The organism is Cyanobacteria bacterium QS_8_64_29, from assembly GCA_003022125.1.
In the GTDB taxonomy this organism is placed as follows: Bacteria; Cyanobacteriota; Cyanobacteriia; order Cyanobacteriales; family Rubidibacteraceae; genus QS-8-64-29.
On the sequence record PXQH01000052.1, the window covers coordinates 1 to 43865 of the forward strand.

The window sequence follows — 43865 nt, forward strand, 5'->3', positions numbered from 1 at the left end:
GCAGCGGTTCGATTTCGGCCCAAAGCTCGTCAGGCACGAGCGGCTTAGCCATGGCACAGATCGGAGCTCTCTACCCCTATCTATACCAGTTTTGTTAGGTGCTCTAAGGGCTGGGTTGCCGCTCGCGGCCAGCGGTGGATTGGGCCGAGCGCGGCGCTTGCTGGGACTCATGCTCTTCCCGCTGCTTGTAGTCCCGATAGACCGAATAATTGCCCGGGTAGGAGCGGATCCGGCCGCCCTCACCCACCTCCAGGATGCGGTTCGTCACCCGGTCGAGGAAGTAGCGATCGTGGGAGACCGTGAGGACGCAACCCTCGAAGGCTTGCAGGTAATCTTCCAGCACGCCCAACGTTTTGACATCCAGGTCGTTGGTGGGCTCATCCAACAGCAGCACGTTGGGTGCCCCATCAGGATGCGCAGCAGGAACAACCGCCGCTGCTCGCCGCCCGAGAGCTGGTGCAGCGGCAAGTACTGGTGCCCGGGCGGGAACAAAAAGCGCTCCAGCATCTGCGAGGCACTGATCGTGGTGCCCTCGCCGGTGGTGAGGTACTCGCCTACCTCGCGCAGGTAGTCGATGGGGCGCTGGTTTTGGTCTCGGGCGCGCTGCAAGTGATGCGATTGCTGGTCGAAGTAGCCAATGCGGATGGTGCCGCCCCACTCCACGCGGCCGGCATCCGGTTGCAGGCGGCCGGCCACCACATCCAGCAGCGTAGTCTTACCGGCCCCATTGCGCCCGACAATGCCGGTGCGCTCGCCCGGGCTGACGGTGTAGCTAAAGTCGCGCACGATGGCGCGATTGCCCCAAGCCTTGGAGACTTGCTGCAGCTCGATGGCTTTTTTACCCAGGCGGCGGCTGGGGGCCGAGATGGCTACCTGCCCCTCAGCTGGCTTGAAATCAATCGCCTGCAGCTCGCGCGCCCGCTGGACGCGAGCCTTCTGCTTAGTGCCGCGTGCTTTGGGATCGCGCCGCAGCCAGGCGAGTTCCCGGCGCAGGATGGCTTGGTGCTTTTGCTGCGCGCGCGCAGCCGCCTGCTCCAGCTCGGCTTTTTGGGCGAGGTAGTGGGCGTAGTTGCCCTCATAGACGCGCAAATCGCCGCCCTCGAGCTCCACATTCCGCTCGGTAACGCCATCCAAAAAGTAGCGATTGTGGGTCACCAGCACCACCGCGCCGCGAAAGGCTTGCAGGTAGCCCTGCAGCCAGTCGATGGCCCGGACGTCGAGGTGGTTGGTGGGCTCATCCAGCAGCAGCACCTCCGGTTCGGTGAGCAAGGCGGCCGCCAGGGCCACGCGCTTGCGCTCGCCGCCCGAGAGATCCCGAATGGGCGTATTGAGGACGCCCAGGCCCAACTGGGTCAGTACGATGCGCGCGTGGGTTTCTAGATTCCAGGCATTGCAGGCATCCATGCGCTCGGTGACCCGCGCTAGCTGGCCCAACAGCCGCTCGTCCTCGGGGGCTTGCGCCAACTGCGCCGAGAGGGTTTCGTACTCGCACACCAAGCGGGCGCGCTCGCAGCTATCGGCCAGGACTTGCTCTAGGACCGTCCGGTCCTCGGCCAGCGCTGGCTGCTGCGGCAAGTACGCCACCCGGACGTTGCCGCTGACCTGAAAGCGACCGCTATCAACGGTTTCCCAACCGGCCAGGATCTGCAGTAGGGTCGATTTGCCCGAGCCGTTGGTACTGATCGCGCCTACTTTGTCCGTGGCGCCAATGCTGAGGGTGGCATCGCGCAGGATGGGTTTGATGCCAAATTCTTTCCAAACGCCTTGGAGGGTAAAAACGGCCATGGCGCTCGGTTGGGGGGGTGCCGGTAGCTAGGCAGAGCGCTACTCGAGGCAGGCCAGCACAGCATCGCCCATGGCCTGGCAGCCCAGCTGCCGCATGCCGGGCGCCATAATGTCACCGGTGCGATCGCCGCGCTCGAGGACGCGCCTTACGGCCTGCTCGATGTGATCGGCGGCTTGGGGCTGACCCAGGCCGTAACGCAACATCATGGCAGCGCTGAGGACTTGCGCCAGCGGGTTGGCGGCATCCTGGCCGGCAATGTCGGGCGCGGAGCCGTGGACAGGCTCGAACACCCCTGGCTGGGCGGCTCCTATGCTAGCAGAGGGCAACATGCCGATGCTGCCGGTCAGCATGGCAGCCGCATCGGAGAGGATGTCGCCAAACAGGTTGCCGGTGACGATAGTGTCGAACTGGGTGGGATCGCGCACTAGCTGCATGGCGGCGTTGTCCACATAGAGGTGCGCGAGTTGGACGTCCGGGTATTCGGCCGCCAGCGCCTCGAGGCGCTGGCGCCAAAACTGCGAGACCTCGAGCACGTTGGCTTTATCCACCGAATGGAGCTTGCCGCTGCGCTTGCGCGCTGTTTCGAAGGCGACCCGCGCGATGCGCTCGATCTCGCTGCTGGTGTAGGCCATGGTGTTGACGCCGCGGCGCTCGCCCCCCTCGGCCTCGAAGATGCCTTTAGGCTGGGCAAAGTAAACGCCACCGGTGAGCTCGCGCACGACCATGATGTCGGCACCTTCCACCACCGAGCGCTTGAGCGTCGAGGCATCGGCCAGCTGCGGAAAGACGGTTGCCGGGCGCAGGTTGGCAAACAGCGATAGGCCCGAGCGCAGCGCTAGCAAGCCGGTTTCGGGCCGTTGCTCGCGCGGCAGCTCGTCCCATTGCGGACCGCCGATGGCCGCTAGCAGGACGGCGTCGCTATCGCGGCACTGCGCGAGGGTGGCCTGGGGCAGTGGCTCGCCGGTCTCGTCGATGGCCGCCCCGCCCATCAGCGCCGTTTGGAACTCAAAGCGCAGATCGCACTGCGAGCCCACAGCCTGCAAAACGCGCACGGCCACATCCATGATTTCGGGGCCGATGCCATCGCCGGGGAGCAAGGTAATGCGGTAGGGCTGGCGCATGGGAGCGGTTATTTGCTGGCTGCCGCACCCACCCTAGCCCGGTTGGCACTCCCAGCGGACAGTGCGCTCGCGGCAGGCTACCGTACCCCTAACGGTTGCTGGAGGATGCCATGGCCGGCGAGCGCTCCCAGCTTGCTCCGGATGCCGCCCAGCGCGAGGCGGGCGCCGTGATCGCCACCTACGGGCTCACCAAACGCTTCGAGCGCCAAGTGGCGGTCAACGATGTAGATTTGCAGGTTGCCCCCGGCAAAATCTACGGCCTGATTGGCCCCAATGGGGCGGGCAAAACCACGCTGCTGCGCCTGCTGGCTGCGGTCGAGGCCCCCACGCGCGGCGAAATTTACCTGCACGGCGAGCGCCTCTCGCGCGGTGCCGACAGCGCCCACCTGCGGCGCCGCCTGGGCTACCTCCCGGACGACTTTCCGGTTTATGACGACCTGAGCGTGTGGGACTATCTGGACTACTTTGCGCGCCTGTACCGGTTGCGCCAATCCCAACGCCGCCGCCGCCTGCAAGAAGTGCTGGAGCTCGTACAGCTAACGCCCAAGCGCAAAAGCGCGGTTGCCACCCTCTCGCGCGGCATGAAGCAGCGCCTGAGCCTGGCGCGCACCCTGGTTCCCGAGCCCACCGTGCTGCTACTGGATGAGCCCACCTCGCAGCTCGATCCGGCCTCGCGCCAGACCGTCTGGGACGCCATCCGGACCTTGCAGGAGGCCGGCATGACGACCATCATTGCCTCGCACGGGCTGGGCGATTTGGAAGCGCTCTGCACCTCGGTGGGAATCCTAGAGCTGGGCCATCTGGTCGAGAGCGCCCCACTACCGGTGCTGCATCGGCGCTGGGGCAGCCCCGGCGTTGTGATTTCAGTCTCGGACGGTTGGGACAACCTGCAACAGGCGCTGGCCGGTACTGCTGCCGTCAAGCGGTGGGAGCCCCTAACCCAGCAAGGCAACAGCGGCCGGATCTGGCTCCAGTTCGAAGGCGACGTGCGCGATCGCGCCGAGCTGCTGCGATCGCTAGTCCAAGCGGGCGTTGCCGTGACCGAATTTCGCCCCCATGGCCCCACCTTGGAGCAGATCTTCCAGCACCTGGACCACCAACAGGCCGATTAGCGCTTCGGCCCGATTCGGGTTAACGTTGGGACGCAGCCTGATGCTGCCAGCCGATCGGTTTGGATGAGGAGTGGGCAACCCATGGGACGCACGCTGCTGAGCCGCTTGGGCGAGCTCAACCCGCAACTGTTCCGCGAGCTCAAGGGGCGGCTGACCCCGGCTAAATTGAGCGTTGCGGCGGCCATTTCGCTAGGCGGCCAATTGCTGCTGTACGCGTTTTTGCAGGCGCGCCTGAGCGTAGATTCTTTCTGCGCGACTAGCTCGCCAGCGCTGCGTTACCGCGATGCTGATATTGGCGGGCGCGCCGGCCAAACGGCCAGCGAATCCGCCATTAATTGGCCGCTTTGGTGGCTGGATGCATTCGTTGCGCTAAGCGCGATCGGCATGGGCGCGCTGCTGGTCGTGAGCACCTACATGCTCGTTGCCGATCTGGCGCGGGAGGAGCGCCGCGGCACCCTGGCGTTCGTTCGCCACAGCCCGCAATCGGCAACCACCGTGCTGGTGGGCAAGTTGCTGGGCGTTCCCGTGCTGCTTTATGTAGCAGTCCTTTTGGCCTTGCCGCTGCATTTGGGCGCGGGTATGGCCGCCCAACTGCCGCTGGGGCCGATTTTCGGGTTTTATGTTGCCTTGGCAGCCAGTTGCGCCTTTTTCTATAGCGCTGCCCTGTTGTGGGGCCTGGTGGGCGCGCGCTGGGGACACCTCCCCATCTGGCTGGGGAGCGGTGCCGTCTTGCTGTATTGGGGCACTGCAACCGCCAACCTCTTAGACCTGGACGCTGCCTCTGTTTTCCCGCTCGTCACTGCCACCCCACTCGATTGGTTGCAGCTGTTTTACCCCGGCTTTGCCCTCCCCTATGCCGTTAGCGAAGCGCCGCACTCGCTGGAGACCATCGGCTATCTCAACATCAAGGATTGGGCGCAGCTGCAGTGGTTCGGCCAGCTGTTCTGGCAAGCGCCAGCCCGCGGGATTGGCTTCATGCTGGCCAACTACGCCATCGGAACGGTGGCAATTTGGAGCGCGCTCAAGCGCCGCTTTGACACCCCCGAACGGCCGCTTGCGAGCAAGCCCCAGAGTTATGGCATCGTGGGTGCTTTTACGTTGGGCGCTTTGGGCTTTGCCGTCCAAATGCCCGGCCTCGAGTACCGCCCAGTGGCAAGTTTCGCCATGCTGTTCGGGCTGGAGTTGCTGCTGTTTCTGGGCCTCATTGCCGCGCTTACTCCCCACCGCCCCACTTTGCAGGCGTGGCTGCGCGCGCGCGCGAGCCGCACCCGGCGGCCGCTAGCTGTCGCTCTGCTGTGGGACGATGGCAGTCCGGCTGTGGGGGCGATCGCGCTCGGCTTGGCGATTGCGTCGGCGGCAATTGGGGGGTCGGCGCTGCTGTTGCCGCTGGAGGGCAGTCGCCCGGTGGTGCTGGTGGGCTGGTTTGTCACCGCCGGCACGATTTTGCTAGCCGCCACCTTGGTGCAGGGGCTGCTACTGCTGCGGACCCGGCAACGCAGCCGTTGGGCAACGGGCGCGATTGCGGCGCTGGTGGTGCTGCCGGTTGCGAGCCGAGTGGTGGGCGGACCAACTGCGCTGGCGCTACTGCTGTTTCCAATGCCTGCGATCGGAGCTGCGCCAACCATAACCGTTTTTTGGACCATCCTGGGGCAGTGGACGGCCATCGTGCTGTTGAATCTGGGAACGGTGCAGCAGCTAAAGCGCGCCGAGCGCTCGGAGTTTGCGGCCTTGCAAGCCGAGCGTAACGCCGCCTAGCCGCTACTTTTTCTTTTGCCGCTCCTTCAGCGTTTTTTCAAGCAACTGCGGCAGTTGCGAGGGTTGCTTGGCAACGGTGACCTGGGCGCGCTCCAGGGCAGCAACTTTCTGCTTGGCGGTGCTGGTTTCGGGAAGCGGCACCGACAGGCGGGCTGCCACAATCGCGGTGGCCTCGCCCGAGCGGCGATTGATTTTGACGCGCGCCCCTGGCACGTAGGCAAACACCGGTTTGGTCAGCTCGGCAGCGACGGCGGCGGCCGCTTCTTCATCGCCCGAGCCCGGCTGGCCCACCAGCACGATGGCTTTGGTGTCCGGATCCTGCTCCAGCACCGACAGCCAGTGCCGAAAGCTCGAGCCGTAGAGTGCATCCGTGCCCAAATTGAGCGCCAGCGATTGCCCCAAACTAGCCTGGCTCAGCTGGCGGGCGACCTCATTCGTTAGGCCGTTGGAGCGGCTTATGATGCCCACCGAGCCGGCCTGGTAGAACTGCGGGTCGCTGGTGCCCAACAGCGCCGAGTTGGGGCGGATGGTGCCGGCACTACCAGGGCCCAGCAGCAGCGTCTGGGTGGCTTCGGCCTTGCGAAACAACCGCACTAGATCCAGCGGCGGCACGCCGCCCGTCACCAGGACAATCTGGCGGATGCCGGCCGTGATCGCCTCTAGGGCCGCATCCAGGACCCAGTAGGGGTGGGCAAACACCAACGAGGTTTCGATGGGACCGACAGCCTCGATCGCCTGGGCGACCAGATCGAATACCGGAATTTCGGCTTGTTCCCCGCCGCCCCAACCGGGCTGGGTACCGGCCACAACGGGCGTACCGTAGGCCTGCATCTGAGCTGCATAGTGCGCGCCCAGCGGCTCGTTGATGCCCTGAATCAGCACCCGGGATTGCGGATCGAACGGTTGCGCACTCATCGCGATTTGGCCAGCGACGCTGCTTGCCGGATGGCTTCCTCCCCATCCGCCATCCAGTGCACGGGCAACTCGGCCAAACGCTCTTGGAACGGCCCCAGATCGCCGCCCACCAAGCGGATGACGTACTGGCAGTGCTCCGAGCTTGCCTCGGCATCCGCTGGGACTTGGAGCAGGTTGGCGATTGCCTCGCCTGCGGCCTCGCTCGCGGCTGGCCCGCAGGTGAGATTGACCAGAATGACCTCGACTTGAGGCGTTGCTGCTAGCTGCATCAGCGTCTGCTCCAGCTGCCGGATGGCAGCCGTCTCGGGCGGGAGGTTGCCGGGCACGCGATCGCCGACCAGCAAGCAGCAGGCCAACTTGCCCCGATGCAGGGCCAGCAAATCCCACGTCGCCAGGGCCAAGCCCCAATCGTTGGCGATCGCGCCGATATTGGCCCGAGCGCCGTCGCTCCAATCGAGATCGCGCGGCGGGGGTGGCTCGCCCTCGGCCGGAACGGCATCTGCCGCCTGCACCTGCTGCGGGGCTGCCAGCGAGCGCAAATCCGCGTGGCGGGCAATGGCGCTATCGTTGGCTTTTACCTTGCCATCCAGGGCCATGACTTCGCTGTCGGGGCCGATCCCCAGCGGGTTGATCTCGACGCTATTGAGATCTTTGTCCACCAGCAGCTGGTACATCTTTTCGATCACCGTGCTGATGGCCTGGATGCGATCGCCACTCAAGCCCATGCGGATGGCGAGGTGGCGCGCGTAAAACGGCGAAAAATCGTCATCGACCACCACGCTCTGCAGCTGCTCCACCACTGACTCGGGCCCCATGCCGCCCTGGACCGATCCCAACAGCACCAGACACTGGCGCTGGTAATCCAGCACCACCGCTAGCAAGAACTCTTGCTCGGCGTCGTAGCGGGCCTCGGCCAGCAGCACCTGGGGATACTCGCCCAAAATGGGCAAGTTAAAAATACTGCGCGCCGCGGCGATGGCATCGATGGTGTTTTCGACAAAGCGCACGCCACCGACCTGCCCGCGCCCGCCGGCGTGGACCTGCGACTTAAGGACCACCGGGTAGGGGATTTGCAGTCGCTTGAGGCTGCGGGGATCGTCGATGCGTTGCGAGGGCAGCACCGGGATACCCACTTCCCCAAATAGCTCCTTAGCTTGGTACTCCAGTAAATCCATGGGGAAGCGAGCGCTGGCAGGGGTTAGCGCGGGTCGATGAGCTGGGCGTTGCGGTTGAAAAACTGGCGGTAGACACCCTCAGCTACCAGCAGCGTAGCAACCGCACTGGCCGCCGCTTGCATTACCAATACTAACCCTTGATAGGCGGCGGCATTGAGCGGATCGATGCCGCCCAGTAGCTGGCCGGCCAGCAGGCCGGGCAGCGTTGCCAGCCCCACCACGCTCATTTGATTGAGCGCGGGTAGCATGCCCGCACGGACTGCTGCCTGGCGGTAGGGGGTGGCAGCTTGCCGCGGCGTTGCCCCCAAGCTCAGGTGCGTCTCAATGGCGGAGCGGCTGCGGCTCAGGGTGTCCACCAGGCGCTCGCCGGCAACAGTGGCGCTGCTGGCGGCATTGCCCACGGTCATGCCCGCCAATGGGATGAGGTACTGGGGTTCGTGCCAGCTGGGCGGTTGCCCGATCGCGACCAAGACGTAGCCGAGCGTCAGCGTGCTGCTGGCTAACAACGCGCCCCAGTTTAGGGGCAACAAACGCGGCAGCCGGCGCGAGATGCGATTGCGGGCGGCTAGCGCCGCAACGGTTATCATAACCGCCAGGGCGAGGGCGACCGCCCAGGGAGCATCCAATACAAAGACCGCGCCCAAGGCGTAGCCCAGCGCCGCCAACTGCAGGCAAGCGCGGCCGGTCGCCAGCACGATTTGCCCCTCCAGCTCCAGGCGCTGCCAGCTCGAGAGGGCCAAAGCCCCGCCCATGGGGACCAGGGCCAGTGCCAAATCGAGGGGCTCTAGGGTCAGCCAATCGGCCATCCGCCCGTTGCTCCGCTTCCACCGCAGCCAATCCTGTCATGACAACCGCCATCAACGCGACCGCCGTTCCGCTTGTGGACCTGCAGCGGCAGCACGCGCAGCTGGGCAATGCGCTGGAGGAAGCGGTTGCCGAGGTGTTGCACGCCGGTCGCTATGTCGGCGGCGAGGCCGTGGCGGGCTTTGAGCGCCAGCTGGCTGCCGAGCTGGGGGTCGCCGAGTGCGCTAGCTGCAACTCTGGCACGGATGCCCTCTATCTGGCGCTGCGCGCCTTGGGCATTGGCAGCGGGGACGAGGTCATCACCACACCGTTTACGTTTATTGCCACCGCCGAGGCGATCGCGGCTGCCGGCGCCACCCCCGTTTTTGTCGATATTGAGCCTGGCAGCTTCAACCTGGACCTCTCGCAGTTGGAAGCGGCGATTGGGCCGCGCACGCGCGTCGTGTTGCCCGTGCACTTGTTCGGCCAGCCCGTCAATATGACCCGGCTGCTGGCGATCGCGCGCGCGCACAGGCTCTACACCATCGAGGATTGCGCCCAAGCAGCAGGCGCGCAGTGGCAGGGGTACCCTGTCGGCAGCCTGGGGGATGTGGGCTGCTTTAGCTTTTTCCCCACCAAGAACTTGGGGGCCTGCGGCGATGGGGGCGCGATCACCACCAACGATCCGGCCCTGGCCGCGCGGTTCCGTCAGCTCGCCGACCACGGGCGCGAGCAAGGCTACTACCACACGCTGACTGGCACTAACAGTCGCCTGGATACCCTCCAGGCGGCCATCTTGCAGGTTAAGTTGCCCTACCTAGCGCGCTGGAACCAGCAGCGTCGCGAGCTGGCGGCCGGCTATCAGCGCGCGCTGCGCTCGCGCTCCGAGCTGGGATTGCCGCGCGAGCCAGCTGGCGGCCGCAGCGTCTGGAACCAGTACACCGTGCGCGTCCCCGGCAGCGATCGCCGCGATCGCCTGCGCCAGGCTTTGCACGAGCGTGGCATTGGCACTGCCGTTTACTATCCGCTGCCGCTGCACCGCCAGCCCGCCTACGCCCATTTGGGCTATCGGCCCGGGCAGCTGCCCGCAGCCGAGCGCGCGGCGCGCGAGGTGCTGTCGCTACCGTTGTTTCCCGGCCTGACGGCCCAAGAGCAGCAGCACGTCGCTGCTTGCCTGCACGCCAGCTGGCAGGCGCTGGCTGCTTAGGGCTCGCGCGCTTGCAAGTGGGGCGCGCTGCAGCCGGTTAGGGCTTCGGCCACATCGCGCACTGCCGCCACCATGGCGACTTCGCTATCGAGTTGGTTGATGGCCGAGCCTATTCCAACGCCCGAGGCGCCAGCCGCGATCGCCATGGGCGCTGTAACGCGCGACAGCCCTGAGGCGCACAAAACCGGCACTGAGACTGCCTGCGCGATGGTGTAGGTAGCAGCCAGCGTGGGCGCCGCTTTTTCGATCAAGCCCGTGGTGCCGCTGCGCTCGGGGGTGCTGCTGGTGCCGCCCTCGGTTTGGATTAGATCGGCGCCCTGGGCGACCAGTTGCTCGGCCAGTTGGGCTTGCTCGTCTAGCGCCAGGATGTGGGGCACCGTCACCGAGAGGGTGGCCTCGGGCAGGCGCTCGCGGGTCTGGCGCGTTAGGGCCAAAACGTCATCGGCCTCAAAGCGGTAGCCCTGGGCGTAGAAGCTGTCAAAATTGCCGATCTCGATGGCATCGGCCCCGGCCTCGACGGCGCGCTCGAGCGCTGCTGCTTCAACGGCTGAGGCGCAAACGGGCAAGTTGGTGAGCTTGCGCGCTAGCGCTACCAGATTGGGATCGGCTGCAATATCGACAAAGGTGGCACCGCCTGCTGCGGCCGCTTGCACCACAGCCCCCACGCGATTGGCGTCGCGGTTGCTCAGGCCGCTAATGACTTTGAAGGCGCGCCGTTGCGCTAACGCTTGCTGCAGTTGCGAATGCATCATCGTGTCGCTCGCTTCAACCGACCTCGGCCCCAATTCTAGCCATCGCGGGCCGCGATATTGCCCTCGGCCCCGTCCGAGTTCGAGTGGCTCGGGGCCGCTCGCTTGCGGGCGCGAACTTGCTGCCACAGCGACTCCACCTCCGCTTGCAAATGGAGCAGCTTGGCGTGCTGCTCGGCTTTGTAGATCGACTTTTCGATCTTGCGCAAGCGCGCATTGTGGTTGAACTCTGCCGGCAGCTTGGGCAGCGACGGCCACCGGTCAAACGGGACAGGCGATCGCGGTGACATCGGGCAGCAGTTCGTTCGGACTTAGTTCCCCCATTGTACCGAGGGGGCCGGCCGGCGCTATTGCTGCGTCGGTTCTTTGGACGGTTGCTCGCTGTTGGCCGTGGCGCCCGTGGGGGACTCAGCCTCGCCGGTCGCTGCCAAGGTTTTGCTCAGCCGCAGCCCGTACATGTAGACGCGCAGGTCCTCGCCCACTTTGCCCGCTAGCAAAAAGCAACCCAGCAGGTTGGGCACCGACATCCCCAGCAGCATCATGTCGCTAAAGTCCAGCACGGCGCCCAGATTGACCACCGACCCGATGAAAACAAACACCACGAACACGACTTTGAACGCCAAGGTGCTGCCATCGCCGAACAGATAGATCCAGGCTTGCTCGCCGTAATAGCTCCAGGAGATGATGTTGGAGAAGGCAAACAGCAGCACGGCGCCTGCCAGCGCTACCGGCAACCAGCCCGCCACCGTGCCGAAAGCAGCGGCCGTGAGCTCGACGCCATCGGCCTGGGCGGCAGCGCTGCCCTGATACACCCCCGTCACCACAATCGAGAGCGCCGTGAGGTTGCAGATGATGATGGTGTCTACTAGCGGCTCCAGCGAGGCCACCATGCCTTCCCGCACGGGTTCTTTGTTGCGCGTGGCCGAGTGAGCGATCGCCGCCGAGCCGATGCCGGCCCCGTTGGAAAAGGCAGCCCGCCGGATGCCTTGCACCAGCACCCCGACAAAGCCCCCCTGCACGGCCTCGGGCGAGACAGACTGCTCGAGCATGATGGCGAGCGCCTCCGGCACGATTGCGGCGTGGTCGATCAAAATCCAGATGCAGCCGCCGACGTAGCCCAGTACCACCACCGGCACCAAGCGGCTGGTCACGGCCCCAATGCGGCTGATGCCGCCAACGATCACCACCCCCACCAGAAAGGCAATGGCAAAGCCATAGAGCCAGCTGCGCTCGGCCAGATAGGGCACGACATTGGCCAGGGCCGCGTAGGATTGGTTGGCCTGGAACATGTTGCCTGCCCCCAGCGAAGCCGCCACGCACAGCAGGGCAAACAGCACGGCCAAGCTTTTGCCCAGCGTGGGCCAGCCCAGCTCGGCAATGCCGTTGGCGAGGTAGTACATGGGCCCGCCTGCGACCGTGCCGTCCGAGCGCACCAGGCGGTACTTTTGAGCCAAGGTGCACTCGACGAACTTGCTCGACATGCCCAAAAAGCCGGCCAGGATCATCCAAATGACGGCGCCGGGGCCGCCGAGCTGAATGGCGATCGCCGAGCCGGCAATGCTGCCCAGCCCCACCGTGGCCGAGAGTGCAGTCGAGGCCGCCTGGAACGGCGAGACCTCGCCTTCCCCCGGACCGCCACCGCTGGTGTCTTCCTTGCCAAACAGCACCTTGAGCGCGTGCCGGAAGCCGCGCAGGTTAATAAAGCCGGTGCGCAGAGTGAAATAGATCCCGCCCAGCAGCAGCCACAGTACGATCAGCGGGACGCCGGCCACCTCAAAGAAAAAAACCGTTTCGATCGCAGCGACCGCCTGGGAGAAGAAGCTGTCGAGGCGCTCAATGGCGCTCAGCGAGCTCTCCCGGTCCAGATAGGGCGGTAATTGAAAGCCATCTGCCTCAGCGGCTCCGACCGGCAGCGGCTGCAACTGGCCTGGCAGCCAGACGCCGCTCTCGCTCAAGCGTCCGGCTAGCGGGGCGAGTGGCAAGGGCAGGCTCGCGCCGAAGGGCATAGCCACCGTTGGCACGCACGTCAAAGGGCGGTTGCCGCTGCCGTGGCAGGCCAACCTGTTGTTAAGTATATGGCATAACTTCACCCGGGCAGGGTCGCGCCGGGGAACAGCCTCCTTGGGGCGCTAGCCCCCGGAGTCGGGGCTGCCGTTGACGAGCGCCTCCCCGCGCGCTAGCAGTCGAGCCGTCAGGCAGTCGCAGTCAGCGGCGGTGAGCCGGATGCCTTCCCAGTCGCGATCGGCGGTGGAGGCGCTGAGGTTGGCGGCGCCAATGGTGCTGCCAGCATGCTGCCGGTGCAAGCTCAGCGCTGGCCCGCCGCCTGCGAGCAAATCGCGGTTCACTAGAGGGCTAAACATGGCCACCTCGGGCAGCGCGGGCAACGCCAGCCAGCTATCCAGGGCGCTCAGCAGCTTGGGGCCGACCAACTGCGGCATCATGTTGCCTTGGTGGCGGCGGACCACGCGCTGGCAGGCATGGATGTAGAAGGCAAGGAAGGGGTTGTCGCGGGCGAAGGCGCAGACAGCGTTGTGAACTTGGCGGTAGGCGCGCAGTTGCTGCCGCTGGCGCTGGATCCAGACTTCGCGGCCAAAGGCGTACCCTTGCGGCGTCTCCATGGCTAACCGCGCCGGGGCAAAGACCAAAACGTCGGCATCGAGCCAGATGGCGCGCTCGTAGCCTGCTTGCAAGCATTCCTGGGCTAGCAACAGCCGCGCCAAATCAGTGGCAACCACGGGCCGCTCGCGGGTCTTTTGCCGGTACCAATCGGGCAGGCGCTCGAATAGCGCATCGCCGATAAAGCAGTAGGCCCACCCTTGGCGCTCGGTCCAGTCCCGAACGCTGGCCAGGCAGGTGGCAATCCAGGCCGGCACATCGTGATCGCGATAGCTCTGGCAGACGATGGTGGTCATGGCCGCACTGTCGGCTCCGCGCGATCGCCGGCTCGAGGTCAATCGGATTGCGCTCGGGTTGGGGGAATTGAGGCTCGGTCAGTCCTAGTACGTTCGCTCGAGGGCCTTGCGCCTTTTGTGTCGTTTGTGCTTTTCGACTTCGTGGTGCACTTTTCGTTCGGCTTGATGATAGTGCTTGGCTTTGTGCAGGCGGTAATAGTGAGTAATGCCACCCAGCAAAAACAGGATGCTGCCAGCAATGTACTCCCACCCCACGTAGGCAAACAAGACCCAGTTGTCTTCTAGGTTTAGCGCCTCCGATAAGTAAGGCAGCGATGCAACTAAAAACAGAATCGAGCCTAGCGCAAACGCAATAGCAGTCACATTTAGCAGTTGCAGCCGAACGATCGACTCTTCCTTGATGATCTGGATGGCGTTCAAAAAAGCCCCAAACAGGAAAAACAGGCTGCCGACTGTAAAGCACCATCCCCCGGCCACAATCCAATCGATTTGCGATAGAAATAACAGGCTGCCGACGGTAAAAAGCACGGTTCCGCCCACGTAAATACCGGCGATCACGAGCTCCAGCCAACTCCAGATTTTGGAGCCCTTTCCGGACCTAACGTAGGCCGAGGATTCCAATAAGTCGTAGCCGGTCACGAGCAAATAGACCAGCGAGCCGATAAAGAATATCCATGCCCCTAAATCAGATAGGGCTTCGTATTGGGGCAGGAAAAAGATGCTGCCCAGAATAAAGGTCGAGCCGCCGACAATGTAGAGGATGGCACTCGTCCGTTCCCAATTTAAGCGGCCTGCACCTAACCTGGCCGGAAACAGGCGCTGGCGGGGTCGGTTGGTAAATAGGCGTGGCATAGGGCGCGCTAGGCCATGACGCTCTCGCTCACTATACTAGTGCAATTTGCCTCATACCAATTCTCGTGGCTTGTGCACTAGATTGCGATCTCCAAAACTCCTTCAATATAGGAGTTATGAACTTTGGTCAGCGTGCATCTGCTGCTCAAATTCTGCTCAGCCGGCGCGCTCAACGGCTGCTGCAGGGCGGTGTAGGCTGCAATGCCATCGCCGTCGGCGCTCCGCTCGGTTGGGGGGCCCTAGCTGTGGCCGTAGCCGCGGTAGTCGTAGGCCGGCACGGCAAAGCCAGACTGCTGCAGGGCAGTCAGTTCGGCAGTGCAGAAAGCGAACGGAACGTAAGCGATCACCAGCACCACACCAACCAGGATGCGGCAACCAGGATCGGGGGTCCCACAAAACTAACAAGCTTTTAAAGCAAGTCAGCTACTCAGAAAGGGGACTCAGAAACGCTTCCAGCCGGTACAAGATTAGCACTCTGCGTTACCTCCATACTCTGGTTTCGTAGTTAATTCTATACGCGTTAGTAATATTTTTCCATAGCTGCTGATAGAGAGGATTTTTAGCTTTTGTTTTCTTAGGTTGCAACAATTTAACTCCAGATTTCAGCTCGAACTCATCATAAAAAGGTCTATGATTGATTATGTCCTCAACGACCGAATTAAGCCGCTTTTCGCCAATACCATTGACGTTGCCAAGCTTTGCCTCTAATGTCCTTTGCGGTTCCAAGTTAACTAATAGCTCAGTATCAGGAACAACTTGTTGAAATATGCGCTCGGCTCGATCCTGCTGCCTCTCTAGAGTCTGCTCGATCGACTCGAGCTTTCTCTGGATCGGTGTCAAATCAACGCTGCTGCCGTTTCCATCCGAGGCTTGCAAGATTTGCGCTTTTTCGATCTGATTCGCTACCCCTTCATCCTCATCCACCTGAATGCAGTAGGCAACTTTTTGATCGGCTCGCTTGGTAGCCTCTAATATTACTGGACTACCAATTAATTGGTAGTTATGTCTGCCCAGCTCGCGCACGTAGACTGGTACCCAGTTTCGTCCCTTTTCTCGAATGCTAAGGGCAAGCTCGTTGGCTAGTGAGGCTTCTTGCTCAGTAATCTCTCGATTGTAGCTTATGTTTTTGGTTGCTGTTTTTATAAGCTCCCCAATATTTGCTTTTCCCATAATATTGCCTCATTTGCTCGAGTCAACAAAAATCGAATTAGCCAGGCTTAGAAAGTTTTTAGTGGCTTTGTTATTAGGTGACTTAAAAACGACTGGTTTCTGGGCATCTATTGATTTAACTGTCTCTGCATATCGCCCCATAACCCAATCTCGCCACTCTATATCAAATTCCTCCAATTGTTCTCGCACTCTTTTGACGGAATTCTCGCCAGTTTCGCCTTGGAAAAGGCAATTGACGATGCACCCGTAAACCATCGGTGGTTCGCTAGTCTCATCTTCTTCTTGAAACTCTTCCGATGTAAGATAGCGAGTTCGAAGATCTTTGACGGCCTCTACGGCAAACTTTGAATCATCGATCACTGGAATCAAAATATCTGAAGCATGAGCGGCCATCTTGCCAAACGGTATCCACGATGGGGAGGCATCAATAAAGATGTAGTCGTAATGGCCGCAGGCTTCTTCTAGTAGGTCCTGTAGCGCTGTCATCTGCGCCGTACCCTCAGGTCCCCTGCGTTCAACTGATTTGATCGATTCATCTCCGGGTATGACATAGAGTTTATAAATTTGGCTGGAGCCAAATAGCGCCTGTCCTGGCAACCGCGAACGTCTGACCTCAAACGATTGCTCCCGGATAAGATGGTCAGGTCGAACTTCCCCAACACCGGTGGCAGCGTCATCGAGCGCTTCTTGCATTGTGACAGGCGGAGTATAGTCCCACATCTGGGGGAAGCCTGTTAGCGTGTTTAGATCGCCTTGCAGGTCGAAGTTGACCAAAAGAACCTTGGCATCTTGCTCCTGGGCCAACGCTGCCCCTAAGTTAGCTGTCATGGTCGTTTTACCAACGCCTCCCTTTTTGGCCCAAAACATGGCAGTTAGCGCTCGCCTGGGAGACTCAAGGCGAGCGCGTATCTCGCTCAAGATTTGCTCAATGTTGCTAGCAGATAAATTATAAAGCGGCGTTCTCAGAACGGAAATGGCGCCGTGCCGCTGCCATAGCTGCAGTTGCAGTCCATTAGTGGCGAGACCAAACTGGGCCGAAGACACCGCCATTTGCTCTCGAACTTCTTGAATGGCTTGGCCGATCAAGTTTTTATTGACCGACTTGTGCTCGACCACCAGTATGGGGTGCGAGAAACTATCTGATTTGCGATAGCATGCATAGTCGGGGATAATATTTTTCTTTTTGCTGTTATTGCGATTGCGAAATCCTTTGGATTTTGAGACTTCAGTCTTCTTGAAGCCCAATCCCTCATACAGAAGCGCTGACGTGAATAGTTTGTCTAGATCGGCTTCCGATGTTCCGACAGGGATTTCGTCAAATATAGCCTGCCAATCCACCATAGTTGCTATTGGACTGCAAACGGTTGCACCCTAACGGCTCGAGCGCAAAAGTGGCATCCCATTGAAAGTCGCTAGCGCGGTAGCCAACTGATTGCCCGGATTTGCAAAGCAAGTTTAACTTTTTTGAACGGCTTGTTACGCTCTTTTGCAACTGCAGTCGCAGCTCCTCAAAATCCCACTACTGCGGCCGTTGAGGCGTGTTAGCATGCGCGGCTAGCCGCAAACGTTGTGGAGGAGGGGAACCGTGGCGCTAAGGGTTGCCGTTGTGGGAGGCGGACCGGCGGGTGCCTCCGCAGCCGAGACACTGGCTGAGGCCGGCATTGAGACCTATCTTATCGAGCGCAAGCTCGACCACGCCAAGCCCTGCGGTGGGGCATTTCCGCTCTGCATGGTGGACGAGTTCGATCTGCCGCCCGAAATTATCGATCGGCGGGTGCGCAAGATGAAAATGATCTCGCCCTCCAATACCGAGGTGGACATCCAGCTGGAGCGGGATAACGAGTACATCGCCATGTGCCGCCGCGAGGTGCTGGATGGCTTCATGCGTGATCGCGCCGCCGAAAAGGGCGCCCAGGTCATCAACGGCACGGTGCAAAAAATCGAGCTACCCCAAAGCCGGCGCGAGCCCCACGCCATCCACTACGCCGACCATAGCGACGGCAGCGCGGTGGGTCAGTCGCAGACGCTGCACGCCGATGTTGTCATTGGAGCCGATGGCGCCAACTCCCGCGTGGCCAAGGCCATCAATGCCGGCGACTACAACTACGCCATCGCCTTTCAGGAGCGCGTGCGCCTCACCGACGAGCAAATGGCGCACTATGAAGACCGGGCCGAGATGTACGTCGGCGATGATGTCTCGCCCGATTTCTACGCCTGGGTCTTTCCCAAATACGACCACGTGGGCATTGGCACCGGCACCATGAAGGCCAACAAGGCCAACATCAAAAAGCTGCAAGCCGGCATCCGCGAGCGCTGCGCCCACCGCACCTCGGGGGGTGAGGTCATCAAGATTGAAGCCCATCCCATCCCCGAGCACCCACGGCCGCGGCGCGCGCTGGGGCGCGTGGCCCTAGTGGGCGATGCCGCCGGTACTGTGACCAAATCCTCGGGCGAGGGCATTTACTTTGCGGCCAAATCGGCCCGCATGTGCGCCGAGACCATCGTCGAGCGCTCGCAAAACGGGCGCTATGTCCCCACCGAAGACGATCTCAAGCTCTACCTCCAGCGCTGGGACCAAAAGTACGGCATGACCTACCGGGTCATGGACCTCCTGCAGCGGGTATTCTACCGCTCCGACGCCACGCGCGAGGCCTTTGTCGAGATGTGCGCTGACAAAGACGTGCAGAAAATGACCTTCGATAGCTACCTCTACAAGACCGTGGCGCCGGCCAACCCGCTGACGCAGATGAAGGTCACCGCCAAGACCCTGGGCAGCCTCATGCGGGGGAACGCGCTAGCCCCCTAGGCTGCCAACCGTTCGGGAAACGGTCGGCGTTCCCAGGCGCGGGAAGCGTCTGGGGACTTTGCTGATGGCGCGTCCGATAGTGCTAGGTTGGCGATCGCCGCAAACGCGCGCACGCGCCATGGCAGACCGCATCCTCGTGGGCTTATCGGGCGGGGTCGATAGTTCGGTAACCGCCGCCACGTTGCAGCAGCAAGGCTACGACGTCACCGGCGTCTCGCTCTGGTTGATGCAGGGTGGGGGCCAGTGCTGCTCGGAAGGCATTGTGGATGCCGCCGCCATCTGCGAGCAGCTGGGCATTGCCCACCACGTGGTCGATACGCGCGAGCTGTTTCGCGAGCATGTCATCGACCCGCTCGTGAGCGGCTACAGCACCGGCATCACGCCGCTGCCCTGCGCCCAGTGCAACCGCTCGGTCAAATTCGGCCCCATGCTGCGCTATGCGCGCGAGGTGCTGGGCATCGAGCGCATCGCCACCGGGCATTACGCCCGCATCCGCTACGACGCCGGGCGTGATCGCTACCAACTGCTGCGCGCAGTGGACCAGCACAAAGATCAGTCCTACTTTCTGTACGGCCTGCCGCAAGAGCAGCTAGCCGCCATTGCGTTCCCGCTGGGGGAGCAAACTAAAGGCCAAACGCGCCAAATCGCGGCCCAGCTAGGGCTCAGAACGGCCGATAAGCCCGACAGCCAGGATTTGTGCGTTGCCGACAGTTACGGCTCGATGCAGGAATTTCTGGATGAGTACATTGCCCCGGTTGAGGGCGACATTGTCGATACCGCGGGCAACGTCCTGGGCAAGCACCAAGGCGTGCACCACTTCACCATCGGCCAGCGGCGCGGGTTAGGCATTGCGGCTGGCGAGCGCCTCTACGTCACGGCCCTGGATGCGAGCGCCAACCAGGTCGTCGTTGGCAACCGCCAGCACGCCACCAGCACTGAATGCACAGCCAGCGGTTTCAACTGGATCTCAATGCCCGAACCGAGCGCGCCGCTGCGAGCGCAAGTGCAGGTGCGCTCGCGCATGGCACCAGCGCCGGTCACGGCCGTGCCGTTAGGGGAAGGCCGGATGCGGCTGCTGTTTGACGAGCCCGAGTTCAGCATTACGCCGGGGCAAGCAGCCGTCCTCTACGACGGCGATTGCCTGCTGGGCGGGGGCACCATCGAGCGCTCGCCGCCATCGGCAGGCGGGTAGTTGGCAATCAGCAGCTCGTTGATGGCCCCGCGGCGGTCGGGCTTGCTGTTGATGGCGCGCGTCGCCGCGACGCGCTCGATCCAGTAGCCCCGATAAGCCGCATCGAAAAACGCATCGTCGGGGTCGGCGTTGCGCGGATCGGCATTGCTCAGCAGCAGCTTGGCCCCCTTGGCATCTAGGCGGGCGAACCAATCGCGCAGCCGCAGCTGTTCGGCATCGTCGAAGGCGGCCGGGGCATAGGCATTGAAGCGGGCGGTTTTGCCGATGGGGCGGTAGGGCGGGTCGAGATAGACCAGCGTCTGCCCGTCAATGGCAGGTTCGCAGTGGGTAAAGTCGCCCCACCCGATCCGCGCGCGCTGCAGCAGTTGGGCAACGGCCCGCAGGTTGGCCGCATCGCAGATGCGGGGGCGGGCGTAGCGCCCGAAGGGGACGTTGAACTCGCCGCGAGCGTTGACGCGAAAGAGGCCGTTAAAGCAGGTGCGGTTGAGAAAGATCAGCTGCGCGGCGCGCTCGATGCGATCAGCGCTGGTGGGCGAGGCGCGGTTAAAAGCGGCGCGCACTTGGTAAAAATAGGTCCGGCGCTCGGGCTCGGCGAGGCGCTCGTAGTGTGCCTGAATCTGGGCGAGGCGCTCGATAAGCGGCTCGACAGCCTCCCGGACGGCCGTGTAGGCCAGCGCTAGCTCGGCGCTGCGATCGGCGAGGAAAAACTCGGCAACAGGATAGTGCTGGGCGACGTGCAAAAAAACGGCCCCGCTGCCCACAAACGGCTCGACGTAGCGCGCGATCGCGCCGTTGGCGAGCTCGGCCGGCAAGCGCCGGTCAATGTAGGCCAGCAACTGGCCCTTACCGCCCGCCCACTTCAAAAAGGGCTTGGCTGACTGGTAGGTTGGCATCTCGAATGGGGGGGAGTGCAGGTCAGCAGGCCATTCGAGCTAGCGTTATTTACAGTAACGATCGCAGTATCGCTGCCACACCACTATGGATGCTTCTGCCGCCACCACGCTGGACGAACGGCAAGCCCCCACCCCAGTCCCGCCGCCCGAGCAGCGGCCCTTTCCGTTTGAGGTCCCTACGCCAGCGGATGAAGCGGCCATCCGCAAGCAGCTCGGTGATCGCGGCATGCCGGGCAAAATCGGGGTCGCGCGGCGCTGCTGCTGGGGCTATCCCCAAGCAGTCGTCAACGCACCACTGTTGGTGGGGCCGCGGCTCTCGGTGGCCTCAACCCTGACCCGATTGACCTGCCCGCTGCTGGTGGCAGCCGTTAACGAGCTGGAGCACGAGAAGCAAATCGAGCGCTACGACGAGCGCGTGCGCCGCGATCCCAAGCTGTGGCGCGAGCTGGAGGCCACGCACCGCTCGGCAGCCCGCGATCGCGTTGCCCTGCTGCCGGCCGAGTGGCGGCAGCGCCTGGAGCGCGATCCCCAACTGGCGCACTTTCGCTGGGTGCTCTACGAAACCGGCCTCTCCGGCATCTCCCGCACCGACCACATCAAGTGCCTGCACGCCCACCTGGCCGACTACCTGGGCCGCACCGATAACCCCATCGGCCGCAAGGTGGCCGCAACGCTGCGCGCGCGCGGCATCCCACTGGAAGGGACGCGCGAGTGCTGGCGCTACTGCACCCCCGCCGAGGGCGTCTAATCGCGGCCCGCCGGATCGAGCATGAGCTCCAAATGGGCCTGAGCGTCCGCCAGCGCCTCACCGGGCTCGGCCTGGCCCAGCAGCGAGGCTTCGATCGCGCGCCCAAAATGCTTGGAGATGCGCGCGTAGCCAGCGCGAATGGGCCGCGATCGCGCCCAGCCCATTTGCTGCAGAAAAATGTTCAGAACCGGGTTCTCGCGAACCACCTCGCGGTAAGCCTCGCTCTGCCGGGCAGTGGTAGTAACGGGCAAATAGCCCGTCTCGCGGGCCCACTCGATTTGAAATTCATCGCTAAGGACAAATTCTAAAAAGCGCAGGGCCGCTCGCTCGCGCTCGGGGGTGCTTTGGAAAGCAAACAGGTTCTCGCCCCCCACTACAGCTGCCTGCTGTTGGCGAGCCGGAAAGGGGAAAGCATCGTAATCAACATCGCTCTGGCGCAACTGCCGCAGTGTCCACGGCCCGGTTACCTGCATGGCGGCCCGGCCGGTGAGGAAACCTTCCAACAAAAAGCCCCGGTTGGGCGGCGAGAGGGTCGCCCAGTCCTGCGCCACCAAATCGACCCCGAACTGCAGGGCCTCGGCAGTTCCCGGGTCGACCAGTTGCGGCTCGCCGTCGGCATCCACCAGCTCGCCGCCCGCTGCGTAGACAAACGGCAACCAGGCAAACACGGTCCACTCGTTTTGGCCCAGCGACAGCAACAGGCCGTACTGCTCTGGGGTACCATCGCCGTCGCGATCGCGGGTGAGCCGGCGGGCCACCTGGCGCAGCTCCGCCCAGGTTTGGGGTGGCTGCTCGATCCCGGCCTGCTCGAACAAGCTGGGGCGATAGAAAATCGCCGCATTGTTGGTGCCCAACGGCACAGACCAGCTGCGGCCGTCCAGTTGCATGGACTCCAGCAGGGCAGGCTCGATGCGCTCGCGCAGCCCAGTCCGCGCTAGCCACTCGTCCAGAGGCCGAATGGCCCCGAGCGCCACCAGCTGCCCCGTGATTTGCGGCGCGAACCACAGCAAATCGGGGGTAGCCTCGCCCACAATGGCAGTCAGGATTTTGGGCAGCTGGTCGCTGGGCTGGCCCAGATAGCGCGGCTCAACGCGGAGGTCGGGCTGCCGCCGGTTGAAGCGCTCGACCAACCGCTCGAACACTTCGCGATTGGCCGGCGGGTTGATGCCGTGCCACAGCCGCAGCGCGAGCTCGCCCTCGCGAGGGGCGCGGCTGTCGCTGCAACTACCCAGCACCAGCATCAGGCTCGCAAGGGCGGCTAGCAGCAAGGGCTGCCAGCGCAGGGGGCGGGCTGGCATGGCTATTGCGGCGCCCGTTCGCGTTGCTGCAGGTACTGGCGCACGCCCTGACTGACTTGTTCTAGGTTGTTGGCAATCTTTTGGCCCAGCAGGTCTTCCACAATGCGGGCGATGCGCCTGGCCAAAAACGGCGGGACGCCCTGGAGCTGCTTGGCATCGATGATAAACGCGCCCCGCGTCTCGATCCGGGTGGCGCCCCCGGCCTCCAAAAAGCGGTTGCAACCGGCACAATGCACAGCCTGGGTAAAGGCGTGGGTCTCAATGTGCCAATCGAGGGCCCAATCGTCGCTGCGCCAGGTGTCGTACTCGGTCCAGGCCAGCATGGCCTCGCTCAGAAACGCCTTGGCGACCCCCGGGATGTCGCCGCCGCCGTGCCACTCGCTGACGCAGTCAACGCGGCTGCCGGTTTGCTGGCGGGATTTGAGGTAAAAAGCGCGCATATCGGACAGGTAGGGGACGATCTGGGCGAACCGGTCCCGAAACGTGGTGTAGACCCGCTCGCGCGGGAACGGGATGCGCGTATCGGCAGCGATCTTCATGGCGAGCTGGTAGTGCGTTCGGTCAGTTGGCGGAACCAAGCTTCAAAGCGATCACCGAGCGCCTCGCGCGAGTACTCGGCCTCGGCCTGCTGGCGGCAGGCGCGGCGATCAAGGTGCCCGAGCGCCTGGATGCCCTCGACGAGGCCGGCCACGCGATCGGGCTCGACCAGATACCCCGTCCGGCCGTGCCGCACGATCTCGCTGGGACCGCCGCGCCAGTAGGCAATGACGGGGACGCCGCAGGCCAGGGCTTCGATGGCAACGTTGCCAAAGGCCTCCAGCCAGCGCGGGGTGACCAGCAGCCCCTGGCAGCGGCGCAGTTGCGCCTGCAGGGCCTCGGTGGCCAAAAAGCCTCGGTACTCAAAGGGCGCATCCGGATACTGCCGGCAAACGCCCTGCCAGTAGGCTTCATCCTGAATCTTGCCCCAGATGCGCAGCGGCATGCCCGCCTGCTGGGCGGCTGCGATCGCGTCCTCCAGGCCTTTTTCGGGGGCGATGCGCCCCACCCACCCCAGGGCGGCATCCGGCTGGGCGCAGAAGCGGTATTGGGCCAGATCGATGCCGCTGCCCAGGCACCGGCAGTGCGCGGCAAAGGGGAACGTGGCGGCTTGGCTGGCCGTGTAAACGCCCACCGTTCCGGGAAAGCGCTCGGCCACCTGGGCGGCTACGGGATCGAGCGCGTTCTGCATCGAGCCCATGCTGAGAAAGTGGGCAATGGAGCGCTGGAAAAACGGGGTGAGATAAAACGGCAGCCAGTCAAAGGCAAAGTTGACCAGCAGATCGCACGCCGGTTGCAGCGCGCGCGCCTGGGCCCACATGTTGCCCAGAACCGGGTTGGCGGGCATGCAGATGGCTGCGCCGCCATCGCGGGACTGGGCAGCGCTTTGCAGGTTGCCGCCCACTTCGCGCACCGGGATGCCGGCCAGCGCGGACCCGGCTGGTGCCACCACCTCCACTTGGTGGCCGCGGCGCAGCATCTCGGCGGCAACGTCGCGGACGGTGAGCTCCACGCCGCCGCCATCGCCCGTTCCCAGCACGCCCACTGGCGTCGAGAGCAGCTCCAGCTTGAGAGAATCCGGCACGGCAGGGGCGATTGAGACCGCTTCGGGCATTGTAGGGCCAAGGCCCTGGTGCGATACGCTGGGTAGGTTCGAGCCCCAGCCCAATGGGGCCGCTTAGTTCGCGCATCGCAATCCCCCATGATATGGCCGTTTCGCTCCAGACCCGCCAAGCAAATCGCGCGCTTGGAGATCTCGGGCGCGATCGCGGGCGGGATGCGCCAGCGCGCGCTCAAAGCCCTCAAAACGGTTGAGGAGAAAGGCTTTCCAGCGTTGCTGCTGCGCATCGACTCGCCGGGCGGGACAGTGGCCGACTCGCAGGAGATCTTCAACGCGCTCAAGCGCTTGCAGGACAAAACGGCGATTGTGGCGAGCTTTGGTAACGTCTCGGCCTCAGGGGGGGTCTATGTGGGGATGGGGGCGCCCCACGTGGTGGCCAACGCCGGCACGATTACCGGCAGCATCGGCGTCATCCTGCGCGGCAACAACCTGGAGGGGTTGCTGGATAAGGTGGGCGTCTCGTTCAAGGTGGTCAAATCGGGCCCCTACAAGGACATTCTGGCCTTCGATCGCGAGCTCACCCCCGAAGAGACCGACATCCTGCAGTCGCTGATTGACACCAGCTACCAGCAGTTTGTCGATACGGTTGCCGAAGCCCGCCATCTGGCGGCCGAGACGGTCAAAACCTTTGCCGACGGCCGCATTTTTACTGGCCAGCAGGCCCAGGCGCTGGGCGTGGTCGATCGCCTGGGCAGCGAAGAAGACGCCCGCCGTTGGGCGGCCGAGCTGGCCGGCCTCGACCCGGAGAAAGCAAGCTGCGTCTCGGTCGAGGAGAAAAAATCCCCGCTGGCGCGGTTGCTGCCTGGTCGCGAGGAACAGCGAGCAGCGGGGCAAGCCGCGGTGGATTGGCTAGAATTCGAGCTAGCTACCAGCGGCCAGCCGCTATGGCTGTACCGCCCCTAACCGCTGCCGGGATCGCGAGGCGAACGGAAGCTGATGGCAGGGGTAGCGAGAGTGCAAGCGATCCGCGGGGCAACCACTGCCGCCGACAACACGGCCGAGGCCATTCGCGAAGCCGTCGCGGAGTTGCTCGACGACCTCGAGCGGCGCAATCCGCTTATCCCGGACGAAACCATCAGTGCGGTGTTTACCGTCACCAGCGATCTGGATGCCGTCTTTCCGGCCGCGATCGCGCGCCAGCGCCACCATTGGGAGAGCGTCGCGCTGCTGGATGTCCAACAGATGCGCGTCGAAGGCAGTCTGGCACGCTGCATCCGCGTGCTCATCCACGTCAACGCGCCCTCGCCCCATTGCGGGATTGCCCACTCCTACCTACGCCAGGCCCAGCACCTGCGCCCGGATCGCAGCCTGTCGCCGCCCCCGGGCACTGCAGCGGCGCCCCCCGATCCGAGCTGAGCGCTCGCTCGCTGACCGGCGCATCCGCGCGCTGGCCGCGGCGAATGCCAATAAAAATATCGTAGACGAAACTGCGGAAGTCGCGGCCGGCAAGCAGGCCCAGCGTTTGCGGGCTGCCTTGCGCCTCCAGCAGCAGCTGCGCGTGGCGGTAGGCCTGCTGGTACTTGTACCAGGGGATGGAGGGCCACAGGTGGTGGATGAGGTGATAGTTCTGGCCCAGGATGAGCAGGTTGAGCAGGGTACTGGGATAGACCCGCGCATTTTTCCAGCGCTGGCGGTGCTGAAAGGGGCGATGGGGCAGATAGTCAAAAAACAGGCCCAGCGCCCAGCCCACCACGAGCGAGGCGCAAAACCAGTAGTTGAGCAAGTACTCGACAAATCCGTAGTTCCAGGCCAGCGCGACCAGTGCCGCTAGCGCCGCGCGGCTCGCAACCCACTCCAGCAACTCGTAGTGCTGCCAAAGCCGGCGCCGGAAAAAAAAGACTTCGTGGTAGAAAAAACGCACCGGCACCAGCAGCAGCGGTCCGCCGGTGGAGACAAAGTGATCGGGATCGTTTTCGGGATCGTTGACGTGGGCGTGGTGCTGGCGGTGAACGCGCGTAAACACCGGAAAGACAAAGCCCAGCATCAGGGCGCTGCCGTGGCCCATAATGGTGTTGATGGCGTGATTGCGATGGGCGGCGCGGTGCGAGGCGTCGTGGATTACCGTTCCGGCCAGGTGGAGCGCCAGCACGTTGCCGCCAAAGCAGACCCAGCCGGACCAATCCCACAGCCAGTAGCCGCAGCTGGTGAGCGCCAGCAGCGAAACGGCGGCGACAAACATGGCAACGGTGGGATTGAAGCCCCCAGGCGATTTGAGCAACGATTTGGGCACCGTCAGCTCCGACATGGTTGGCGGTTGTTCCTTATCCAGCCCAACTGCTCATCCTACCCATGCTTGCAGACGTTTGGCATGGGTAAAAGCTGCTCTGGGGCCGCAAAGCCGGCTGCAGGCAACTGCCTGACGCAATGGCAAGCCCTCACGGTGCCGCACAGCTGTAGGGTGGCGCAAGCGCAGCTCGAGGCGGTGCTTGCAACAGCTCGCCCAAATCGACATCGCGCTCGAGCAGGCAGGTGTGGCCGCTTTGGGGCAAAACTGTGACGCGCGCCTCGGGCAGTTCGCGCGCGAGGCGTTGGGCTTCTCGGACCGAGGGCAACAGCCGATCAGCCCCACCGGCTAGCAACAAGCTCGGCACCCTCAGCGATCGGAGGGCATCGCGGCTGAGCTGGAAGCGTTTCAGCAGCAGCAGCCGCCAGCGCAGGGTCTCTAACGGGAGTGCCTGCATGACCGCCAGCAGCGCCCGGCGCTGTGCCGGCTCGACGCGCTGCGGCGCCGTCAGCAACGGTAGCAGTCCCTGCGCCGCCCAGCGGTAAACCCCCTGCGGCAGCCAGGGCGCCACTTCGGCGGCGTAGCCCAGTAGCGGCCGATCAGGGCACGTGGTTGCCGGATTGACCAAAATCAAGCGCTCGAGCAGGTGGGGCGCTTGCAGCGCCACCTGCAGGGCCAGGCAACCGCCAAAGGACTCGCCGCACAAATGGATGGCCCGATGGCGCGAGGCCGCTTGGCACGCGCGCAGCTCGGCCACAACGCGCTGGGCCAGAGCCTGCCAATCGCGGCGATCGCTGGCCGGGAGATGCAGGCAGCGCATGTCAAAACGGGGCGCCAGCGCGGCCGCCTGCCGCGCGTAGAGCTCTCCCGTGCCGTCCAGCCCTGGCAAAAAAACGAACAGCGGCCGTTCGGGCTGCGGCGGCTGCGGGGCGAACAAATGCAGGCAATCGCGGCGCGGCTGCATGAATCGGCCTAAGCTGGAACGGCGCTTGCGCTGGGGAAGCTAGAGGACCCGTGACCCTAGCTTAATACTACAGTCGCGGATCGAAAATCGGCTATCCATCTTGGCAACGCACAACTGCTGGAGTTTGGTTATCTCCACATGCCAACAGATACAACATCGCACTGCTGGTAGTTCCAGGTGCAAACGCCGCTCTACTACGTCAACGATGCGCCCCACATCGGCAGTGCCTACACCACCATGGCCGCCGATGCAATCGCGCGCTTTGCGCGATTGCAGGGGCGCCCGGTGCTCGCCATTACCGGCACCGACGAGCACGGCCAAAAAATCCAGCGCACGGCCGAGGCCCAAGGGCTGGATCCGCAAGCGCAGTGCGATCGCGTTGCCGCCAGCTTCGATGCCCTCTGGCAGCGGCTCAACATTCGCTACGACCGCTTCAGCCGCACCACCGCCCGGCGCCACGCCGCGATCGTGGCCGAGTTTTTCCAGCGCGTCTGGGATGCTGGCGACATCTATTTAGGCCAGAAGCAGGGCTGGTACTGCGTCTCCTGCGAGGAGTTCAAAGACGAGCGCGAGCTCACCCAGACTGGCAACTGTCCGCTCCATCCCAACAAGCCCGCTGAGTGGCGGGACGAGCAAAATTACTTTTTCCGGCTCTCGCGCTATCAGGGGGCGCTGGAGTCGCTATTCGAGCGCCACCCCGAATTCGTCCGGCCCGAGGCGCGGCGCAACGAAATGCTGGCGCTCCTAAACCAGGGCCTGCAGGACTTTTCCATCTCGCGGATCGATCTGCCTTGGGGCATTCCGGTGCCCACTGATCGCCGCCACACCATCTACGTCTGGTTCGATGCGCTGCTGGGCTACGTGACGGCGCTGCTGGATCCCGACAGCGAGCCCACCCTGGACAATGCCCTGGCGCGCTGGTGGCCCATCGACCTGCACCTGATCGGCAAAGATATCCTGCGCTTTCACGCCATTTACTGGCCGGCCATGCTGATGTCGGCCGGCATCTCGCCTCCCAAGCAGATCTTCGGCCACGGCTTTTTGACCAAAGACGGGCAGAAAATGAGCAAGAGCCTGGGCAACACGCTCGATCCCGTTGCACTAGTGGATCGCTACGGCTCGGATGCCGTGCGCTACTACTTTTTGCGCGAAATCGAGTTCGGCCAGGACGGCGATTTCAACGAAACCCGCTTTGTCAATCTGCTCAACGCCGACATTGCCAACGACTGGGGCAACTTGCTCAATCGCACGCTCAAAATGGCCCGCAAGTACTGCCAGGGCCAGGTTCCCAACCATAGCGGCGCCGACTTTGGCAGCGACCACCCGCTCAAAGCCATTGGCACTGGCCTGGGCGAGCGGGTCGCGCCGGCCTACCAGGCGCTGGCGTTTCACCAGGCCTGCGACGAAATCCGCCATTTGATCCGCGCCAGCAACAAGCACCTCGACGATTGTGCCCCCTGGAGTGCCTACAAAGCCGGCCGACAGGCCGAGGTGGAGCGGACGCTGTACGCCGTACTGGAATCGGTCCGCCTGGCGAGCTACCTGCTCTCGCCTATCGTTCCCAACTTGAGCGCGGAAGCCTACCGCCAGCTGGGCTTCGAGCTGGATTTTGACGATGCCGCCCAGCTGGCCGAGCGCGCCCCGTTCGAGCGGCACGCTCAGTGGGGGACGCTGCCGCCCCGGCAAGGCTTGGAAGCGCCCCAGCCGCTGTTTGCGCGCTTGGAGGTACCGCAAGCCGATCCGCTCTAGCACATCGCCAGCGGACAGAGATGTTAAGCTAGCTTAATATCAAGGTAGTCCCTGCAAGCTTTTAACCGCTTGCTTAACATTTCGATACAAACTGAGGGATAGGATGCTGGACAGTTTCGGTCAGGATCCGGTTTTTACCCCGGAGCAAGTGCTCGAGAACCGCGGCCGAATCGCCATTTTTATCGACGGCTCCAATCTGTTTTACGCGGCCCTGCAGCTGGGCATCGAAATTGACTATACCAAGATGCTCTATCGTCTGACGGCGGGATCGCGGCTGCTGCGCGCGTTTTTTTACACCGGCGTTGACAGTGCCAACGAAAAGCAGCAAGGGTTTTTGCTCTGGATGCGCCGCAATGGCTACCGGGTCATTGCCAAGGACTTGGTGCAGCTGCCGGATGGCTCCAAAAAAGCCAACCTGGATGTTGAGATTGCCGTCGACATGCTGTCGCTGGCCGGAACCTACGATACGGCCGTATTGGTCAGTGGAGATGGCGATCTGGCCTACGCCGTTGATGCCGTCAGTTACCGCGGCGCCCGCATCGAGGTGGTGAGCTTGCGCTCGATGACCAGCGACAGCCTCATCGACGTTGCTGATCGCTACGTAGACCTCGATCGCATCCGAGACGGCATTTGCAAAACGAGCCCCAGCAACGGCAACCGCCAGGGCAACGGCCGGGCGAGCGAGTACCGCAGCGTCACCAGCCTCAACGTCCTGGAAGACGGCAAATGAAGCGCCCGGCCAAGCGTTACGGCAGGCTGGCGGCGCTCGTGCTGCTTTGGGGCGTGGGCGGCTGCGGCGCGCTGTCCTCCCCCTCAGCCCAGACGGACTCGCCAGCCCAAGCGAGCGAGTCAGCGCAAGACAAACGCGTCGTGCTGGAGAACGCCACGCTGGAGCACGCCGGCAAGCGCGGCCAAACGCGCTGGAAGCTGCAAGTCGAGCGCGTCCGCTACAGCCACGACCGCCAGCGCGCCCAGCTTGAGGGCCTGCGCGGGAACCTCTACCGCCAGGGCGAGTTGGTCTTGCAGGTTGAGGCCCAACAGGGCAAGCTCGCGCGCGAGCGCCAGACCCTGACTTTTCAAGGCGAGATCGCCGCTACCGATCCGCGCAATGCGGTTACCATCCGCAGCGACCGGCTGGCGTGGCAAGCCCAGCAAGGCATTTTGGTCGCTCCCAATCGCCTCAGCGCGCGCACCCCCCAAGCGGCGGTTTCGGCGCAGCAGGGGCGCTACAAAGCCAGCCAGCAGCAGCTAACGCTGACCGGCGGCATTGAAGCCCAAACCCAGGACCCGGCAGTGCGGCTGCAAACCCAACGGCTGCGCTGGTCGCTGGCCCAGCAGGAGCTCACTACCGATCACCGCGTGCGGCTCGAGCGCGAGCGCGCTGGCGCCCAGCCCGATGGGCTGGTTGCCGGGGGCGCAACCGTGGCGCTACCCGCCACCCGCGTGCAGTTGCAGGAGCGCGTCACGCTGCAATCGGTTGCCGATTCGCTGCAGCTGGCAACCGAGCGCGCCCTCTGGCGCCCCCAGGCACGCACGGTAACCTTCGAGCGCCCCGTTCGCGCTGTCGATCGCGATGCTGGGGTAACGCTCGAGGCCGCCCGCGGACAGCTCCAGCTCGAGGCCGAGACTATCCGCCTACGCGGTGGCGTGCGCGCCCGGCGCGAAGACGGGCAGGCTAAGCTCTACGCCCGGCAGCTCAGTTGGGATATTTCCCAGCAGCACCTGCGCGCCCAAGGCGAGGTCGCGTACCGGCAGCAAGATCCCCCGCTGGCGACTGCCGGCAGCACGGCAACCGGCCGGCTGGCGCAAAAGCAGATATCAGTGCAAGGCCAGTCTGGCGAGCAGCGCGCTGTGACTCAGATCGCGCCCCAATCGCCGTCCAGTCAGTAGCGCGCCCAGCGTTGGGGACGCTGCCGCCCGCTCGCCGCAGTGCAGGCGCTCAGGCAGCGTTTGATAGAATCTGTAGGGTTTAGCGACGCGCACGTTGGAATGGCAGCGACGCGGACGGCAATTGCGGTGGATGCCATGGGCGGCGATCGCGCCCCGGATGCGATCGTCGCGGGCGCGCTGCAAGCCGTGCCCGAGTTGGGAGTCGACGTGCTGCTGGTGGGCGTCCCCCAACAGCTAGAAGCCTCGCTAGAGCAGCACCTGGGCTCGGATCGCAACCGGCAGGACTGGCGCGAGCGCATTGAGGTCGTGCCCTCCGAGCCCGCCATCGGCATGGATGAGGAGCCCACCGTTGGCGTCCGGCGCAAGCCCCAGGCCTCTATTAACGTGGCGATGGATTTGGTCCGGCAGGCGCGGGCCGATGCCATCGTCTCGGCCGGCCACTCGGGCGCTGCCATGGCAGCGGCGATGCTGCGCTTGGGGCGCCTGCGCGGGATTGATCGCCCGGCCATTGGCACGGTGTTTCCCACCATGGACCCGGACAAGTCGGTCATCGTGCTCGATGCCGGCGCGATCGTCGACTGCCGCCCCAAGTACTTGGAACAGTTCGCCCTCATGGGGACGATCTACAGCCAGTACGCCCTGGATGTCGCCCACCCCAGGGTGAGCCTGCTCAACATTGGCGAGGAGGCCTCCAAAGGGAACGAACTCGCGCTCAAAAGCTACCAACTATTGCAGGCCAACCCTCAAATCCCGTTTGCGGGCAATGTTGAAGGGCGCGACGTTCTCTCGGGCCGATTCGATGTCGTGGTCTGCGACGGCTTTGTCGGCAACGTGCTGCTCAAGTTTGCCGAGGGGGCCGGCGAGGCAATCTTGCAGATCCTGCGCGAAGAGCTCCCTCGAGGTTGGCGGGGCAAGCTGGGGAGCGCGCTGCTGGCCCCCAATCTCAAGCGCGTCAAGCAGCGCGTCGATCACGCCGAGTACGGCGGCGGCTTGCTGCTGGGCGTAGCCGGTATCTGCATCATCAGCCACGGGGACTCGCAGGCCCCCTCGATTGCCAGCTCCTTGCACCTGGCAGCCGAGGCCAGCCAAAACCAGGTGCTCGAGCGCATCCGGGCCTGCGAGTCCCAAGCCAGCGACCGCGAACGCTCGGCAACGCCGCCCTCGGCCGATAGTGATCGCGTGGGCGAGGTGGAATCGAGCTAAGCGCTCGCCAGCGCCCCAGGAGAGGCCCCGTGGAGCAGCTAAGGTACGGCATTGCCATCACGGGCAGCGGCTCGGCAGCTCCGAGCACCGCGCTCGATAATGACGATCTCAGCCAGATCGTGGCGACCTCCGACGACTGGATCCGCCCGCGCACTGGCATCCGCGAGCGCCGCCTGGCCGCGCCCGAGGAATCGCTGACCGAGTTTGCGGCGCTCGCGGCCGAGCGCGCGCTCACCATGGCCGGCCTCTCGGCAGCCGAGCTGGATCTGATCGTGCTGGCCACCTCCACCCCAGACGACCTGTTCGGCAGTGCCAGCCACTTGCAGGCCTCGCTGGGGGCCTCGCGCGCCGTTGCCTTCGATCTGACCGCCGCTTGCTCAGGGTTTGTCTTTGGCTTGGTCACCGCCGCCCAGTTCGTGCGTACCGGCGCCTACCAAAACGTGCTGCTAGTCGGCGCCGATTTGCTCTCGCGCTGGCTGGATTGGACGGATCGCAGCACTTGCGTGCTGTTTGGCGACGGCGCTGGGGCCGCCGTGGTCCGCGCCCGCTCCGACGGCGAGGACGGCCTGCTGGGCTTTGAGATCTGCAGCGACGGCACCCAGTGCGATGCCCTGACCCTGAGCTGCGCCCCCAAGCCCCGCTCGCTGCTGGGCAACGTCCGCGTGGGCAGCGGTCACTACCAGGCGATCGCCATGCAGGGCCGCGATGTCTACCGCTTTGCTGTCGCCCAGGTACCGGAAGCGATCGCCAAGGCGCTCCACCGGGCGCAGCTGAGCTCGCAGCAGCTCGACTGGTTGCTGCTCCATCAGGCCAACCAGCGCATCCTGGATGCCGTCGCCCAGCGCCTGGAAATGCCCAGCGAGCGCGTGGTCAGCAACCTGGCGCGCTACGGCAACACATCGGCCGCCTCCGTGCCGCTGGCGCTCGATGAAGCGGTGCGCGCCGGGCAGATCCGCTCCCGCGATATTGTGGCGACGGCTGGCTTTGGGGCAGGTCTCAGCTGGGGGGCCGCCATTTTTCGATGGGGAAGCGACGGAGGGAGCGATCGCCAATGAAGCCAACGGCATGGGTCTTTCCCGGTCAAGGCTCGCAGGAAAGCGGCATGGAGGCCGATCTGGGCGAGGTGCCAGCCGCCCAAGACCGGTTCAAGACGGCCGAGCGCGTGCTGGGCTGGTCGGTTCCGGCTGTTTGCGGCGGCGATCGCCAGCAGCTGAGCCAAACGCGCTACACTCAACCTTGCCTCTACACCATCGAGTGCGTCCTGGTGGATCGCCTGTGCGAGCGCGTGCCCTCGCCGGCGCTGGTTGCCGGCCACAGTCTGGGCGAGTACGTCGCCCTCTACGCGGCCGGGGCCTTGGATTTTGAGACTGGGTTGCGGTTGGTGGCCCAGCGAGCGGCCTTAATGGATGCCGCCCAGGGCGGCAAGATGGTGGCATTGATGAAGTTCGAGCGCGAGCAGCTGGAGGCGCAGCTGGCGGCAACCCCGGACGCGGTGCTGGCCAACGACAACAGCCCCGCCCAGGCTGTTATCTCGGGCAAGCCCGAGGCCGTTGATGCCGTCGTCGAGCGAGTCGGCGCCAAGCGAGCCATCCCGCTCGAGGTCTCGGGGGCCTTCCACTCGCCGCTGATGGCCGAGGCGGCCCGCTCCTTCGCGCAGGTGCTGGATGCGGTGACGCTGGCCGATGCCCGGATGCCGGTGCTGCCCAACGCCGACCCGCGGCCCATTACCGATGGAACAACCCTCAAAGCCTGCCTGAGACAGCAAATGACCGCCCCCGTGCGCTGGCGCGAAACAGTCCTGCAACTGCGCGATTCGGGCATCGAGCGCGTGATCGAGGTGGGGCCGGGCAAGGTCCTGCAGGGCCTGATCGGCAAAACCTGCGCCCCGATCGCCGCCACCGGCGCCAGCAGCGCCGTCCAAATCGATGCCCTCGCGGCTGCTGCCTGATGGAACCCACGGTCTCGAGCTACGCGCTGCCCCAGCTGGCTTCCGGCGATCGCCCCACGCTGCAGTTATACCGCTTTAGCGGGGCGCGCACCGGGCCGGTGGCCTACCTACAGTCCAATCTGCACGGGGCCGAGATTGTCGGCAATGCCGTCATCCACGAGCTGATCGCGTGGTTGCGCGGCCTCGAGCCCACCCAGCTTGCGGGCGAGATCCGGCTGCTACCGGCTTGCAACCCGGCTGGGACCAACCAGCGCGGCCACTTTTTTGCCACCGGGCGCTACAATCCTTACGACGGTCGGGATTGGAACCGCATTTTTTGGGACTACACCCAAGACGATCCCGATCTGGGGGCATTCGCCCGCCAGCGCCTGGGGTGGGCGCGCGAGGCGATCACGCGCGACTACGACCGCACTCTCCAAGATGCCTTCGAGGCGCAGGCGCAGCGCGCCCAGCGCGCCAGCAGCTTGCCCTACAGCGACCAGTACCGCAACCTGCTGCAATCGCTGTGCCTGGATGCGAACTACGCCATCGATATCCACAGCTCCAGCAACCGGGCCGTGGGATTTCTCTACGGCTTTAGCGGCCGCGAGGCGAGCGCCGGCGCCTTTGGGTTGGAGCTGGGCGTCTTGCTGGCCGAGGCCGACTGCGATGGGGTGTCTTTTGATGAAGCCTTCATCAAACCCTGGCTGGCACTGGAAAACGCCCTGGCTCAGGCCGGGCAACCTACTCAGTTCGAGCGCGAATCCTGGACCCTGGAGCTAGGGGCCGGCATGCAAATGCAGCCCCAGTTCGTGCGCCAAGGCACCAGCGGCATCCAGCACTATTTGGCCCAACAGAGCATGGTTGCCCCCGAGGCCGTCCCCGCCAGCCAGAGGGCGCCCTGTCCCCTGGACTGGGTCAGCAAGGACCAAATCCATAAGTACTACGCCCCCGGCGGCGGCATGGTGCAGCCAGCGTGCCAGCTGGGGGCGCGCGTCGCACGCGGCGAGCGGCTCTACTGGCTGCTGCAGCTGGACAAAACCGGCGGATTGCCGGCCGCTCAGGCAGTGACGGCCGAGGCTGACGGCCTGGTGTTCGATGTGGCCACCAACCATGCCGTCAACCAGGGCGAGTACGTGCTGACCGTGTTGGAGTCGGCCCCGTAGTTGCATCCCATGGCAGCTGAGGATCCCCCCACAGCGCTCGAGCGCGCCGGCGACGCCATTCCGGTTGCGCCCGAAGGGTTCCGCTCGGGCTTTGTAGGCATTGTTGGCCGGCCCAATGTAGGCAAATCCACGCTCATAAACCGGTTGGTGGGCCAACAGGTCGCAATCACGTCTTCAGTAGCCCAAACCACGCGCAACTGCCTGCAGGGTATTGCAACCGGCGAGCAGGCCCAGCTCATCTTTGTGGATACCCCCGGCATCCACAAGCCCCACCACGAACTGGCGCGGGTCCTGGTAGCCAACGCGCGCAACGCCATCGATGCGGTGGATGCGGTGCTGTTTGTGGTAGATGCCTCGGTCCCGCTAGGAGGCGGCGATCGCTTCGTTGCCCGCCTACTGGCTGCCAGCCCGCTCCCGGTGGTGCTGGCACTCAACAAGCGCGACCGGCAACCCCCCGACTGCCAGCCCTTGGACGCTGGCTATACCGAGCTGGCCCAGGCCAACGGCTGGTCTTGCTGCAAAGTCTCGGCCGCGACGGGGGCGGGCCTGGAGGCGCTGCAGCAGCAGTTGGTGGCCCAGCTACCGGTGGGACCGTACTACTACCCGCCGGACGCGGTTACTGATCGACCCGAGCGTTTCATCATGGCCGAGGCCATTCGCGAGCAAGTGCTGTACCAGACGCGCAACGAGATCCCGCACTCGGTGGCCATTACCATCGACCGCATCGAGGAAGCCCCCGAGCAAACCGCGATTTGGGCCACCATCTGCGTGGAGCGCAAATCGCAAAAAGGCATCCTCATCGGCAAGCACGGCAGCGTGCTCAAGGCCATCGGCACGGCCGCGCGCGAGCGCATCCAGGCGATTGTGGCGGGCAAGGTTCATCTGGAGCTGTTCGTCCGCGTGCAGCCCAAGTGGCGCCAGTCGCGGCGGCAGCTGGCAGAGCTGGGGTACGAGCTTGAGGCTTGAGCGAGCCGCATTTGCTATAACGGAGTGCCTCAAATGCGACCACTGGATGATGGCTCGGGCAATGCAGGCACTACGGCGATCGGGCTGCTTGCTGGCCGGGTTGGGGATCGCCGCGATCGCGCCGGCGGCCCCAGCGCGGGCGCTGCAAGTGGGCATCATCCAGCAGTTCGGCCGCTCCGAGCTCGAGCGCCTGACGCTGCGCGCACCGGCCGGCGAGACGCTAACGGCCTCGTTCCCACAGCGTGCAGAGCCGACACCGCTGCAAGCCCGCAAGCTCGAGCTGAAAGTGCGCTGGCAGCGGTTGCGACTGCCGCAGATTCGCGAGCGCGTCGTTTTAGGCGAGCGCGCCACGTTCGAATCGGCCGAACGGCTGGCGCGGCAGTGGCAGCAGCGCGGCGTCGAGACCGCCATCACCCAACCTGACCGCTGGCAGGTCTGGGCCAAGCCCCAAACCTACGGTTCGCTACTGTCGCGGCGCTGGTTGCTGCACGGCCTCCGGCAGCAAGGCTACGAGGCCCCCTCGTTGCAAACGCGCCTCATCCAGCGCGTCCCGGCCGTGGCCCTCCTGACCGGGCAAGGGCAAAAGCGCTTGGTGGGCCGCTCGCCGGATGGCGGGCATGCCAATCCCGTCCTGGTCCGGATTGCCAGCTCCGGCGATCGCATCCGCGTTGAGCCCCAAGGCGCCGATTGCCCGGCGCGTCCCTATCCGGGCGAGCTCAAGCTGCAGCGGGATTCCTACGGCAGCTATACCCTGGTCAACGCCGTCCCGCTGGCGGCGTACTTGCGCGGCGTCGTCCCTTATGAAATCGGCGCCGATGCGCCCCAGGCTGCCCTTGAGGCCCAAGCCATCATCGCGCGCACCTACGCCCTGCGCAACCGGCGGCGCTTTGCCGCCGACGGCTACCAGCTCTGTGCCGATGTCCACTGCCAGGTCTATCGCGGGCTCGCGCGCACTAACCCGCGCATCGATCGCGCCATTGCCGCCACCGAGCGGCAGGTACTGACCCATGGCAACGAGCTCATCGACGCCCTCTACTCGGCCACCACCGGCGGCGTCACGGCCGAGTTCGATGACATTTGGAACGGCCGCAACCGCCCTTACCTGGAGCCCATCGTCGATGCCACCCAACCGGTCTGGGATCTCGAGCAGCGCCCGCTGGCAGACAAGCAGGCCCTGCGCCAGTTCCTCGCTCGCGAGCGCGGCTTCAACGAAAGCGGCGACAGCACCTTCCGCTGGCGCCGAGAGCGCTCGCTCGAGGCGCTCGCCGACGACCTGCGCGCTTACCTCAAGGCCAGCTATCGCCAGGGGCCGGATTTCGAGCAGCTGCAGGCACTCGAGGTAACTGAACGTGCCCGCTCGGGGCGCGTGCTGGAGCTAGTCGCGCGCACCGACGCTGGCCCAATCGTGCTCACCAAAACCGAGATCCGCAGCGCGCTAAAGCCACCGCGCAGCACGCTGTTTTACCTAGAACCGCTGTATGCAAGCGAGGCGCAACAGAGGCTGACCGGGTATGCCTTTGTGGGGGGTGGCTTCGGCCACGGCGTTGGCCTGAGCCAGACGGGCGCGCAGACGCTAGCGCGGCAGGGATGGTCCGCCGAGCGGATCCTGGCGTTTTATTACCGGCAAACCGAGTTGCGCCGCCTGGGTGGTTCCGTGGCGCTCGAGCGGCGCCAGTCGGCTGCTACGCGGCAGTAGCCGTGCCGCGGTACTGCATTACCGCCACCGGCAGCCGCAGGACGGTGCGGGCTAGGGCAGCCGGGGCAAACTTGCGGCGCAGCGATCGCGGCAGGTCCCGCCAAGCCACGGCCTCAAAGCCCAAACGCCCAAAAAACTGCGCCCGCTGCCGGCCCAAGCACTCCAGATACAGCGGCTGCGTGGCAGCGCCAATGGCATGCCGCGCGATCGCCGTGCCGATGCCGCGCCGGCGCCAGCCTGGGGCAACGACGACGCTGCCCAGCTCTTGCGCCTCGGCAAAGCGACGCAGTTGCCCGCATCCCACCAGCTGGCCTTTGCAGTCCACGACCCAAAACTGCTGCCAGCGCAGCTGGGTGGGATCGAGCTTGGCTTGCCAGACCAAGCGGCGGATGGCTGGCAGGTCCCGGGCGGTTGCCGCTCGGAGCGCGCAGCCCGCCGGCAGCTCGGTCTCAGGCATGGCAGCCAACGCCAGTCAGCGTTCCCCAGCGACTCGGTAGGTAACCTTAGCACTGCTCAGCCCGGACTCAGCGCCGCCTGCTTGAATGGAGCCAGTTCCCTCGTGCCAGAGTGGAGGACAGACCTGGAGGAACGACTATGGTCCAAACGCCCGTACGAGCCGGCATTACCCCCTTCCGCGACAAGATCGGCGGATCGCTGAGCAAGCACCCCATTCGCGTGCTGCAAATCAATTTGGGCAAGCGCTGCAACCTGGCCTGCACGCACTGCCACGTTGAGGCGGGACCCAATCGCACCGAGGAGCTGAGCCCCGAGGTCCGCGATCGCCTGATCGCTCTAATCGAGCGCTTCCCGCAAATCGAGACCGTCGATCTCACCGGCGGGACCCCCGAGATGAATTTGGGCTTTCGCCCGCTGGTGGAAGCGGCTCGAGCCCAAAACAAGCAGGCGATCGTTCGCTCCAACCTCTCCATCTACTTTCAGCCGGGCTTTGAAGATGTCCCCGAGTTTTGCGCGCGCCATCAAGCGCGCGTGGCAGCCTCGCTGCCCTGCTACCTCCCCAACAACGTTGACAGCCAGCGTGGCGCCGGCGTTTACGACGCCTCCATTCGCGCCCTCCAGCGGCTGAACCAACTGGGCTACGGGCACGATCCCGAGTTAGTGCTGGATTTGATCTACAACCCGCCCCTACCGCTGAGCGAGGACGGCTTCCGGCTACCGCCACCGCAGCAAGGGCTGGAGCAGGACTACAAGACGCATCTGCAATCGCAGTTCGGCATTCAGTTCAACAACCTGCTCACCCTAGCCAACTTGCCCATCGGGCGGACCAAGCAGTTCCTGCAGCGCCAGCAATTGCACGCCGCTTACCTGCGCTATCTGGAGGCCAACTTCAACCCCCAGACCGTGCCCAACGTCATGTGCCGCAACCAGCTCTCGGTGGACTACACCGGCAACGTCTTCGACTGCGATTTCAACCAGATGGAGAACCTGCCAGCGCAAACGCCCGACGGCGAGCCCGTCACTGTGGAGAAGCTGCTGGCGCTCGATAGTCTCGATGCCATCGAGCAGATCCAAACGCGGCCTTACTGCTACGGCTGCACGGCGGGCAACGGTTCCAGCTGCGGCGGCTCGCTGGTGTAGGGCGAGTGCCAGTTGCCTGCCGGCTCACCCTGACGGTGGCTGACGCTGCCACCGGCCCAAGGCTAGTCCCACCCCCAGCGCTACAATGACCAAGGCACCAGCGGCCAGGGCCGCCTCCCACGCCGAGAGCGCCACGGCTACATCGGCGGCGTAGGGCGCCAAATCGCGGGGGCCGATCTGGGTCATTTGCGGCACCTCGCCAAGACCGTAGACGCATAGCTCGCCGCCACTGAGCGAACAAAAGTTCTCGCTCGGGCAGGCGGTCAGGATCTGGGGCGATTCGCCCTCGCCGCAGGCAATGCCTTCCTGGCGCAGCAGCTTGCGCACGATTTGGGGATATTGGGTGACAACTTCTGGCATGGGAAATAGGGCTGGCTATTGCTGCTTCCGGTCTAGATTAGCGACAGCGCATCCCTTGCCGGCCCAGGAGCGGCGAATGGGGTAAAATCGCCCGTCGCAGGCCCAACAGCAACGAGCGAGGACAGCCATGGCCGCCATCCGCGAGCTGCACCAGCAGCTAGTGCGCCGGGAGCGCTCGGCGCGCGAGATTGCCGAAGAGGCGATCGCGCGCATCCGCTCCCAGGACCCGCAGTTGCAAAGCTTTTTGCACGTCACTGAGCAACAAGCGCTCGAGGCGGCGCAAGCCGCGGACGACCGGATTGCGGCTGGCGAGTCAGTTGGGCCGCTGGCCGGGATTCCCGTTGCGCTCAAAGACAACATTTGCACCCAGGGCATTCCCACCACCTGCGGCTCGCGGATTTTGGAGAACTTTGTTCCGCCCTACGACGCAACCGTGGTGCAAAAGCTCAAGCAGGCGGGGGCCGCGATTGTGGGCAAAACCAACCTGGACGAGTTTGCCATGGGCAGCTCCACCGAGAACTCGGCCTTTCAGGTTACCGGCAACCCTTGGGATCGCGCGCGGGTTCCGGGCGGTTCCTCGGGGGGCTCGGCGGCGGCGGTCGCCGCGCAAGAAAGTTGCGTGGCCCTAGGCTCGGACACTGGCGGCTCGATCCGGCAGCCGGCGTCTTTTTGCGGCATTTTGGGCCTCAAGCCTACCTACGGCTTGGTCTCGCGCTATGGGTTGGTGGCCTTTGCCTCCTCGCTCGATCAGATTGGGCCGCTGGGGCGCAGCGTCGAGGATGCGGCGCTGCTGTTGAGCGCGATCGCTGGACCCGATCCCTACGACGGCACCAGCTTGAACGTCACGGTCCCCGACTACACCCAGTTTCTGAGCCCCGAGCTCCCGCAAGGCGGCCTCAAGGTGGGCGTTATCCGCGAGACCTTCGAGCAAGGCTTGGATGCCGAGGTGGCAGCAAGCGTCCGCCAGGGGATCGACCGGCTGCAGGCGCTGGGCGCTGAGGTCAGCGAGGTGTCGTGCCCGCGCTTTGACTACGGCTTGCCGGTTTACTACATCATCGCGCCCTCAGAAGCTTCCTCCAACCTGGCCCGCTACGACGCGGTGCGCTACGGCATGCGCGCCCAGGATGCTGAGGATTTAAACAGCATGTATGCCCGCACGCGCGGAACGGGATTTGGCGCTGAGGTCAAGCGCCGCATCATGCTGGGAACCTACGCCCTCTCGGCCGGGTACTACGATGCTTACTACCTCAAGGCGCAAAAAGTTCGCACGCTCATCAAGCAGGATTTTGAGGCAGCCTTCGAGCAGTTTGATGTCCTAGTAGCCCCTACCTCGCCGACCGCGGCATTTCAAGCAGGCGAGAAAACCGACGATCCGCTCAGCATGTACCTCTCAGACCTGATGACTATCCCGGTCAACTTGGCCGGCCTACCCTCGCTGAGCGTGCCTTGCGGCTTTAACAGTGAGGGGTTGCCCATTGGGATGCAACTGATCGGCAACGTACTGCGCGAGGACTGCATCCTGCAGCTGGCGTATGCCTACGAGCAAGCAACGGCGCCGTCGCAATAAGGGGGCTTGTTAAGCTAGGTTAAGCGCGCTTCTCCCGCCCCTGGAGCCGATGCAGCAGCTCACCTCGCTTCCGTTAGGCAAAGTTGCGCTCGCCCTACTGGGGGTAGCGGCGGCCGGCTACGCCCTTATCTGCCTGGTGCTTTGGGCCTGGCAGCCGCACTTGATTTTTAAGCCCACGCGCTCGCTAGAGCGCACCCCAGCGGATGCAGGCGCATCCTACGAGCAAGTCTGGGTACCGCTGGAGGAGACAGGCGAGCGCCTCTACGGTTGGTGGTTGCCGAGCGCGGCCCGTGACGCGCGCCCGTTGCTCTACTTGCACGGCAATGGCGGTACCATCGGCATCAACCTAGAGCAAGCCCAACTGTTGCGCGCGTTGGGCTTTTCCGTGCTGCTGGTTGACTATCGCGGTTACGGTCGCAGCGACGGGCCGTTTCCCAACGAGCAGCGCGTCTATCAGGATGCGAAGGCGGCGTGGCGCTATCTGGTGCGGCAGCGCGGTTACGCGCCCGAGCGCATCTGGGCTTACGGTCACTCGCTGGGTGGAGCTGTCGCCATTGAGCTGGCAACGCGCCACCCGGCCATGGCGGGCGTCATTACCGAGGCTACCTTTACCTCCATTGCCAATATGGCCCGCCATCGCGGGCCGTACGAGCTCATCCCGCTCGAGCAGCTGCTGACGCAACGGTTTGACTCGCTGGCCAAAGTCCGCTCGCTCGAGGTCCCGCTGTTGCTCATCCACGGCACTGAGGACGCGGTCGTTCCGGCCCGCATGAGCCAGGCGCTGTACGAAGCCGCCAGCGACCCCAAGCAGCTGCTGCTCGTGCCCGGCGCCAACCACTGCCTGGCCCCCCACAGCCAAAGCGCAGCCGTACTAGCTGCTTCGAAGTACCGGCAGGCGATTCGCACCTTTGTCGAGCGGAACGCAGCCGTGTCCTCCCGCTAGGAGCCGCCCCAACCGAGGTGGAGCCGCTACCAGACAAAATCGGCAACGGGATCGCACTGCTCGAACGGTACGGCACTAGCGCCACCCAGCAGCACCGTCCGCTGCCGCAGGCCCTCAACGCGCCTGGCAACGCGCTGGGGAATGCCGTAACCGCAGGCAACATGGCCTTTACCGGCTAGGACCACAATCGCGCGATCGCGGTTTTGCCGGTGGAGGCGCGCAATCCGCTGGGCCATGGTTTCGTCCCACAAGATCTGGGTGGCCCAAAAGCGCTCGAAGCCTTGGCGCTGCCGGCTACGGGGAGGGTCCCGATAGACTTGCCGAATAGCCCGGCGGTACTCGGGTGGACCGAGCTGCATTTGCGAGGGTGGGGGCAGGCAGCGCCACTCGGCGCTGCTCAGGCTCGCCAGGCCCTGCCGGGCAACTTGGCGTGCGGCCTCGGTGGGCGCATTCAGGGCTATCGCCGGCAACGCGCGGCTGCGGGCAAAGCGCAAGATGGGGGCGTAGTACTGCCAGGGGAATCCCCAGCGCTGCTCGTACTCGCTGCGCTCGCGCAGCTCGGTGTCGCTAATGTCACCGGCCAAGTAGCGATCCAGCGCGTCCTGAAAGGGCTGCTGGAACATCTCCATCGCGATGGTCAGTCGGTCGCGCTGGCGCGCCAGCGCCTGGATGATGGCTAGCTCGTCGCGGTGGTCCTGAGGCTGGGCGTGGGTCTCGCCCAAATAGACAACGTCCGCCTGAGCTAGGGCTTGCACGGTTTCCATCCGCGACAGTTGCCGCTCGCGCTTGGGAGAGTGCTCGTCGCCTAGCGCCGGCGGGGCCCCCCAGCACAACCCAGCCAGCACGACGGCAACAAGCGCACACACCAAGTCGAATGGCTGGTAGTGGTACATGGTGATTGCGGCCGCTATGGCGCAGTCGGTGTCGCGCTAGTGGCTGGGTACTGGCAGAGCGACCATGCTTAGTACTACAGCCACGGTTTGGAGTCGGGCGGTCTAGCTCGGTAGTGACAGCATCGCGCAACGCTTGGTGATGGCGACGCCAGTGCGACCAAAGCAGCGCCTGCTCGGCACTCTGCAAGCTGGGCAGTACTATCGCCAACAGTAGGCGTCGCACCTCGGGCTCGGTCAATGGGACCAGGCTCCCCCTTTTTCCCCCACCCGAGCCTCGTTGGCCTGGGCCCACACCGCCGCTGGGAACGCTAGGGCCAGCAGGGAGAGGGTAATGTGCCGGTACCAACCATGCCAGCTGCGCACCTCATATTCGTCCAAGCCCGTCTCCTGCTTGGCGGTTTCGAAGCAGGCTTCGATTCCTTGGGTAAGTACAGCTCGCGGTCGAGCAAGCAATGTCCCCGGGAGCTGCCCAGGGCCAGAAACACCCCAATCTGGCAGTTCTCTATCCGGCCGGCTGTCCCGCTGTACTGGGAGCCCCACCGAGTGCTGGCCCTTTTTGAGGAACCCTGTCTCGTCAACAATGAGCGTGC

Annotated in this window: 40 protein-coding genes and 2 pseudogenes; 20 read left to right on the forward strand and 22 right to left on the reverse strand. The window is 64.3% G+C overall.

What is annotated here, in order from left to right; translation table 11 throughout:
* Positions 1 to 103 precede the first annotated feature (103 nt).
* A pseudogene (locus BRC58_08425) lies at positions 104 to 1785 on the reverse strand (multidrug ABC transporter ATP-binding protein).
* Between the two features lie 39 nt (positions 1786 to 1824).
* Positions 1825 to 2907, reverse strand: a complete 1083-nt coding sequence (gene leuB / locus BRC58_08430) for a 3-isopropylmalate dehydrogenase (GenBank protein PSP16627.1) — start codon at positions 2905 to 2907, stop codon at positions 1825 to 1827.
* 110 nt (positions 2908 to 3017) lie between these two features.
* Between leuB and BRC58_08435 the strand changes: the two genes are divergently transcribed.
* Positions 3018 to 4019, forward strand: a complete 1002-nt coding sequence (locus tag BRC58_08435; protein PSP16665.1) for an ABC transporter ATP-binding protein — start codon at positions 3018 to 3020, stop codon at positions 4017 to 4019.
* Positions 4020 to 4100: 81 nt separating this feature from the next.
* Positions 4101 to 5774, forward strand: a complete 1674-nt coding sequence (locus BRC58_08440; protein ID PSP16628.1) for a hypothetical protein — start codon at positions 4101 to 4103, stop codon at positions 5772 to 5774.
* A 3-nt stretch (positions 5775 to 5777) separates the two neighbouring features.
* On the opposite strand, the gene BRC58_08445 is transcribed toward BRC58_08440, so the two are convergent.
* Genes BRC58_08445 through BRC58_08455 form a run of 3 tightly spaced genes read right to left on the reverse strand, consistent with a single transcriptional unit; the run spans position 5778 to position 8670 of the window.
* Complete coding sequence (locus BRC58_08445; protein ID PSP16629.1) at positions 5778 to 6689, reverse strand: CoA-binding protein; 912 nt, start codon at positions 6687 to 6689, stop codon at positions 5778 to 5780.
* Entirely contained in the window at positions 6686 to 7864 is a 1179-nt protein-coding gene (locus tag BRC58_08450) for an ATPase (GenBank protein PSP16630.1), read from the reverse strand. Before BRC58_08450 ends, BRC58_08445 begins: the two co-directional genes overlap by 4 nt.
* A 23-nt stretch (positions 7865 to 7887) precedes the next feature.
* Positions 7888 to 8670 carry an iron export ABC transporter permease subunit FetB gene (locus BRC58_08455; protein PSP16631.1) on the reverse strand — a complete coding sequence of 261 codons (783 nt, stop codon included), beginning with the start codon at positions 8668 to 8670 and terminating at the stop codon, positions 7888 to 7890.
* 38 nt (positions 8671 to 8708) lie between these two features.
* On the opposite strand from BRC58_08455, the gene BRC58_08460 reads away from it, so the two are divergent.
* Entirely contained in the window at positions 8709 to 9854 is a 1146-nt protein-coding gene (locus BRC58_08460; protein PSP16632.1) for a Cys/Met metabolism pyridoxal-phosphate-dependent enzyme, read from the forward strand.
* Here the strand turns inward: BRC58_08460 and BRC58_08465 are convergent.
* From BRC58_08465 to BRC58_08495, 7 genes are all read right to left on the reverse strand, one after another.
* Complete coding sequence (locus BRC58_08465; GenBank protein ID PSP16666.1) at positions 9851 to 10603, reverse strand: DUF561 domain-containing protein; 753 nt, start codon at positions 10601 to 10603, stop codon at positions 9851 to 9853. The two genes, BRC58_08460 and BRC58_08465, sit on opposite strands and share 4 nt — an antisense overlap.
* 38 nt (positions 10604 to 10641) lie before the next feature.
* Positions 10642 to 10893, reverse strand: coding sequence for a hypothetical protein (locus tag BRC58_08470; protein PSP16633.1), 252 nt, complete (start codon positions 10891 to 10893; stop codon positions 10642 to 10644).
* 57 nt (positions 10894 to 10950) lie between these two features.
* Positions 10951 to 12609 carry an alanine glycine permease gene (locus tag BRC58_08475; protein ID PSP16634.1) on the reverse strand — a complete coding sequence of 553 codons (1659 nt, stop codon included), beginning with the start codon at positions 12607 to 12609 and terminating at the stop codon, positions 10951 to 10953.
* A gap of 123 nt (positions 12610 to 12732) precedes the next feature.
* Entirely contained in the window at positions 12733 to 13515 is a 783-nt protein-coding gene (locus BRC58_08480) for a hypothetical protein (GenBank protein ID PSP16635.1), read from the reverse strand.
* Positions 13516 to 13599: 84 nt separating this feature from the next.
* Positions 13600 to 14367: a hypothetical protein gene (locus tag BRC58_08485; protein ID PSP16636.1), complete on the reverse strand. Its 768-nt coding sequence runs from the start codon at positions 14365 to 14367 to the stop codon at positions 13600 to 13602.
* A gap of 480 nt (positions 14368 to 14847) precedes the next feature.
* Positions 14848 to 15207, reverse strand: a complete 360-nt coding sequence (locus BRC58_08490; protein PSP16637.1) for a hypothetical protein — start codon at positions 15205 to 15207, stop codon at positions 14848 to 14850.
* A 339-nt stretch (positions 15208 to 15546) separates the two neighbouring features.
* Positions 15547 to 16878 carry a hypothetical protein gene (locus tag BRC58_08495; GenBank protein ID PSP16638.1) on the reverse strand — a complete coding sequence of 444 codons (1332 nt, stop codon included), beginning with the start codon at positions 16876 to 16878 and terminating at the stop codon, positions 15547 to 15549.
* 244 nt (positions 16879 to 17122) lie between these two features.
* On the opposite strand from BRC58_08495, the gene chlP reads away from it, so the two are divergent.
* Together chlP and BRC58_08505 are read left to right on the forward strand one after the other, a co-directional pair.
* Positions 17123 to 18343, forward strand: a complete 1221-nt coding sequence (gene chlP / locus BRC58_08500) for a geranylgeranyl reductase (protein PSP16639.1) — start codon at positions 17123 to 17125, stop codon at positions 18341 to 18343.
* Between the two features lie 118 nt (positions 18344 to 18461).
* On the forward strand, positions 18462 to 19535 hold the full coding sequence (locus tag BRC58_08505) for a tRNA 2-thiouridine(34) synthase MnmA (protein PSP16640.1): 1074 nt from the start codon (positions 18462 to 18464) through the stop codon (positions 19533 to 19535).
* On the opposite strand, the gene BRC58_08510 is transcribed toward BRC58_08505, so the two are convergent.
* Complete coding sequence (locus BRC58_08510) at positions 19469 to 20428, reverse strand: modification methylase (GenBank protein ID PSP16641.1); 960 nt, start codon at positions 20426 to 20428, stop codon at positions 19469 to 19471. The genes BRC58_08505 and BRC58_08510 overlap by 67 nt on opposite strands.
* A gap of 85 nt (positions 20429 to 20513) precedes the next feature.
* Between BRC58_08510 and BRC58_08515 the strand changes: the two genes are divergently transcribed.
* Positions 20514 to 21176, forward strand: a complete 663-nt coding sequence (locus BRC58_08515; GenBank protein ID PSP16642.1) for a hypothetical protein — start codon at positions 20514 to 20516, stop codon at positions 21174 to 21176.
* Here BRC58_08515 and BRC58_08520 read toward each other — a convergent pair.
* Genes BRC58_08520 through BRC58_08530 form a run of 3 tightly spaced genes read right to left on the reverse strand, consistent with a single transcriptional unit; the run spans position 21173 to position 24125 of the window.
* Complete coding sequence (locus tag BRC58_08520) at positions 21173 to 22474, reverse strand: ABC transporter substrate-binding protein (GenBank protein PSP16643.1); 1302 nt, start codon at positions 22472 to 22474, stop codon at positions 21173 to 21175. The two genes, BRC58_08515 and BRC58_08520, sit on opposite strands and share 4 nt — an antisense overlap.
* A gap of 2 nt (positions 22475 to 22476) precedes the next feature.
* Entirely contained in the window at positions 22477 to 23013 is a 537-nt protein-coding gene (locus BRC58_08525; GenBank protein ID PSP16644.1) for a hypothetical protein, read from the reverse strand.
* Positions 23010 to 24125, reverse strand: a complete 1116-nt coding sequence (locus BRC58_08530) for a UDP-glucose--tetrahydrobiopterin glucosyltransferase (protein ID PSP16645.1) — start codon at positions 24123 to 24125, stop codon at positions 23010 to 23012. The genes BRC58_08525 and BRC58_08530 overlap by 4 nt, the downstream gene beginning before the upstream one ends.
* Positions 24126 to 24212: 87 nt before the next feature.
* Between BRC58_08530 and sppA the strand changes: the two genes are divergently transcribed.
* Together sppA and aroH are read left to right on the forward strand one after the other, a co-directional pair.
* Positions 24213 to 25034: a signal peptide peptidase SppA gene (gene sppA, locus BRC58_08535; GenBank protein PSP16646.1), complete on the forward strand. Its 822-nt coding sequence runs from the start codon at positions 24213 to 24215 to the stop codon at positions 25032 to 25034.
* Between the two features lie 33 nt (positions 25035 to 25067).
* Positions 25068 to 25487, forward strand: coding sequence for a chorismate mutase (aroH, locus tag BRC58_08540; GenBank protein PSP16647.1), 420 nt, complete (start codon positions 25068 to 25070; stop codon positions 25485 to 25487).
* Here the strand turns inward: aroH and BRC58_08545 are convergent.
* Both BRC58_08545 and BRC58_08550 read right to left on the reverse strand, forming a co-directional pair.
* Entirely contained in the window at positions 25363 to 26376 is a 1014-nt protein-coding gene (locus tag BRC58_08545) for a beta-carotene hydroxylase (protein ID PSP16648.1), read from the reverse strand. The genes aroH and BRC58_08545 overlap by 125 nt on opposite strands.
* Before the next feature lie 130 nt (positions 26377 to 26506).
* Positions 26507 to 27319 carry an alpha/beta hydrolase gene (locus tag BRC58_08550; protein PSP16649.1) on the reverse strand — a complete coding sequence of 271 codons (813 nt, stop codon included), beginning with the start codon at positions 27317 to 27319 and terminating at the stop codon, positions 26507 to 26509.
* A gap of 177 nt (positions 27320 to 27496) precedes the next feature.
* On the opposite strand from BRC58_08550, the gene BRC58_08555 reads away from it, so the two are divergent.
* The 9 genes from BRC58_08555 to BRC58_08595 all read left to right on the forward strand — a co-directional run bounded on the left by BRC58_08555 (position 27497) and on the right by BRC58_08595 (position 37916).
* The gene (locus BRC58_08555) at positions 27497 to 29068 is read left to right on the forward strand and encodes a methionine--tRNA ligase (protein PSP16650.1); all 1572 of its coding nucleotides are present in this window, start codon (positions 27497 to 27499) and stop codon (positions 29066 to 29068) included.
* A 103-nt stretch (positions 29069 to 29171) separates the two neighbouring features.
* The gene (locus BRC58_08560) at positions 29172 to 29798 is read left to right on the forward strand and encodes an NYN domain-containing protein (GenBank protein PSP16651.1); all 627 of its coding nucleotides are present in this window, start codon (positions 29172 to 29174) and stop codon (positions 29796 to 29798) included.
* Positions 29795 to 30958, forward strand: a complete 1164-nt coding sequence (gene lptC / locus BRC58_08565) for an LPS export ABC transporter periplasmic protein LptC (protein PSP16652.1) — start codon at positions 29795 to 29797, stop codon at positions 30956 to 30958. The genes BRC58_08560 and lptC overlap by 4 nt, the downstream gene beginning before the upstream one ends.
* A gap of 99 nt (positions 30959 to 31057) precedes the next feature.
* Complete coding sequence (locus tag BRC58_08570) at positions 31058 to 32161, forward strand: phosphate acyltransferase PlsX (protein ID PSP16653.1); 1104 nt, start codon at positions 31058 to 31060, stop codon at positions 32159 to 32161.
* A gap of 29 nt (positions 32162 to 32190) precedes the next feature.
* Positions 32191 to 33216 (forward strand): 3-oxoacyl-ACP synthase, encoded by a 1026-nt coding sequence (locus BRC58_08575; GenBank protein ID PSP16654.1) that lies wholly within the window; start codon positions 32191 to 32193, stop codon positions 33214 to 33216.
* Positions 33213 to 34109, forward strand: a complete 897-nt coding sequence (gene fabD / locus BRC58_08580; protein PSP16655.1) for a [acyl-carrier-protein] S-malonyltransferase — start codon at positions 33213 to 33215, stop codon at positions 34107 to 34109. Before BRC58_08575 ends, fabD begins: the two co-directional genes overlap by 4 nt.
* Entirely contained in the window at positions 34109 to 35254 is a 1146-nt protein-coding gene (locus BRC58_08585; GenBank protein ID PSP16656.1) for a succinylglutamate desuccinylase, read from the forward strand. The genes fabD and BRC58_08585 overlap by 1 nt, the downstream gene beginning before the upstream one ends.
* A gap of 9 nt (positions 35255 to 35263) precedes the next feature.
* Positions 35264 to 36220, forward strand: coding sequence for a GTPase Era (locus tag BRC58_08590; protein PSP16657.1), 957 nt, complete (start codon positions 35264 to 35266; stop codon positions 36218 to 36220).
* A gap of 61 nt (positions 36221 to 36281) precedes the next feature.
* A complete protein-coding gene (locus BRC58_08595; GenBank protein ID PSP16658.1) occupies positions 36282 to 37916 on the forward strand; it encodes an amidase in 1635 nt (544 codons plus the stop codon).
* Here BRC58_08595 and BRC58_08600 read toward each other — a convergent pair.
* Positions 37903 to 38373: a GNAT family N-acetyltransferase gene (locus BRC58_08600; protein PSP16659.1), complete on the reverse strand. Its 471-nt coding sequence runs from the start codon at positions 38371 to 38373 to the stop codon at positions 37903 to 37905. The two genes, BRC58_08595 and BRC58_08600, sit on opposite strands and share 14 nt — an antisense overlap.
* Positions 38374 to 38510: 137 nt before the next feature.
* Here BRC58_08600 and BRC58_08605 point away from each other — a divergent pair, with 137 nt between their 5' ends.
* Positions 38511 to 39512, forward strand: a complete 1002-nt coding sequence (locus tag BRC58_08605) for a DUF3641 domain-containing protein (GenBank protein ID PSP16660.1) — start codon at positions 38511 to 38513, stop codon at positions 39510 to 39512.
* Between the two features lie 24 nt (positions 39513 to 39536).
* Here BRC58_08605 and BRC58_08610 read toward each other — a convergent pair whose 3' ends face one another.
* Positions 39537 to 39872 (reverse strand): hypothetical protein, encoded by a 336-nt coding sequence (locus tag BRC58_08610; protein ID PSP16661.1) that lies wholly within the window; start codon positions 39870 to 39872, stop codon positions 39537 to 39539.
* A 127-nt stretch (positions 39873 to 39999) separates the two neighbouring features.
* On the opposite strand from BRC58_08610, the gene gatA reads away from it, so the two are divergent.
* Together gatA and BRC58_08620 are read left to right on the forward strand one after the other, a co-directional pair.
* Positions 40000 to 41439: an Asp-tRNA(Asn)/Glu-tRNA(Gln) amidotransferase GatCAB subunit A gene (gene gatA / locus BRC58_08615; protein PSP16662.1), complete on the forward strand. Its 1440-nt coding sequence runs from the start codon at positions 40000 to 40002 to the stop codon at positions 41437 to 41439.
* Between the two features lie 49 nt (positions 41440 to 41488).
* On the forward strand, positions 41489 to 42382 hold the full coding sequence (locus tag BRC58_08620; protein ID PSP16663.1) for a phospholipase: 894 nt from the start codon (positions 41489 to 41491) through the stop codon (positions 42380 to 42382).
* 26 nt (positions 42383 to 42408) lie between these two features.
* On the opposite strand, the gene BRC58_08625 is transcribed toward BRC58_08620, so the two are convergent.
* Positions 42409 to 43275, reverse strand: a complete 867-nt coding sequence (locus BRC58_08625) for an iron-regulated protein (GenBank protein PSP16664.1) — start codon at positions 43273 to 43275, stop codon at positions 42409 to 42411.
* A 422-nt stretch (positions 43276 to 43697) separates the two neighbouring features.
* A pseudogene (locus tag BRC58_08630) lies at positions 43698 to 43865 on the reverse strand (IS701 family transposase).

Excerpts from the sequence above, each read along its gene's own strand:
- leuB (PSP16627.1), bottom strand. The coding sequence starts at position 2,907 with ATGCGCCAGCCCTACCGCATTACCTTGCTCCCCGGCGATGGCATCGGC.
- BRC58_08435 (PSP16665.1), top strand. The coding sequence starts at position 3,018 with ATGGCCGGCGAGCGCTCCCAGCTTGCTCCGGATGCCGCCCAGCGCGAG.
- BRC58_08440 (PSP16628.1), top strand. The coding sequence starts at position 4,101 with ATGGGACGCACGCTGCTGAGCCGCTTGGGCGAGCTCAACCCGCAACTG.
- BRC58_08445 (PSP16629.1), bottom strand. The coding sequence starts at position 6,689 with ATGAGTGCGCAACCGTTCGATCCGCAATCCCGGGTGCTGATTCAGGGC.
- BRC58_08450 (PSP16630.1), bottom strand. The coding sequence starts at position 7,864 with ATGGATTTACTGGAGTACCAAGCTAAGGAGCTATTTGGGGAAGTGGGT.
- BRC58_08455 (PSP16631.1), bottom strand. The coding sequence starts at position 8,670 with ATGGCCGATTGGCTGACCCTAGAGCCCCTCGATTTGGCACTGGCCCTG.
- BRC58_08460 (PSP16632.1), top strand. The coding sequence starts at position 8,709 with ATGACAACCGCCATCAACGCGACCGCCGTTCCGCTTGTGGACCTGCAG.
- BRC58_08465 (PSP16666.1), bottom strand. The coding sequence starts at position 10,603 with ATGCATTCGCAACTGCAGCAAGCGTTAGCGCAACGGCGCGCCTTCAAA.
- BRC58_08470 (PSP16633.1), bottom strand. The coding sequence starts at position 10,893 with ATGTCACCGCGATCGCCTGTCCCGTTTGACCGGTGGCCGTCGCTGCCC.
- BRC58_08475 (PSP16634.1), bottom strand. The coding sequence starts at position 12,609 with ATGCCCTTCGGCGCGAGCCTGCCCTTGCCACTCGCCCCGCTAGCCGGA.
- BRC58_08480 (PSP16635.1), bottom strand. The coding sequence starts at position 13,515 with ATGACCACCATCGTCTGCCAGAGCTATCGCGATCACGATGTGCCGGCC.
- BRC58_08485 (PSP16636.1), bottom strand. The coding sequence starts at position 14,367 with ATGCCACGCCTATTTACCAACCGACCCCGCCAGCGCCTGTTTCCGGCC.
- BRC58_08495 (PSP16638.1), bottom strand. The coding sequence starts at position 16,878 with ATGGTGGATTGGCAGGCTATATTTGACGAAATCCCTGTCGGAACATCG.
- BRC58_08505 (PSP16640.1), top strand. The coding sequence starts at position 18,462 with ATGGCAGACCGCATCCTCGTGGGCTTATCGGGCGGGGTCGATAGTTCG.
- BRC58_08510 (PSP16641.1), bottom strand. The coding sequence starts at position 20,428 with ATGCCAACCTACCAGTCAGCCAAGCCCTTTTTGAAGTGGGCGGGCGGT.
- BRC58_08515 (PSP16642.1), top strand. The coding sequence starts at position 20,514 with ATGGATGCTTCTGCCGCCACCACGCTGGACGAACGGCAAGCCCCCACC.
- BRC58_08520 (PSP16643.1), bottom strand. The coding sequence starts at position 22,474 with ATGCCAGCCCGCCCCCTGCGCTGGCAGCCCTTGCTGCTAGCCGCCCTT.
- BRC58_08525 (PSP16644.1), bottom strand. The coding sequence starts at position 23,013 with ATGAAGATCGCTGCCGATACGCGCATCCCGTTCCCGCGCGAGCGGGTC.
- BRC58_08530 (PSP16645.1), bottom strand. The coding sequence starts at position 24,125 with ATGCCCGAAGCGGTCTCAATCGCCCCTGCCGTGCCGGATTCTCTCAAG.
- sppA (PSP16646.1), top strand. The coding sequence starts at position 24,213 with ATGATATGGCCGTTTCGCTCCAGACCCGCCAAGCAAATCGCGCGCTTG.
- aroH (PSP16647.1), top strand. The coding sequence starts at position 25,068 with ATGGCAGGGGTAGCGAGAGTGCAAGCGATCCGCGGGGCAACCACTGCC.
- BRC58_08545 (PSP16648.1), bottom strand. The coding sequence starts at position 26,376 with ATGTCGGAGCTGACGGTGCCCAAATCGTTGCTCAAATCGCCTGGGGGC.
- BRC58_08550 (PSP16649.1), bottom strand. The coding sequence starts at position 27,319 with ATGCAGCCGCGCCGCGATTGCCTGCATTTGTTCGCCCCGCAGCCGCCG.
- BRC58_08560 (PSP16651.1), top strand. The coding sequence starts at position 29,172 with ATGCTGGACAGTTTCGGTCAGGATCCGGTTTTTACCCCGGAGCAAGTG.
- lptC (PSP16652.1), top strand. The coding sequence starts at position 29,795 with ATGAAGCGCCCGGCCAAGCGTTACGGCAGGCTGGCGGCGCTCGTGCTG.
- BRC58_08570 (PSP16653.1), top strand. The coding sequence starts at position 31,058 with ATGGCAGCGACGCGGACGGCAATTGCGGTGGATGCCATGGGCGGCGAT.
- fabD (PSP16655.1), top strand. The coding sequence starts at position 33,213 with ATGAAGCCAACGGCATGGGTCTTTCCCGGTCAAGGCTCGCAGGAAAGC.
- BRC58_08585 (PSP16656.1), top strand. The coding sequence starts at position 34,109 with ATGGAACCCACGGTCTCGAGCTACGCGCTGCCCCAGCTGGCTTCCGGC.
- BRC58_08590 (PSP16657.1), top strand. The coding sequence starts at position 35,264 with ATGGCAGCTGAGGATCCCCCCACAGCGCTCGAGCGCGCCGGCGACGCC.
- BRC58_08595 (PSP16658.1), top strand. The coding sequence starts at position 36,282 with ATGCAGGCACTACGGCGATCGGGCTGCTTGCTGGCCGGGTTGGGGATC.
- BRC58_08600 (PSP16659.1), bottom strand. The coding sequence starts at position 38,373 with ATGCCTGAGACCGAGCTGCCGGCGGGCTGCGCGCTCCGAGCGGCAACC.
- BRC58_08605 (PSP16660.1), top strand. The coding sequence starts at position 38,511 with ATGGTCCAAACGCCCGTACGAGCCGGCATTACCCCCTTCCGCGACAAG.
- BRC58_08610 (PSP16661.1), bottom strand. The coding sequence starts at position 39,872 with ATGCCAGAAGTTGTCACCCAATATCCCCAAATCGTGCGCAAGCTGCTG.
- gatA (PSP16662.1), top strand. The coding sequence starts at position 40,000 with ATGGCCGCCATCCGCGAGCTGCACCAGCAGCTAGTGCGCCGGGAGCGC.
- BRC58_08620 (PSP16663.1), top strand. The coding sequence starts at position 41,489 with ATGCAGCAGCTCACCTCGCTTCCGTTAGGCAAAGTTGCGCTCGCCCTA.
- BRC58_08625 (PSP16664.1), bottom strand. The coding sequence starts at position 43,275 with ATGTACCACTACCAGCCATTCGACTTGGTGTGTGCGCTTGTTGCCGTC.